Source organism: Sorangiineae bacterium MSr11954 (assembly GCA_037157815.1).
Taxonomy (GTDB): domain Bacteria; phylum Myxococcota_A; class Polyangia; order Polyangiales; family Polyangiaceae; genus Pendulispora; species Pendulispora albinea.
Map to the genome: position 1 here is coordinate 7,771,714 of CP089984.1, position 57,671 is coordinate 7,829,384.

The following is a 57,671-nucleotide window of genomic DNA, read 5'->3' on the forward strand; positions in this document are numbered from 1 at the left end:
GCGCACGAAGCGGACCACGACCTGGCCGAGGGGGGCCGGGAAAAACTTTACGAAGCCATCGCGCCACATCGGCCACCCGGGGTGGTCGATCCACCGCGAATACAGGATCACCCAGCAGAGGCTATCCTCGAAGAGGCGCTGAAAGGCCATGGAGGTGGCGCTCTCCTCGGGCGACTGGGGCGGGATGCGCTCACCGTACTTGGATATCAGATGGTCGATGATGAACGAGGAGTCAGGGATGATCCGGCCGTCGTCCTCGATGAACGGCATTTTGCCTTTGGGCCCGTGCAGCGAGTTTCGCTCGACCACAATCTCGTAGGGCAACCCGGCCATGCGAAGATACGCCTCGACCTTGATGCAAAAGGGGCTCACGCTGGGGACCCCCCACGATCCCGGATATTGATGGAGGCGAATCACGGTTCGACCCCCTGCCCGCCCCCGGGCGATGCGTCTGCAGGCTCGAATCCGCCAAGCTTTTTCCCGGCGATGGCTCGCGCGATCGCCGGGTCGATACAGTTTTTCACGGTGCCTCTCCTCGACGACGAATCGCGTCGCACAGAGGATATGCACGTATCAACATCTAGACCAGTAGCTGGACCATTCATGGATACGGCGCACGGGTACATCGGACACGCGAGTACAGGGCCTCGATTCGAATCGAATGGAGATCGAATGCGCCGTGCACACGCAACTCCTGCGCTATTCGCGGAAAATTATGCGCAAATCGTCATCATCATTCGATAAATGATGACGAATCGACACCCATTTTCCCATCATGGCGCCGTGGAATCAGGAAAACGAAGCTTCCTCCAAGCGATCAATTCGTTGGCGGCACCTGTGAGTTGCTCTGGAGCAACGATCGGGCCAGACGCAGCGTTGAGAACGAGGGCCACATGGATCGCGCCAGATGCACCCCCCGATGGCCGGATCACCAGGCGACGTGCGATCGCGGAGCCTGGCTCCTCGGCCACGAAAACGGCGCCGGAAGACGGAAGCCCGATCGCGCGCGCCACATCGCCCACGACGACCGTGCTCGCGGGCGCAAATGACTGCGGGAGGTGCAGCTCCGTCGTGGCCGTGTTCGCGGCGGGCTCGCGCCAAATCAAGACTCCAAATGGACGACTTGCGATCAACGCGGCGACATTGGGCATCCCTTTGGGCGCAGCCAACCACGCTTGCTGCTGGCCCGCGCCGCCGAAGCCCGAACGCGCAAGGTCTTCGTAGGCAAAGGCGAGGATGTCGCCGGCCACCGCGGTCGGATAGAGACGATCGAGCACCCGCGAATCGAGCCGCAACGAAACGTTGCCCGAGGCGTCGGAGACGGCGACCGAAAAGTCCTCGCCGTTCCAGGCATCGCCGGCCGTCTGCACCTTATCGGGGTTGCCGTTCATGAGCTCATGATGGCGGCCGTTGTAGATATCCCAATGCCATTGCGTCGACGAGAGCACGGTGCCGCCCGAGGCTGCGTCGTCCCACCATTTCGCGCCCGCCACCCCCGAATCCATGGCCTGGTACATCGCACGAACGATCCACGGGGTGCGGTCGCTCCCGCTGCCCGACATCTTGTTGCCGAACTCCGACACGAAGGGCGCCGTGGCCACCGCGCGGGCGCGGGCGCGGATTCGGTTCATGGGGGCATCGTAAACGCCATCCGACGCTGGCGTGGGATCGATGACCATGCGCATGCCATCGTAATAATGACTATTGAAGACATAGCGGGCGCCGAGCGGGCCCACGGAGGACAATCCGCCCTCCTCGCCCACAGCCGTGTTCCAGAACACCAAGGGCTCCACGAAGGCCGGCTTGTCGCCCCACCCTGCCGCGTCCATGGCGCTTCGGAACCGCTGATAGAACGGCCAGAGGTATGTCTTCTCCCATTCCAGGCCGCTCTTTCCATCCAAGCCGCCATCGAAGGGCTCGTTGAATGGATTGAAGCCCAAAATACTCTGGAACTCTTGCGCGCTCAGCTGCTGTTCGAGATAAACCATGGCGGCCGAGGCTTGCTGGAGGAAGGCATCCTGAACGCCCATTTCGCCCGCCGAGGTGGTGATCCTCCGATTGTGCCAGAGGTCGTGGGCCGCCTGCCGCACGGCCCCGTTCGACTGCATGTTCTGCCCCCAGAGGAGGCACGCACCGCACCACTCGGCGGGATAATTGCCGGCTTGAATGATCCACTTGGGCGCGCCGTCTCCCGTGTACCAGCTGCCCGTGTCGAAGAGATGGGCCGAATACAAATCTTGGTGATAATCGACCAAGATATAAAAGCCTCGCTGCACGAACTCGCGCATCTGCGCGATCGCCCGATCGAGGTACGCGTAGCCGATGCTCCCCGCCGCCGGCTGCACGCCCTCCCAGCTGATGAGAAAGCGAACGGCGTTGGCGCCGGTTTGGTCTCGCATGGCCTGGGCCGATTTTGCGGCATCCGCCGTGCTCCGAAATGGCAATAAGCCGTTTTCGTAGAGCTTGGTGCTGCCCGCGACATTGAATCCGCGAAGCACGATTTCGCGCCCCGCCGCGTCTCGGAACACCCACGCTTCGGAGGCTTGGCCTTTTCGCGCGACCGCGATGGGCGATCGGGCGGCAACCAGCGGCTGCGCCGTGGAGGCTAAGGGCGCGTCGCCTTGGTCCTGACAGCTCAGCGCCGCCAGCGCCCCCGCTGCGCCAAGCACAAATGCCGCAGAACGTATGTTGAGGTACGTATTCGACACCCGAGGCCTGGGAACTCGCATGGTTCCTTTCTAATGGCCATCGGGTGACGAAACGAGAACGATGCAGCAAGACGTCCACCGTCTTTTACGTGCGCACGATCAACTCGCATCTTGACACCCGCAGGGCGACGCGCGTCGTTGGCGCCGCGCACGCGAACCGCATCTTGCGCGGCGCGGGCGCGAAGCGCGTCGTTGGCGCCGCGCACGCGAAGTGCGGCTTTGGCCTCGCGCACGCGAACCGCATCTTGCGCGGCGCGGGCGCGAAGCGCGTCGTTGGCGCCGCGCACGCGAAGTGCGGCTTTGGCCTCGCGCACGCGAACCGCATCTTGCGCGGCGCGGAGCGCGTCGTTGGCCTCGTGCACGCGAACCGCATCTTGGGGCGCCGCGTGCGCGGAGCTCGAGCGTTGAACGCTTACGTTTCGACGGGAACGTTGTGCTCGCGCAGCCAGGTCAATACATTTTCGCGCTGGCCTTTGGCCTCGGCCGACAGAATGTTCTGCGGCGTCATATTGAGATAGCGCTGGAAGGTCAGACCTTGCTTGTTCTTGGCGGTGGGGTCGGCGCCCGCCTTGAGCATCTCCAGAAGGAGCTGGTTCTCGTTGATCTTGGCCGCCACGTGGAGCGACGTGTTGCCGAGGCGCTCGGCGAGGTTTGGATTGGCGCCCGCCGCCAGCAACTTACGGAAGTGCTCTTTGCGCTCCGCCATCAGCGCGCCCATGAGCGGCGTGTGCCAGGTGACCGCGTTCGGCGTGTTGGGATCGACCTTGCGGGCGAGCAGCATGTCCAAATAGGTCGGATCTTCGGCCTTGGCCGCGTAGTGCATCACGGCATCGCCCATCTCGTCGGTGTGCGAGGTGTCGGCGCCGGCGTCGAGGAGCGATTGGAATCCGGCCTTGCTCTTGTTCAACATGGCCCACTGGAGCAGGCTCACCCCCTTGCTCCCAACGGCGTTCACGTTGGTGCCGGGTTTGATCTTGACGGGATCGCCTTTGGCGGTTGCCTCGGCCAGCTCCACGACCGCGGGATCGGAAAAGACCTCTTTGGTGTCGACGGTTCGCCCCACGGACGACTTCTCCTTGTCCTTCGAGTCGCAGGCCGCAGACGTTAGCAGGACCACCGACAACAGCAGCGATGTGAGTCTAGAGATTACCATTGTGGATACTTCTGGTGCCAGGCGTCGTGGATGGCGCCGTTGAGGTGGTTCTTGATCCCGTGCGCCGTCTTCGCGCCCGGGATGTACTGCTTCCAGCCCAGCGGGTTGGGATCCGGCAGGTCGATCTTGGTCCCGATGGCATCGGGCGCCTTTCCTCGGGTCAGGGGGTTCTTTTCCTGAATGTTGGTCAATATCTCTCCTTCGACGGCGTAGCGGCGGATCTGACCGCTCTCGGCCCACTGCCTGGCGGCGGCGGGATCGAGGTCCAGCTTCTTGATTGTATCATCGCTGAGGCCCGCGGCGTTGAAGGTGACGGCCGGACTGCCGGTAGCCAGCGCGGCCGCGCTCGCAAGACCGCCTCCCAGGGAGTGGCCCGTGATGACGAGGTTGTCTCCGAAGGCGGCCTTGGCATCCTTGGCGAGCGCGATCGCTTGGTTGTACTGCGTAGCGTCGTAGCCCAGACCCTGTTTGAGGTTGTTGGCCCAGTCCGCGGGGCTGAGAGGATCGGTGCCCGCGTACGAGAGGACGTAGTTGCCTTTGCCGTCGGTGTAGATGGCGGCGCGGAAGCCGGAGCCACCGAAGAATTTGTCGTCCGAGAGCGACGAGGGATCGATGCCCACGCTATCGAGGTAAGCTGGATCGACCCGTGCCCACCCCGGGGGCGCTTCGCCGCCGGGTTTGTTGTAGACGTCCGCCGCGAGGTTCGCCAAGTCGCCATCGATTTGCTTGGCGTCCTGCCCGCGAACCTGGTCGGAGAAGGAGGGGCCGCCCGTGCTGGCCAGCGCCTGCGGGTTGTTTCCTCCATTGCCACCTCCTTCCACACTGGAGCCACCGGGGAGTCCGGGGGTGGAGCTGCCGGTCCCCGGATCTCCGGAGCCGGAAGTACCCGTTCCGCTCCCTCCTCCGCAGGCACCCCCGCCGGTGCCCAATGCGGATCCCGCGCATTGGACCGACTTCTGGGTATTGGCCCCGAGGAGCTTCCAGGCGCCCGCTCCAAGGAGCAGGATCGCTACCAGGATAAGAGCGTATTCGACTGTGCCCGCACCGCGTGTGTCTCGATAGAGGGAGATTGGTCGCTTCATGGAGTGCCCAATGTCGCGTCAGCAAATTTCGTACGCGAATTTATCGCCCTCGTTATTTCGACATTTTCCGCGTTTCTTTAGTTCCTCTTAAAAATGTTCATGGCCTTCCAATCGACCGCATTGGGAGCGAAATGTCCTGGATCGGCGATATCTCACCTGCAACGATTGTGCGGCAAACGCATCGCGTTATTCGCGAAACGGTTACCGAAGCGGAACAATGGAAGCCGTAGTGCCGCCCCCGCGGCATACATTGTATGCATCGGCATCCCTCTTCATCGAAACATCGGAGCACACCACCGCCACGCTCCCGCCCTTCCAGGGGGAAGGTTGGGATGGGGGGAGACGAGACACAAGGACCAGTTTCGGCCGATCGTGCTCCAGAATCGTCCGATCGTGCGCGCGGTGCCAACCCCCGATTCGTATTCACCATGACATGAAAACGAACTCGAATGAGGGTAACAATCGCGCTCCGGTGACGGTGATTGGCCTCGGGGCCATGGGCCAGGCGCTCGCGAGCGCGTTCCTGAAGGCGGGCCACCCGGTGACGGTGTGGAATCGCTCGACGAACAAAGGTAACGGCCTCGTTGCGCAAGGAGCCATTCGGGCTGCGACGGCGGCCGATGCGGCGAAGGCGAGCCCCATCGTGGTCGCGTGCGTGGTCGATTATGCGGCCGGCCAAGCCATCCTCGAGCCGATCGCCGCCGATTTGAAGGGGCGCGTCCTGGTGAACCTCACCTCCGACACGCCCGAGCGATCGCGCGAGACCGCCGCCTGGGCCGCGCGGCATCATATCGATTACATCGATGGCGCGGTCATGGTCCCGACGATCACCATCGGCCAGCCCGACGCGCTCCTCCTCTACAGCGGATCGCAGGAAGCCTTCGAGAAGCACCGCGAGACCCTGCGGGTGTTGGGCGGCAATGCCAAGTTCGTGGGGGCCGATCCGGGCGCGGCCGCGCTCTTCGATCTGGCGCTGCTCGATCTGTTCTACTCGAGCATGGCGAGCCTGGTTCACGCCATCGCGCTCGTCAACGCGGACGGCGTGTCGGCCGAGACCTTCTTCCCCTACGCCAATGACTTTTTGGCGATGCTGCCCGCCATGGCCCCCATGGTCGTCCCGGCCATCGATGCGCGAAAGTACCCTGGCGACTTGGACAACATCCGCATGGAAGCCGTCGGCATCGACCATATCATCGAGGCCAGCAAACATCGCGGCGTCGACACCACCGTCATCGAGAGCGTCAAATCGGTCTTCGACCGGGCCATCGCCAAAGGCCACGGCAGCGACAGCCTCTCGGCCATCTTCGAGGTGCTGAAGAAGCCCGCGAAGTGATCGGATCCGGCCCGCTCGCACCGCCCGGGAGCTTGTCCCGGGCGGCAAAGGCGCCGTCAAGCCGCGGGAAAGGCGCCGCCAAAGGCAGCGCCCGTCACAGTGCGCCTTTGTTCACGTTTTAACGCGAACACCCTTGATTCCTGCCGGCCTTGCTGCACGATAACGCCTGACATGAACGAAGTAGGCACACAAGCAGGCATAGTCCGATCAAGTCGTGCAGATTCGGGTGCACGGATGGCCTTCGTCGGCCACCTTCTGGCGCTGACCTCCCGCGCCACCCGACACATGCTTCGGCTCTGGCCGTGGCGTCGCACGACCTATCCGCCGGACCTTTATCGATTGCTCGGCCCTCTCGGCACGAGGCATCGCAACGCCATATCGCGCGGCGCCATGACGACGTGGCATTGACCCCGCCGCATCCAAGAGCGCGGGCGATCGCCCCCCAACGACCGGCGAGCTACCCCAAGGACGCCACGAGCGCGTCGAGCTGGTCGAACGTATCGCGCATACCGGCTTCCATCCCCGATGCGAGCGCGCCCTCGAGCACCTCCTTCGAGGGATAGAGCTCGCGCGACGTCAAAACCGTTTTGCCATCGCGCTCGATGAATGTCACCGTGACAATCACCGCCCCGGCATCGAACATCGGTTCGAAGTAGTGCGTATAGACCAGCCGCGAGTGCGGCGTGATCTCGGTGTACTTGCCCGAAAATGCGATATCCTCGCCGTTGTTCCGAAGAACGTAACGGTACGCGCCGCCCACGCGAATGTCGGCCTCGCACGAGGCCATGACGACGCCGAGCGATTTGGGAGCCCACCAGCGCTTCACGAGATCCGCCCTGGTCCAGGCGTCGAAGACGATGCGCGGCGGTGCGTTGAAGGTGCGCGTGATCGAGAGCTCGCGATCGGATATTTGCTCCATCGTCGTTTTGTTCATCGGTGCGGACTCACTTTCCTTTTCTCGTCCCATGATTTTCTTCCTTGTCTTTGAGCTCTTCCACGAGCTCGTTCAATTCATCGAAGCGCGCATCCCAGAGCCTTCGGTACCCCTCGAGCCAATCGTGTAGCCCGCGCAGCGGCGCGGCGCGCAGCTCGTAGAGCCGTTGCTGGGCGCGCGCTTGCACGTCGACGAGCCCGACCTCCTTGAGCACCCGCAGATGCTGCGAGACCTGCGGCTGATTGAGCCGGAGGCGCTCGCGAATCTCGTTCACGGAGTGGGGTCCGGAGCGCAAAAGCTCCACGATGCGAAAACGGTTTGGCTCGGCCAGAGCCGACAGCGTCTCGATCACCATCACGCCCTCAATATGCGTTACGACTAATATGCGTGTCAACGCATTCTAAGAACAAAAAGGACCCCGCCCGTGCAGAGTCCGCTTGCGCGCAAGGATGGGCCATCAACGATTGGAAGTCCGCATACGAGACCACCGGCTTCGCCGAGCTTTCGTCTGCTTACGATTTGGCCCGCGCCGCCGTCGAGCCCTCGCTCAGTGCAACCCGTATTTGCCAGGGCTCCAAAACGGTTTGACCTTGATCCCCGCGCGCGCCCATTGGCGTTCGCGCATCAGGTAATCGCGGACCATCTGACAGGTCTTGGCTTCACCGGCCACGTAAGCCGCGCCCGGGCCATCGGGTAAATCGAGCTCGGCCAGGGCGGCGAGGAGGGTTTGCGAGGACACGGCCGATGCTCCGTGGCGGTGCACGCGGCGAAGCGCGTGAAGGCCGGGGATGGGTACGTCGTGCAAAACGGAGTCGCTCTCCAAAAGAGCAACCACCCGCGCGGAGTCGCCCAGCGCGCGGATCATGGGGCCAAACGCGGCGCTCGCGGCCTCCTCGCCGATGAACAAATGGTAGGGCGCCTCGCGAAGGAAGAAATCGCCCTGCGGCCACCAAAGCGTCACCGGATCGCCCCGGCGCACCTCCTTCGCCCATTTCAGACCAATCCCTTCGCCTCCGTGGATGTGCACGCGAAGCTCGAGCGCGCGCTCCTCGGGCGCGAAGTCCCAAATGGTGTACGTGCGGAGCGTCTGCCCGGGGCGCAGAATCCCGTACACGGACAAGGGATCGTTGATTTGAACGCGGACGTGCTGGCCCGGAACGTAGTGGAACGGGATGGCCTCGTCCGCCACCAGGCGGATGCTCCGCATCGACGGGGTGACCTGCTCGGCCTCGGTGACCGTCGCCTCCACCTTGTACTTGGCGAAGGCCATGGCCAGCGGATTGCTCGTTCTCCGGGGCATTCGTCGGGTCTCCTTAGTGAATCTAGATTTATTTAGATCCATTAAGTAGACTCGGCGCGGCAAATGTCAACGACGTGCAAACCACGAGGGAGGAGGAGGGCGCGGCGGTCACGGGCCGATGCCGCGCGAAGGATCGTCGGCTTGTTCCCGGAGCCAGGCCAAGAGCTTGCTCTTTCGCACGTCGAGTCGAACGGGGGCGCGCGAGAGCATGACATAGCGAAACCCGTTTCGCCGGAAGCCGAGCGGGGCCACGAGGCGGCGCTGGCGCAGCGCATCGATGACGAGCGGCTCCGGACCGATGGCCACGCCGAGTCCGGCCTCCGCGCCCGCGAGGCTAAGATAGAAGTGCTCGAAGGTCTGGCTCGGGACGATGGGGAGCGCGAGACCGGCATCGGCCGCCCAGCGGTCCCACGCATCGAGCCGCGTCTCCGAGTGGATGCGCGGGAGGCGCAACAGACGGGAGGCCTTGGTCGTGAGGGCGGGTGCGCAGACGGGCCCCACCCGCTCCTCGATGATCCCTTCGGCGTGAACGTCGGGAGGCCATTCGAAGTCGCTGCGACGGATCGCGCAGTCGACCGCTTCGCGCTCGAGGTGGATCGGCCCGCCGGCGGCCCGGATGTGAACGACGATCTCCGGATGACGCGCGCTGAAGGTGGCGATGCGGGGGATGAGCCAGCGCTGCGTCAAGGTCGGCTCGCACGAGACCACGAGCGGCGCGGGCAACCCCGCGCGCAACTCCTCCGCCGTCTCCGCGACCTGGCGGAAGGCGAGCCGCGCCGTCTCGAACAGGCGCCTCCCGGCATCCGTCAGGAAAACGGCGCGGTTGCGGCGCTCGAAGAGGAGAACACCGAGCTCCTCCTCGAGCGCGCGGACCTGGCGGCTGATGGCGCTATGCGTGACATGCAGTTCGGCCGCCGCCCGGCCGAAATGTTCATGGCGTGCCGCGGCCTCGAAGGCACGCAACGCAACCGGCGAAGGGAGGCGATCGATCATGATCGGTAACTAAAACGCACAGATATCGGTCATAAATGATCGTTTTTCACAAGATCCATGCGCTGTCATCATGGGTTCGTCGATGCCATCGTCGGTGGCGGACATCGACGTCGGAAGGAGAACGGGATGCGCAGCGGTATCATGGCGGACGATCTCATCAGCGCGATGCGTGGCGCGGCGCCGTTTGCGCGACGGGGCCACGCGGCCGCGCTCCGGCTCGGGATCCAGGCCGATCGGCGCCTTCACCGGGTGTAATGCGCATGTCTGCGACGACCTCCACCCCTCCCTCCCTGCTCGCCATGCTGCGCCAAAGTCGATTCGTGGATCTGACGCATAGCTTCGATCCTGCAATTCCCCATTGCGACAGCTTCGCGCCCGAGGAACGGATCACCCTCTACCATTACGATGAGGGGGTCGGAACGCGCGGCAGTGGCTTTCTCGCCCACGAATATCGACATGTCGGCCAGTGGGGCACGCACGTCGATCCGCCGGCGCATTTCGTGCGCGGGCTGAGGTATCTCGACGAAATTGGCGTGGACGAGATGATCCTCCCGCTGGCCGTCCTGGATATCGCGGACCGAGCGGCGAAGGATCCGGATACCGTGGTCACGCTCCCCGATATCCTCGCCTGGGAAGCCGCGCATGGCTGCCTTCCGGTCCGCGCCTTCGTCGCGCTCTACACCGGTTGGGACGCGCGTTGGCCGTGCGCGACCCGCATGGCCAACCGCGACGCGGCCGGCGTTGCACACTTCCCCGGATGGAGCCTCGAAGCTCTGCATTTTTTGGCCGAGCAACGCGATGTGACCGCGATCGGCCATGACACGACCGATACCGATCCCGGCATCGTCGTCTCCCGCCGAGAGGCACCGCTCGAGACGTACTGGCTCCGCAACGATAAGTGGCAGATCGAGCTTCTGGCCAACCTGGGCATGGTCCCGAGGGCGGGCGCGCTGATCGTCGCGACATGGCCGAAGCCGAGGCAAGGGTCCGGGTTCCCAGCCCGTGCCTTCGCGATCGTCCCGAGCGAGGCGGACCTCGATTGAATCCCCGTAAGCCGGACCCTGGAGCTCGGCGCCCAACCAAAAACCATTTTACACGAAAGAGAGACGGACGATGACCGAACCGAAAAACCATCCTTATGCGACGCACCTGGACATCAAATTCGATCCGCTGACCTTGATCGACGTCGCGCAGCTCGCCAAAGCGGTGACCGACCCGTGGTACAATCAAACCCTCTGCAAAGTAAACGACTCCGTCGTTCGGTTGGGCGTGATGCAAGGCGAGTATCACTGGCACAAACACGACAACGACGATGAGTTTTTTTTCGTCCTGAGCGGCAAGTTCATCGTCGACCTCGAAGGGCGATCGGTCGAGCTCTTGCCCAATCAGGGCTTCGTCGTACCACGAGGCGTCGTCCATTGCACGCGGGCCCCCGAGAAGAGCGTCATCCTCATGATCGAGACGGCGGCCATCGTCCCCACGGGCGATGAGTGAGGCGTCGCACGACCGACCGGCGAGGGGCCTTTAGTACATCTAGACTTATTTATATACATTAAGTACACTCGGGGTCGCGAATGCCGGCGCCGTCCAAAATCAAGAAGGAGAAGAAGGCCGCGACCGCGAAGGCCCCGAGCGCGGCCCGCGTCATGAGCCGGCGGGACAGGGTTCGCGAGGGGACCTTGGCGGAGATCCATGCCGTCGCCCGCAAGCTGCTGATCGAGCAGGGCTCCGCGGCCGTGACCATCAACGCCATCGCGCGGGCGATAGGCATGAGCGGGCCGGCCCTTTACTACTATTTCGGCAGCCACGAAGAGCTGGTGGGCGCGGTGACCGCGGACTTCTACCGCGAGCTGGCGGAGACCATGGAGGCCGCGCGCGACGCCCATCGATCGGCCCCCGCGGCGCGCAGGTTGATGAGCATTTGCCGCGCCATGCGGGGTTGGGCGAAGGCCCACCCGGCGGAGTTTGGCTGGATCTTCGCGAGCCCCGTCACGCCCTCGAACCGTGCTCCGGGGTCGCCGCGCTATCGGGCCGGCCAGCGCTGCGAGCAAGTCTTTTTGGACGAGGTCGTGGCCATCTGGGAGGCAAAGCCGTTTCCCGTGCCCAAGCTGGAGGAGCTGCCCCCTTCCCTTCGGAAGCAGCTGCGCAGCTACGCGGCGACCCTCGAGGGGCGCTTGCCGCCCGCGGCGGTGCACGTCTTTTTGAAGGGCTGGATCCGGCTCTATGGGCTTTTGTGCATGGAGGTGTTGCACCAGCTGGACTTCGCCTATTCCGATATGGAGCCCATCTTCGAAGAGTGCTTGCAGGATTTGAGCGTCATGCTCGCCCTGGAGAGTCCATGGAAATAGCGACCCATCCCGCGCGTCGCGAGGGCGTCGCCTCCTAAAGCGCGTAGACGGCCGACGGCGTGTGCAGCTGCGCCGCGATGCCCGGCGCGGCGTCGGCGGCGTGCAACGGTTCTTCCGGCGCGAGCCCCATCGATCGCAGCGCGTCGGCGATGGCGCTCGCCCGGGGATGCGCGACGGTGAGCGAGGAGAGCCGGTAGCCGGAGTCGGGGAGCGCGGTGGCGGGGCGCTCGTCCCCCCATTGGATGAGCGTGGGGAAGGCGCCATCCATGGGCAGGCTTCCATCGCGCGGCACGGTGATGCGCCATCGGTAGTTCCCGCGCGTCGCGTCGAGGATATCGCCCAGATCCACGGGCGCGGCCTTCGCGTCGCGCTCGATGTCCGTGGTCCTCGCCACCCAATGGACCAACGCGGGACCGGCCTCCAGGCGCGCCTGCATCGCGGGCGCATCGAGCGCGAACCAGCGGCGGCGCGGCGGCGGGGGTGCGTCCGGATCGATGGCGATCACCTCGAGGTACGCGTCGCGGCCGAGGCTGAGCACCCGGTTGTGGGTGCCCATCATCGGGTGCTTGCCGCCCCCGGCGGGCGCGATGCCCAGACGCGAGGCGACCCACGCGGCCCCTTCGTCCAACGTGCGTGCGGCGACGACGAGATGATCGATGGCGAGCGGCATGCGCACGAGCTTACTACGGTCGCTTCAAGCCATCGAGGAGCAAGCCGCTGACGAGGGTCGCGAGGAACGCCGCGTCGATGGGTCGATCGTGGCGGGCCAGCTGCCCTTCGATCAGGAGCGTGGCCAGCCCGTGCATGGTCGACCAAAACGCGAGCGCGAGCTGCATCGGATCGCCCTCGCGAACGAGCCCCGCCCTCTGCGCATCCTCGAGGATCGCCATGGCCGCCGCGTGCCCCTCGGCGCGCGCGCGGAGCAGCTCCGGCGCGTTCTCGTTCACGGTGGCGTAGGGCGCGTACATGATGCGAAACGCGGCCGGGTGCTGGACCGCGAAGAGAACGTACGCCTCCCCCACCGCGCGCAGCCGCGCCAAGGGATCGGGACCGGCCGCGACCAAGCGCTCCTCCGTAAACGAGGCGGAGGCGCGAAAGCCGGAGACGGCCACGGCGGCCAGGAGCTCCTCCTTCGTCGCAAAGTGCCGATAGGGCGCGCGCGGGCTGACGCCCAGATCGCGCGCCAGGGCCCGCAAGGAGAGCTCTTCCACGCCATGACGCGTGAGGGTGCGAAGGGCGGCATCGATGAGCGCGCGGCGAAGATCGCCGTGGTGGTAGGCGTCCGGGCGCTTCTTCGTGGATCGCGATCTGGACATGGGATCGTTTAAGTATACACTGCATACATGCAGCCGACGCAGAGAACCGACGAGGTCCCCTTCCATTTGACCGGCGCCTTCGCGCCCGTGTTCGAGGAGCGCACGGACCGCGATCTCACGGTCATCGGGGAGCTCCCGCCCGATTTGTGCGGCACCTACGTCCGAAACGGCCCCAACCCGCGCAGCGGCACATCACCCGCGTGGTTCGCCGGAGATGGCATGCTCCACGCCGTGCGCTTCGAGGGCGGCCGCGCGCGCGGGTACCGCAATCGCTGGATTCGCGGGCCCTACGCCCCGAACACGAACGTCGTGCGGCACGCGGGGCGCATCTTGTCCCTGGTCGAGGCGCGCTTGCCGGTGGAGGTGTCGGCCGATCTCGAGACGGTGGGGCCCTACGACTTCGGCGGGGTGCTCGCGCGATCGATGACGGCGCACCCCAAGATATGCCCCCGCACCGGGGAGCTCCTGTTCTTCGCGTACGGCGCCGAGCCCCCGCACCTCACGTTCTACCGCGCCGATGCGCGCGGAGAGGTCGTGCAGAGCACACCGATCGACGTCCCCAAGGCCACGTACCTGCACGACTTTGCCATCACCGCGCGCTGCGCCGTCTTCTACGATCTGCCGGTCCTGGTCAGCAGCTTCAAGTCGCCCGCGCCGTTCGCGTGGGACGACGGGTACCGCGCGCGCATCGGCATCGTACCGCGCGATGGTCGCGACGAGGACGTGCGCTGGTTCGACGTGGCGCCGTGCACCATCAGCCACACCGTCAACGCGTTCGAGGACGGCGACACCGTGGTGCTCGACGCGATTCGCGCGCCGCGCCTCTTTACGCCGCACGCGCTCTACCGCTACACCTTCGATTTGCGCACGGGCAAGGTGGCGGAGGAGACGCTCGATCCGCGCTTCGTCGATTTCCCCCGCGTGCACCCCGCCTTTCAAGGTGCCGCCTACCGCGATGCGTATGCCGTCGAGCTCTGCGACTTCGCGCGCGGCGGCTTCGGTCGCACGCGGCTGCACAAGTACGATGTCGCGCGCGGCACGTCCGTGGTGCACGACTTCGGCTCGGGGCAAATGCCGGGGGAAGCCGTGGTCGCACCGCGCCCGGACGCAACGGCGGAGGACGACGCTTGGGTCTTGCTCTTCGTCCACGACGACCGCGGGCCGAGCGCGCTGGTCGTTCTGGATGCCCAACGCTTCGACGGCGACCCCGTCGCCACCGTTCGATTGCCGTGCCGTGTCCCCTTTGGGTTTCACGGGGCTTGGCTCCCGGATGGCGCGTGACCCTCTCGCCGGCGGCGGGCCCCGGCGCTCGCCGCGACGATGCCGGATCGTTTGGAGCCAGCGCCGCGCTCAGAGGCGGCGGTGAACGATCGAGCCCTCGGTGCCAAAAGCCCATACGTCGTTTGGCCCCGTGCCCACCACGCCGAGGAGCGATTGGACGGGCAAGGTGCCGAACGTCGCCCACTGCGAGGCTTGGTAGCGCAGCACCGAGCCGGTTTTGGTCACCGCCCACGCCTCGCCGGGCCGGCCGCTCCAAACCGATTGAACGAGCTCTTGGGACGTGAAGGGCGCGCCCCATTGGCTCCCGTCGTAGTGGCGAATGATCCCGGTTCCCTTGAGCAGATCGCCTCCGGCGACGTAAATGTCGGTCGGCCCGGTTCCTCGGATGCTGAGGAAGGACGGCGACGACGGGGTGCTGGTGACCGTGGTCCAGGCGTTTCCGTCGAAGTGCACGATGGTGCTATCGGCGCCCGCTGCCCAAATGTCGCTCGGGCCCGTGCCCCAAATGTCGAAGAGATCGTTGGTGGTGCTGCTGGGCACCGATTGGAGCTGGCCGCCCACCGCGTGCAACAAAGTTCCGCCCGCGCCGGCGATCCATACGTCGTCCGCGCGGCTGCCCCAGACGCCATAGAGCGTCTTCGTCGTTCCGCTGGGGACCGCGGTCCAGGTGCTCCGGCCGTCACCGTGAAGGACGGTGCCCTTGGCGCCGACCAGCCAGGCGTCGGACGGCCCGCTGGCCCATGCGCGGCGAAGGTCGTTGGTGGTGCCGCTCGACGCGGCGAGGGCGCGCGTGCCGTCCCATCGAACGACGGTCCCTTTCGCGCCCACGAAGAGAATGTCGTTGGGGCCGTTCACGTGCGCGCCAAATAGCGTCTCGGAGGTGACGCGCGACTCCATGGTCTGCTGGTGCGCCTCGTCGAAGCGGAGGATCGTCCCGCGTCCCACCGCCCATAGATCCGTGGGGCTCGCGCCCCAGAGCGCCGAATAGCTCGCATACGGGGGAATGGCGGCCTTCCATGCCGTACCGTCCCACCGCGCGATGCGGCCCGACTCGATACCCCACTTGTTGGCGGGCGAAATTTCGTACACATAGCTGGCGAGGCTCTCCGGCCCGTTGGGGACCTCCATCTGCCATCCGGTCCCTTGCCGGCGCGCGATGCCGCCCACGGTCCCGCCGACCCAAATGTCCGCGGCCGACGTGCCCCACACGGAATACGGAGTTCGCACGTCGCGCCAGCCGGTGTCGAACGACCATTTGGTCCCGTCGTAATGGGCGTTCGAGGCGCCCGCGGCCCAAATGTCGTTGGCAGACGCCCCCCAGAACTGCGATACCGGGATATCGTTTTCGGTGCTGACCCATTTGCCGTTGACGAGGCGGGACATCGAATACGTCATGTGGCCCGCGTATCCCGTTTCGCAACAGGCCCACCCCTCGTCGCGGCCCCGGATCCAAACGGTCTGCGGCGCGCTGGCGCTGCTCCAGGACCACGCCGACCCATTGAAGTGGAGGTAGCCGTTGTATCCCGCGGCCGCCCAGATATTGTCCGCGCTGCTCCCCGAGATGGAATAAATGGCGTAGCCCTCGAGGCTCGGAGGCTTGGGGAGCGGTGTGAGCGTCCACGAGGAGCCGTTCCAATGAAGGAGGGTGGTGTTGTCGCCTACCGCCCATACGTTGTTCGCGCTCGTGCCCCAAATGCCATAAAGGTCCTTGGTGGTCGGCACGGCCGCGGCCGACCATGCGCTTCCGTCGAAGTGCACGATGGTCCCCTTCGCGGCCACGGCCCACACGTCGTTGGGAGCGCTCGCCCACCCCGCTTGCAAGGGATACCGCGTGGCGCTCGCCACGTCCTTCCACGTTCCCGAGGTGCGGCGCTGGGTGGATCCGCCGCTGCCGACGGCCCACACATCGGCCGCCGACGCGCCGAAGAAGGCGCGGATGACCGGCCACTTCGGCCACCAGCGCGTGCCGTCCCAATGGAGCACGTGGTTGTCGTATCCGCCGGTGGGGTACGTGCCAATGGCAAGGATGTCGTTCTTGCCGCGGCCTTGAAGATGGTAAAGCTCGGCCGCGTTGCCGCTCGGATCGACCGTCCACTGCTTTCCGTCGTAGTGCAGGAGAATTTTGGGACCGGCGGCCCAGATATCGTCGGGTGCGCTGCCCCAAATCGATTGGAGTCGCGCGGTGGTCGGGCTCGGAGCGGTGCTCCAGGCGCTGCCCGTCCAATGCAAAATCGTGCCGGCAGTGCCGACCGCCCATACGTCGTTGCGGCCAAAGCCCCACACGGCGAGGATCTTTTCCGACGTGCCGCCATCGAAGGAGCGCAAGCGGGACCCGTCCCAGTGAAGGAGGGTTCCACGCTCGCCACTCATCCACACATCGTCGGGCGAGCTCCCCCAGATCCCGCTCAACGAGACATTTGGCACCGAGGGATTGACCCAGCACCAGCCGTCCGCCGTGCATGTTTCGTGGACGAGCGGCTCGGCGCGTCCATCCTTGTCGACGAGACCGTCGGACGGCCCTCCATCGGATCCCGATCCCGCGCCCGCCGTCGATTCACTCGAGCACCCGACGAGGGGACCTACCACCGTCGCCAGTGCGGTTGCGCAGACGCCACCAACCGCCAATGTCGTTCGCCATTCACCCATCCGCATGAGACCTCCAAGCAAGACTCGAGGTCTTCGACGGCGCTCGGCGTCGCGGCATTCAGCGGTGGCGTCCCAATCTGCATTTTGTCCAAATCAATGGCGATATCCGACTTCGAAGCGCGCTTGGCCGCTCGACGCATCTTGCGATGGTGAAGCCGGAGATCGCATCGGGTGGGCAATCGAGGTTCCCAGTCGTCACTTGAATGTCGCTCGCCCGCCGGAGGACGATCCGTTCGCGCGCGCGCCCCGGGCGTCGAGGAGCAACGTGATCTCCCAATCGGACACGGCGACGACCCGCTTCTCCAGGATCGCGGCGCCTAATCCGCCCCGGCCTGCGGGGAGTATCCCGAGGACGGAGGCCGGGATCTTCGCCTTCCCGTCGGATGCGGGATAGGTGCATGTCACGTCCAGCGCCCGATCGCCGGCGGGAGCGGACCAGAGATTCACGCTCATGGTGCCCGACGCGGTGCCCGCGAGCAGCCACGAGAGATCGAGATCCTTGGAGCGATCGAGGGTGGGGCCGTCCTCGCTGGCCGACCAGTTCGGGGTCAGGAGCGTAAAGAGGGAGGGCGCGTTCAGCGTCTTGTTGAAGGCGGGGACGCTGTCGGGGTTTCCGTCTGCGCTGATTTGGATTTCCTCGCCGCCGGACCAGAGCTGCTCGCGGCCGTGCGCTTCCGAATACGACGCGCTGGCGTTGGGCATCAGCTCGATGGACGAAGGGAGCGCCGCGCTCCGGATGCGGATGATTCCAGCGTGCACGCGCTTTGGCTGGCCGCCGTCGGCGGGTATTTCGGACGAGCTGCAAACGCGGACCGTGCAGGCCCCCTCGACCGAGGTTTCGCACCGCTTGCGCGGGCCGGAGGAGCTCTGATCGATGAAGTCCGCGTCTGCCCAATGCCCCGGATCGGCGGCGCCGCCGGACACCTTCGCGGTCGCGATATGAATGCTCCCGTACTTTGGATTGTCGCTGCCGCCTTTGCCGCCTTCGCGGCCATCGCCGTTCGAGCTACCGCACGCCGCGACGCCCATGGCGCCAGAAGTGAAGAAGAATACGAATTGCAACGCTCTGCCCATGACCATGTCGTTCCTCTCGTGACTCGAAGATGCGCGGTGTTCCGCCGCGCAGGTCGAGAAGATGGCGCCGGAGCTCGGCGCCATCAAATGACACGAGATGACACCTCGCCCGAGGAACGCCGCGCCCGAGGAACGCCGCCGGCGGGCGCCTCACGGGGGCGCGCGCCGCTCAGGGCGCGGGTGGAAAGCCGGGCAACGTGGGGATCGAACGGAGCGCGGATTGCGTGATTTGCGCGCGGGTCAAGGTGCCTTGCACCTGGAAGGGCACCGAGACTTGGAGCTTTTCACCGCCGATGGCGGCGTCGCCCTTGACCGTAAAGGGGATGGACTCGGCGCCGGCGACGAGGGAGGCCAGGGTGGTCACGTTCTGCCACTTCATGGTCAAGGGAGCGGAGATCGCGGTGCGCTCGCCGGCCGGGAGGGTCACGGGTTTGGTGACGGTCACCGCGCCGAGCTCGTACTTGCCGTCGAGGGTGGCGCTGCCCGTGACGCTCTGGAGCATCAGCGGGAACTTGTTGGGGTTGACGGCCTCCGCGTGCACGTCCACCGTGAGCCCCGCGAGATCGATGCCCGTGACCTTGGCGTCGATGACCGTGATTTGAGGCGGTTGAGGCTTGCTGCACCCCAGCAACGGCAACGCGGCGACGGCGAGGAATGCCCCAAGAGCGAGTGTGCGCATGGCGTCGAGCGTAGCCGCACCAAGCCATCGAGGCGAGCGCGTGGGGTCATCATCCCCCTGCGTCCCCCGCGTTACCCTTTTCCTTGCGGCCGCGAGCAAGTAGCTTTCGGGGTATGTCCGAAGCCGAAATCGATGCCGTAGTGCTCCTCCGCCCGAAAAATGTCGAAAAACTGAGGCCGTTCCTCGATCTCGACGAGGAGGAGGACGAAGCCGACGAGTCCGACGACGACGAGAACGACGCGCTGTACGCCGAAGCGCTCGACGATGGCTCGTTCCTCGTGTTCACGTTCCAACCTTATGCGGCGTTCGAGCAGGACGAGGATGCGGCCCGCGATTGGCTCGCGCAATTCGGCGATGCGCTGCCGGACATTCATCACGATCCGCGCGGGGTGCTCTTCTTCCCCGACAGCTGTGAGCCGGACGGCAGCACGTACGATGCCGTGGTCGCGGAGATCGGGGAGCGAGGTATCTGGGTCGCGCTGGACGAGGACGAGCACGGCCTCCCGCCCGGGTTCGACGCGTCCCAGCTCGCGGCGCTCGGACTCCCCCCTGGAATGGATATCAACCAGCTCGCGGCCATGATCCCTCCCGGCGTGGATATCAACCAGCTCGCGGCCATGGTTCCCCCCGGAATGGATATCAACCAGCTCGCCGGCATGGTTCCTCCTGGCGTGGACGTCGCGCAGCTCGAGCAGATGGCGGCCGAGCTCCTTGGAAATGCGTCCAACCCCAGCGCCCCCACGACCTTCGAGCTCGGAAAGCTCTTCGAAGGAATGCAGCAGCAGCTGCTCGACGCCTTCAGCGCCCAAGTGCAAGCGGCGCACGAGGGTGAGGACGAGGCCCCCTCGCCGGAGGCGCTGCCGCCGAACGATTCGACCTCGGGCACCCCGAAGCCCTCGAAGTAAAGCCGGGAGCGCGTCCGCCCGCGACGCAAGCGCGTTGGGGCCGGACGCCGCGGCCTTTGGATACGAGAGGCCGCGCGACCGCGATCGAGCGAAAATTCTCGGATGAAAGAGGTGGGTGCGCGATTCGCATTGGGGTGCGTGGCGCGCACCCCGCTCCGTCATTCCGACGTGGGACGTGGAGGCGCGTGAAGACTTTACCCTCACGCACGAGAGCATCCCATGAGCACAAGGCGACCGCACACCTTGGAGCGCGGCCAAGAGCCGCGACGACCGCGCCTCTTTCATCTTCGGCCCTGGCTCGCCGCCATGGGCCTTTTGGCCTGCACGCCCAGCGCGACCTCCACCTCGCCCCAGCCCCACCCCGATCCTCACCCCCACAAGGAAACCGCCCCGGCGTCATCCTCGAAACCGGAGCAGGGCGTGTTCAAGGGAGCGACGCGCGACTCCGTCATTCAGGGGCAACGGATTACCCCCATCGCATGGGTCCACGCCGACATCATGAACGCGACCCAAACTGCGGTCACCGTGCTGTTTCTCTACGAGTGGCAGGCCACGCCCGGTGAGCAGGTGAAGATGGATACCATCACCATGCCCATCGACGTCAATGGCAACTTCTCGGGCAAATATGCCGATATCCAGCAGATATCGGGTTACGTGATTGGCACCCAGGTGCGCGTCACCGCCACCATCAACAATCAAAAAGGCAAACCGTCCGACCAGCTCACCAACGTCGACCTGCCGCCGGCCTCCCCTCCGAGCGTGGCGCCGCAGGCGCGCGCCTACCCCGTCATCGGCGCGCTGCCCGTGCTGGCGACCCAGCCGATCTATTCCAGCTTCTGGAACATCGGCTTGAACGTGGTGAACGTCGGAGGGAAGCCCGCCGTGCAGGCGCGCTACGACGGGCCCCCGGGCTCGTTCACCTCGGAGCCCATCACCGTGGATCCAAGCACGAAATCCTTCCGCGGCAAGGCCACGCGAAAAGGCAGCAACGGGTCGGTGACCTTCGCGGGGACCTTCCTCGACCTCCAAGATGGGGCGTCCCCCAAGGGCGCGGCCAACTTTCCCATCCTCACGCAATCGTATAGCAGCGGCACGTCCGGTTACGTGCTCACGGACTCGGTCGGGAGCGACTCGATCCTCTGGCTCGAATCGTCGACGACGACCCGCTCCGGCGTGGTGCTCGGCTCGTCCCCCTTCTCCACGGCGGCCACCGCGTGGGCGCAGGTCGTCAAGCTGCGCAAGACGCGAAGCATCGTCTCCGCTGGGATGAACGGTCCGACGGTGGGGGTCACCAACCCGCCGAACGATCCCTATTTCGCGCCCCCGGGCCATCCCCCCGGGCAATACCCGTATCCTACGATGAATGGCCAACTGTGCTGCACCGCCGGCATCGCGCCGACCATCCCAGCCGACGCGTGGGCCGTCCCCAACGCCAGTGGCACGAACATTCAAGTGGCCGTGTTGGATACGGGCGTGGTGGCCGACCATGAAGATCTCGCCGGAAAGGTGCTCGGCGGGCACAACTCGCTGCCCTGGCCCTGGTGGGCGGATTGGCTGCGCGAGTATATCCCCAACAATTGGCGCACCGATAGCTCGGACCTTTACGGGCATGGCACGGGGGTCGCCGGGGTCGTCACCGCCAACCGCAACAACGGGATCGGCGTGGCGGGGACCGTGGCCAATGCGCGCGTCATTCCGGTGCGCGTGCTGGGCGCCAACAACTCCGGGACGTATGCGACCTTGGCCGACGGGCTCCTCTGGCTGCTCGACAACAACCTCGCCGATATTTTCAATACGTCGCTCATCAGCCAGCTGGCCCCCGATCCGACCGTCGCGGAGCTCTCCCGCCGCGCGGTGAACCAAGGGCGCTTGTTCTTGGCCGGCAGCGGCAACTCCGCGCAGCCCGTCATCCCCACGCCGGCGGGGCTCCCCGATGTCATCTCCGTGGCGTCCTCCGAGAACAACAACGCTCCGGCGGACTACTCCGGCGCGGCCATCAACTTGGATATGATGGCGCCGGGCGGAAATACCGGCCAAGAGATGCCCGTGTTGTGGAAACCCGGCGCGGCCTCGTGCACGGATCCCGTGTGGAACGCGAACCCCAACTATTGCATGAAGTTCGGCACCTCGTTCGCCACGCCCTACGCGTCCGCCGTGGCCGCGATGCTGCTCTCGCTCCGGCCGAATCTCCGCCGCGGCTCGGCGGCGTGCACCGCCAACCCGAGGGAGTGCGTGGGCGAGGCCACGTCGATCCTGCAGGCCACCGGCCTCCCCATCGCGACCCCCGACTGGGCCGGCCAAGGGGTCACGAACGTGAACCTCGTTCAGGCGCTCACGGCGCTCGTGCCGGGCGCCATCGTCATCGCCCCGCCCACGGCGGCCACCGCGATCAATACCCTCGGCTGCAACAGCTTCGTGAACTGCACGGCGCCGGGCCTGCTCGTCCGCTGGACGGCGGCCGGACCTCCGCCCCCCGGCTCGGGCCTGGTGCTCCAGGGTTATCTCGTTTACCGAAATGGAGCGCTCCAGCTCACGCCCGGAACGCCCAATCCCATCATCGTACCGGGCGCGCAGTATTACGATACCCAGCTCCCCGTGGATCCCGCGGGCGGCGCCCTGGTGCCGGGCCGCTACACGTACACGGTGACGGCGCTGTATCAGAACGGCGCGGGGGTCAAGCGCGAGTCGCTTTCGGCGCCCGCCATGCACGTCAACTGCACCGGCACCATCTGCATCTGACCCGACGCCCGCTCCAAAGCAAACGAGGCGAACGTCGAGCCAGCATCGGCTATTCGTAGCGGTCGTGGTGGCGCACCCACCCCATGGGCTGACCATTTTCATTGCGGCCGCGGGCGGTGAGATCCAGGTAATGGTAGGCGCCGAGGAGCATATCGGCGCCGCCGCCATAAGCCGAATACGTGTGGAAGACGGCGCCGGACGGATCGCGGTAGAAGGCGCTCACCCCCGGGAGCTCCTCGCTCTGGAAGTCGCGCAGCTCGTAGTTGTAATAGACCTTCCCCTTGATGATCTCGTCTTCCCGAAACGATACATGGTAGTCGTAATTGAAGTCGCTGCGGCCCGACGATACCCACGCGAAGCGCCATCCCATACGCTTCTTGAAGGCCTCGATCTCGGGCACGCTCGCGCGGGAGACGACCACGAAGGATACGTCGTGGTGCTCGAGGTGCACGACGGCGCCGCCGATGTTGTCGGACTGAAACGAACACCCCGGGCAACCTTCCTTCCACCCGGGGCCGAACATGAAGTGCTGCACGATCAGCTGGCTGCGCCCCGCGAACAGATCCGAGAGGGTCTGCTCGCCCTCGGGCCCATCGAAGACGTAGTTCTTTTCGACCGCGACCCAGGGCAGCTCCCTCCGCTCCCGAGCGACCGCCTCGAGGGCGCGGGTCAGCTCCTGCTCCCGCTCCAAGTGCTTCTTGCGGGCGACGATCCACTCGGCCTCCGAGACGACCCGATGCGGGGTGGCGCTCACGACTGCCCTCCCGAGCAGCACCCCGGCTCGCGCGCCTCGGCCTTGCGAATGCCCGGGGAGCCTTCGGCGGCGGGCGCGCGGTAGCGGCCCGTCGGATCGACGTGACCGCCCTGACCGTAGCGATCGTGGTGGCGGACCCAATCCGTCAGGTTGAAATTCGGGCCCGTCTCATTGCGGCCCTTGGGCATGCGGTCCAGGACCATGTACGAGCCGAGGACCTCTTCCCCGCCGCGCCCAAAGCACGAATACGTATGATAGACGTTGCCCGCCTCGTCTTTGTAGAACGCGCTGAGGCCGGACAGGTCCTCGATTTCGCCTTCGAGCTTGCCGAAGTTGTATTGCGCGGCGCCCTTCGCCAGATCCTCTTTCGTAAAGGATACGTGGAAGTCGTAGTTGAAATCGCTCCCCAGGGACGAGACGAGCTCGATGCGCCACCCCATGCGCTGGCGAAAGGCCTCGAGCTCCTCGAACGGCGCGCGCGCGACGGCCACCATCGACACATCGTGGTGCTGGAGGTGAACGAAGGCGCGGTCGAGGTGATCCGTCTCGAACGAGCAGCCGACGCACCCCTCCTTCCAGCCGGGCGCGAACATGAAGTGCTTGATCAGCAGCTGGCTGCGGCCGCCGAACAGCTCGGCCAAGGTTCGTTGCCCGGTGGGCCCGGTGAAGGCGTAGGGCTTGTCGACCTTGACCCAAGGGAGCTGACGGCGCTCGGCGGTCAATGCGTCGCGTTGCCGGGTGAGGTTCTTTTCCTTGGCCAGGTGGGCCGCGTGCGCGGCGTTCCACTCGTCGCGGGAAACGATGCGTTGATTCTCCATGCCAAAGTCCTCCGGTGGTGCGCTCCTTGGGAGCGGTTGCCAAAAGGACGAAGGACCCTGGGTCAACCCGACATAGGCCCTACTCTTTTCGTCCGGACCGGACTTGGAGAGCCAAGCGACCGAGCTGCCGGCGGATGTAGACCTCTTCGGCCGTGGTATGCGGCAGCAACAGGGCGGCCTCGAACGAAGCGTGCGCCTCCTCGGTCCGCCCCAGCTCGAGCAGCAGCGCGGCGCGCACGCCGAAGAAGTAAAAATAGCTCGAGAGCCGCTCGGCGAGGGGCTCGATCATGGCCAGCGCGGCCTCCGGTCCCCGCACCTTGACCACCGCCACCGCGCGATTGAGCGTGACCACCGGCGAAGGCTGCAGCACCTCGAGCGCGGCGTACAGCCGATCGATCTCCGCCCAGTCGGTGTCCTCGGGCCTCTGCGCGCGGGTGTGCACGGCGGCGATGGCCGCTTGAAGCTGGTATGGACCGGGGCGGCGAAGGCGGCGCGCCTGCTCCACCAAGCCGAAGCCTTCGGTCATCAGCTTTCGATCCCAAAGGCGGCGATCCTGATCGTCCAAGAGCACGATTTCCTGATTGGCGTCGAGCCGGGCGGGCGCGCGCGCGTGCTGCAGGACGAGCAGCGCGGTCAGCCCCATGATCTCCGCCTCGTCGGGGAAGAGGCGCAAGAGCAGGCGCGCCAAGCGGATCGCCTCCTCGCACAGCGGCACGCGCACGTGCACGGCGCCGCCGCTCGCCGAATAGCCCTCGTTGAAGAGGAGGTAAATCATGGCGGCCACCGTGGAGAGGCGCTCGGCGCGCTCCGCGGGCCCCGGTGTCTCGAACGAGGTATCGGCGCCCGCGATGCGGCCCTTGGCGCGGGTGATGCGCTGCTCCATGGCGCTCTCGCTGATCAAAAAGGCGCGGGCCAGCTCTTTGACCGACAACCCGGAGACCACGCGAAGGGCGAGCGCGATATGTTGTGCAGGCGGCAGCTCGGGGTGGCAACAGATGAACAAAAGGCGAAGGACGTCATCGCGGTAAAGCGCAGAGTCGAGCTGTTCGGTGATCACGGATTCGACGTCCTCCAAGCTGGAAATGGAAGCCTCCTCCGGCAGCGCCCGTTGCTTGCTGCGGCGCCGCAAATCGTCGAGGCCCGCGTTGCGTCCGGCGAAGACGAGCCACGCCACCGCGTCGCGCGGCGTTCCCGTCCTCGGCCACGCCCGCAAGGCTCGCACACACGCCTCTTGAAAGGCTTCCTCGGCCCTATCCAAATCACGAAAATAGCGAAGGAGCGCGGCGATCGCCTGGGGGCGCGCGTTCGTGAGCGCGCTCTCGATCCAGGCGGTGTGGCTCACGTCCGGGCGCCTACGCTCCCTGGCTCGAACCAGGAGACCGGGCGAACCTCGAAGCACGTCGACGCAAGAGTCGGCATGCTTCGCGCAAGGTCGATCGCCTCGTCGAGGGTGCCGCAATCGACGACATACAGACCGAGCAGCTGCTCCTTCGTCTCGGCGAAAGGCCCATCCATGACGAGCGGCTCCCGCCCGGGCCGATACGTCTTGGCGTCAGCCGGATCGGTCAACCGCGCCACCGGCCCGAGCTTCCCCGCCGCCAGCAAAGGCTGTTGCAGCGCCACATGCTGGGCGACGATCGCGTCGTCCTCCTCGGTGCTCATGGCGGCGACATCGTCTTGGGAACCGTAGATGAGGATCGAATAGAGCATACCGTCGCGAGTATATCCGATCCGCGCGGCGCGTCGTTCGTACGCTCGCGCGCGCGCCGCTTGGTGTGAAGCTTCTTTGCGACCAAAGCCGTGACGCCACCTGCGGACGTGGCGCCGGCGATCCAAAGAGCGGTCGCCGTCATGCACACTGGACACATGTTGCTCTCCTCGTCGAAGCGCGCTCCTCTCTTCTGCTCTTCCGCTTCTCGTCTTCTCTTCATTTCAGTCTCGAAAGAGGAGGGGCTCGAGCCAAGGACGCGCGAGGAGCCGCGGCGCCGACAGCGCGCTGTCGATTTTTTTTCGAGGTGGAAGCTCTTGCGATCGTTTGCGGGCTCGACGGTCGGGATCAGCCCGATGACCCCGACGGAGCGGGGGGCATCATGCCGTCGAGGATGGCGAGGATAGCGCTGCGGTACTCCTTGGCGGGGGCGCCGGCGTCGATGGAGAGGGCCGCGCGGTCGAACACGGCCGAGAGCAGGCTCGTGAGGGCCCCGATGGAGCGGCGCTTGGGCATCGCGCCTTCGCGCATGGCGATGACCAAACCTTCGCGCAGGGTGCGCGCCGCGTGTTTGGCGTCGATGGCGTCCATTTCGGCGCGGCCGAGGACGGCGGGGCCGTCGAGGAGCAAAAGACGGGTGCGGCCGGGCACCGCCATGGCGGCGAGATAAGCGTCGGCGCCCGCCAGGAAGGCGCGTTTGGCGGAGAGGGTCCGCGGGGTGGCGCGCTCGATCTCCTCCGCGACGGCCAGGGCCTCCGACTCCACGACGGCGCGAAAGAGGGCCTGTTTGTCCGCGAAATGATGGTAGAGCGCCCCGCGCGTCACATGCGCGGCCGCCGCGATCTCCGGGGTGCCGGTGGCGGCGTAGGAGCGCTCCGTGAAGAGCTTGCGCGCGGCGGCGATGAGATCGGCGCGCGTGGCCTCCGTGCGTTCACGGTTCGTACGACGGGTGGTGGGACGTGATCGGTCGGATTTGTCGGATTTGTCGGGTCGCGTTTGCATACATGCAGCCTGTATGTTATTGATGATACCTACATACAGACTGTATGTGACTTCACGCGAAAGGCGAAGCGAACGATGAAGACCACCTCGTACTACCCCGTTCTCATGACCCACGACGTCGCCGGAACGATGAGCTTCTATGTCGCTCATTTTGGCTTCAAAGCCCTCTACGAGAGCGACTGGTACGTGCACCTGCAATCCACCGAGGACGAGAGCGTGAACCTCGGCATCGTCCACGGCGACCACGAGACCATCCCACCGGAGGGCCGGGGCCAGGCGCGCGGTCTGCTCCTCAACTTCGAGGTGACCGACCCCGACGAGGTGTATGCGCGCGTCCAGGCGGCCGGGCTGCCCATCCTCCGCACCTTGCGCGACGAGCCCTTTGGCCAGCGCCACTTCATCACGTCCGATCCGAACGGGGTGCTCATCGACGTGATCAAGCCCATCCCGCCGTCGGCCGAATTTGCGGCCGCCTATAAGGACGAAGCCCGCCCGACGTGATGCGGCTCAGCCGAATGATACCGTCCTTACCCGCCATGAGCGGAATTGGGCTCGCGTGCCTACCGACGGCTGACACGTGAATGCGAGTCGGGTCATTGCCAGCTCGAGTAGAGTGACCCCGTGCTAACGGATCCTGCAACGTGGGGTGCACTTCTATCGCTGGCGGCGATGGAAATCGTTCTCGGCATCGACAACATCATCTTCGTCGCCATCCTGGTGGCCCGCGTCTCCGACGAGCAACGGGAGAAGATCCGCAAGCTCGGAATCGGCCTGGCGCTGATCTTCCGCCTCGGGCTCTTGCTGACGATCAAATGGATGATGGGGCTCACGTCCACCTTGATGACGATCCCCATCTGGCAGAACGAGATCTCGGGGCGCGATCTGATCTTGATTGGCGGCGGGCTGTTTCTCATCGGCAAAAGCAGCCACGAGATTTACCAGAAGCTCGAGGGGCAGCCGGCGGACGGGCCGGCCGCGCCACCCAAGGCGAGCAGCGCCGCGTCGGTGTTGCTCCAGATCATCGGCATCGACATCGTCTTTTCGCTCGATTCGGTGATCACCGCCGTGGGCATGGCCAACGAGCTCTGGATCATGATCGTGGCCATGATCGCGGCCGTCGGCGTCATGCTGGCCTTTGCGCGCGCCGTCGGGGACTTCGTGGAGCGGCACCCTTCCGTGAAGCTCCTGGCGCTCGCGTTCTTGCTGCTCATCGGGTTCGTGCTCCTCGGCGAAGGCTTCGGTCAGCACATCAGCAAGGGCTTCATCTATTTTGCGATGGCGTTCGCGCTCGGCGTGGAGTTGCTCAATATGCGCTTTCGCAACAAGCAGGCAGCCGCCGCATCCGCCGTGCGGCTGCACTCGAAATACGAAGACAATCCATGATCGGTTCTTCGTGTCGAAGCGCGGGGTCGGTCGAAGTCGACCGCGCCTCTACCCCGCCGCCGGCCTCTGCGCGCCAAACGAATCGGCATTTGATGTCATATAGACATCCAGCGCTCCTTGCCGGTTGCCCCTGATGAGCTAGGACGATAACGTGAACTTCCTTCGAATGGGCTCATCGCGTACGACTCCCAGGAGATTCGAACGCACCTCGGCATGGATCGCATGGTCGGGCGGAAAGGCAGCGAATGCAGTGCCCGACGCGTGACGAACTGCGCGCCTTGCTCGAAAAGACACTGCCGATTTCGTTGCAAGCAGCCATCGCATCCCACCTCGCCGAGTGCGCACCGTGCGACCGGGCATGGGCGTTACTGAATCAGAGCAGCACCGTCAGCGGCTCTCCGGAACCTCGACTCGTACCTCCGCACCCGACCTCGTCGGGTTTGGCATCGGCGACGCGCGATGAGTTGGCCGCTGGAACGCGCGTGGGGCGCTATCTCGTGGCCGATGTCATCGGCGAAGGCGGGATGGGCCGTATTTACCGGGCTTATGATCCGGAGCTCAATCGGCCCGTTGCGCTCAAGCTCTTTCGCGCGTTGCGTTCGGAGGAACGACAGCAGAAGAGGCTCTTGCGTGAAGCGCAGGCCCTCGCGCACGTGGTTCACCCGAATGTCGTCTACGTCTTCGACGTTGGCGAGTTCACGGGCCAGGTGTTCTTTGCGATGGAGCTGGTGGAGGGTACGACGTTGCGCGCCGAGCTCGGGCACGCAAAACCGGATCGGCGGCACCTGCTGCGGCTGATCGATCAGGCCGGCCGCGGGCTCGCGGCCGCGCACCGTGCGGGCCTCGCGCATCGCGACTTCAAACCGGAAAATGTGCTGATTGACCGGAACGGTCAAGTCAAGGTCGCGGATTTCGGGCTGGCGCGCGCCATCGTCGACGCCAAAGATTCCGAAGATCCTGCCCGCGTGCCGTCGGATCCTCCGGCGCGAGCGCTGGAGCTACCCGTCACGGAGGCGGGGGCGCTCGTCGGAACACCGGGATACATGGCGCCCGAGCAGTACGAAGGACACGCTGCGGACGCGCGCAGCGATCAATTCAGCTTTGCGATCGTCGCGTACGAAGCGCTGTTTGGCCGGCACCCCTTCTCCAACAAGGCCGGCAAATTTTCGATGGACGCGCTCCGCGCCGGGAGAATCGAGGTACCGGGCCGGCGGCTGGATATCGATTATCTGCGGGTGCTCGGTCGTGGCTTGTCGCGCGATCCCGCGAACCGCTATCCATCGCTGCAGCACCTGCTCGATGAACTGGCCGACGTTCCGCGGCGACGGCGGCGGCGCACCCTCGTGATCGCCGCGATCGCGTGCGCTGGGATGGGGCTCTTGGGATGGCCGGCCATTCGAAATCATCGCGCGCAACGCTGTGATACGGCGGCCACCCAGGCCCTCGCCGGCATCTGGGATGCGCCCCGGCGCGCGCAGGTCGAGACGGTGTTGACCGGCGATGGCAAAGCCTTTGGACGCGACGTATGGAAGAGGGTCGCAGCCACGCTCGACGTGTACGCGGACCAATGGAAGCACACGAAGGTCGAGCTTTGCCGCAGCGCGGAGTGGTGGCGCGCGGAAGACGCGACCAAGCATACCCGCGCTTCGTCGTGCCTCGATGAGCGGCGGCGGGAGCTGCGCGCGGTCACCGACGTGCTCGCGGGCGGCGATCGGGACGTGCGCCTTCGAGCGCCGGACATCCTCATCCAGCTCGACGCGCTATCGAGCTGCACGAACGCGGCGGCGCTCTCGCTCGCTCCCTGGCCAACTTACGGCGAGGCCGCCGCGGTCGAGGTCGAGCCCATTCGCGATCTGCTCGCGCAAAGCCGGGCGCGCTTCGATGCCGATCAGTTGGCGCCCGCCGAGGAAGCGGCCCGCCGCGCGCTCGATCTGGCACGTAAGCAACAGGATCGGGCGCTCGCCGCCGAAGCGCTCTATCGTCTCGGCATCGCCCAAACCGGCGGTGGCAAATACGACGCGGCCAGGGCGAGCATCGTTCAGGCGCTCGCCGACGCCGAATCGAGCGGCCGCGAGCGGCTATTGCCGCTCATTTGGAGCCGGCTGATCGTCATCGATGGCAAAGTTCGCCCCGACACGGTCGAGCCCCTGGTCCCCTTCATCGAGGCGACGGTGGAGCGCCTCGATCCCCAAGGGCCGGCGCACATCGAGTTGTTGCGCACCCTCGGTCTCCTCGAGAACGCGCGCGGGCGATACGATCGGGCCATCGCGCGCTTCAACGCGGCCCTGGACATGGCGCGGGGCGTATTTGGCGAAAACGACATACGCCGAGTCGTCATTTACCGGCAGCTGGCCAACGCCGAGCGATCCATCAATCGGCGCGACGAGGCCATCACGCACCTGCATTCGGCGCTCCGAGAAGCCGAGGCGCTGTTCGGCAATGACCATCCCCAGCTCATGATGACCTTGTCGACCCTGGCGCGCACGATGAGCGAGCAACGCGACCGCGCCGGCCTGCAAGCCATGGGGCAAAGGGTCCTCCAGATCGTCGAGCAAGCAGCCTCTCCCGAGAGCCAAGACGTGGGGTACTCCCTCTTCGAATTGGGAATGGCCTATTTGGATGACGCACAGCCGGAGGTCGCGCTACCTCTGCTTCGCCGCTCGTACGCCATGGACACGCCCAATAGCCGTGGCTCGGCGACCTCGCTCTCGGGTATCGCCCGCGCGGAGGAGGCGCTCGGGCACCTGGAGGCGGCACGCGCCGTGCTCGACGAGGCCTTGACGCTCAATCGACGGTTGGCGGGGCCCGGCGATCCGAGCACGATCCTTTATGGCGTTCGATTGGGGCGGATCTTGCGCAAGCAGCATCGTGAGCGCGATGCGCAGCAGCTCTGCGCCGAGCTGCTCGACGCCGGCGAGCGCACCCTCGGGCCACGTGGGGTTTATGTCGCGTTGGCCCTCTCGTGTGTCGGTGAAAGCTACGAGCAGCTCGGGCGGTTCTCCGAGGCGCTCGCGGCGCTCGAACGAGCCGAAAAGCTCGTGCAAGACGGGACGACCACACCGCGGCACGAGTTTCGGGCGACCATCGGCTTCGCCCTCGCGCGCGTTCTATGGCGGACCGGCGGTGACCGCGAGCGCGCACGGCGCCTGGCCAACGAAGCGATCGATGGCTACGAGCACTCGGGCCGCGCTTACGTTCAGGACGGTGCCGAGGTGCAGGCTTGGTTGGCGGCGGTCTCGGCGCAGCACCGTTGAACGAGCGACGGCGCGAGGACGAGGGGTGCGACCGCCGCACCCCTCGCCGCTCGCGGTCTACGCTCGCCGTTCCTGGACGTTGTTGGCGGCTCCTCGCCTTCGGTGCTCGCCCTCGGCGAATTCTTCGATCATTTTTTCATTGAACTTCGGAATGTCGTCGGGCTTGCGGCTCGTCACGATCCCATCGTCGACGACCACCGGTTCGTCGACCCAGTTCGCGCCCGCGTTTTTCAGATCGCTGCGCAATGTTGGCCATGAGGTGATGCGACGGCCGCGAACGGCATCGGCTTCGATCAAGGTCCAGGGGCCGTGGCAGATGGCCGCGATGGGTTTCTTTGCGTCGTAGATGCCACGGATGAAGCGGATGACCTCCGGGATGACGCGGAGCTTGTCGGGGTTCATCACGCCGCCTGGAAGAAGAAGCGCATCGAACTCGTCCGGCTTCGCGTTGGCGATGGCGATGTCGACCTTGAATTCGTCGCCCCAGTCGGTGAGCTTCCACCCTTTAACCTTCCCGTCCTTGGGCGACACGATGAGCGCGGTCGCGCCGGCCGCTTCCAGCGCCTTCTTCGGCTCCGTGAGCTCGACCTGTTCGAAACCATCGGTCACGACGATCGCTACCTTTTTCCCATTCAGCGATTGAGCCATGGTTCTCTCCTTTCTTCGCCCGAGAAAACGCAACTCCCGCGCCATCTTTCGTCTCATTCGTCTCATTCGTCTCATTCGTCTCATTCATCGCTTCATCGCATCGCGGAGATCGCTCCGCCCCCATTCGGTGGACGTGCTCGCGCGCCCGCCGAACGTCAAAAAGCTCGCGGCCGCCAACACCCAGACGCCGATGCCACCGTACAGCATGACCGTCCCAAAACCATGCACCAGCGCCGCGTGCGCGACCGCGCCGGAGGCATCGAGGGTCGACCAGGCGGGCACCGTGGACCGGACCGACACGAGATCGCCCGAGGCGATCTTCTCCGCGGCCGCGCGCAACGAGGCCTCGTCGAGCGCCCCCGGGAGCGCCCCCCGCAAATACGAGCGGATGCCATTGACGAGAATGAATCCCATGAGCGCGATGTTGATGGCGAGCGTGATGAGCCGCGCGCTCATATCGATGCCCGACGCCATGCCCGCGCGCGTGCTCGGGACCGCCCCCGTCGTGGTATTGGTCACCGGCGTATTGGTGAACCCGAGGCCCATCCCTGCGAGCAGCGCCCCGGGCAAGATGGTCGACCAGCTCGGATGCGCGACGCTGATTGCATATCGCATTCCGAGGAAGCCGAGGCCGATCGCAAACATACCGAGGGCGATGACGGCACGTGGCTCGTAGCGCAGCGCGAAACGCTCGGCGAGGGGCGGAAACACCAATGTGGGCAAGGTGTAGGCGAGCAACGAGCAGCCGGCGGTCACCACATCGTAACCGAGGGCGCTCTGAAAATAGATGGGCAGGTAGATCATGAACGGCCAGAAGCTGAAGTTCATGCCCATCGCGCCGAAGATTGCCCCCGAGAACGGGCGAATGCGAAAGACGGTAAAGTCGAACATCGGATGCGGGTGGAGCCTCTCTACCACCAGAAAGGCGACGAAGCTCACGAGCGCCAGCGCCAATGCCCCGAGGGCGGCGGCGCTCCCAAATCCGATATCCGGCCCTTGGGTGATGAAATAGGTCGACGAGAACACGGCCAGCGACAGGGTCAGAATACCGCCGATGTCGAGCTTCCTGGCGTCCGGATCGCGCGACTCCTCGACACCGCTCGAGGTCATGACGATGGCGAGCACCGCCAGCACCCCATGAACCAGGAACACCCATTGCCAGCTCGACACCGCCACGATGGCGGCGCCCAGGATGGGGCCGAACCCCAAACCGAACCCGAATACGATCCCCCACGTCGCAAACGCCGTGGCGCGTTCGCGTCCCGCGCGAAACTGATGCGAGAGAATCGCAATGAGGCAAATCAACATGGCGCCGCCCCCGAGCCCCTGAAGGAACCGGCCGGCCACGAGAACGGGCACGCTTCGCGCAAGTCCGCAGAGGATGGAGGTGAGCCCGAACACGATCAGGCTGATCACGAGCATGCGCTTGCGGCCATATCGGTCCGCGAGCGTGCCGGCCGCCATCAGGACGGTGGTGCACGCAATCGTATAAGCGTTCATGATCCACTGCATGTCCCGGAAGCTGCCGTGCAGGGTCTTTTCGAGGATGGGCAGGACCACGGGGACGCTCGAGATTTCCAAGCCGAACATGAGCGCGGCGAGGCAGACGGCCGCGAGCGCAACGGCATTCTTGCGGGAATGGGGGTCGGGGAGGGACATACGTCTTTCCTGGTCGATTGTCGTCGATCGCGCTCCACCGTGACCCGGTGCGGACCGGTCGCGCGTGGAGCGCCCTTCTACCTAAGGGCGGGGTGGCGCGGCGTCTGGCCATTTTCGGACTTGATCGCAAAAATCCGCAGATGGCCGGGCCAATGAACCGTGTAAAGTTTCCGCGACCGTGAGCTGATGTCGACCATTGAAAGAGGGAGCCCGAAATGCAAACGAGGGATGACGACACCTTGACCGTGGGCATGGCGCAGATGGCGCCGGTATGGTTGGACCGCGCGCGCACCTTGGCGAAGGTGGTCGAGCAGGTGCATGCGGCCGGCGACGCGGGGTGCCAGCTGGTGGCGTTCGGCGAAGGTGTCCTGCCCGGCTACCCCTTCTGGATCGAGCACACCAACGGCGCGCGGTTCAATTCGCCACTGCAGAAGGAGATGCACGCGCACTACCTTCGCAACGCCGTGCAAATCGAAGCCGGTCACCTCGAACCGCTCTGCGGGGCCGCGCGCCGGCACCACCTGGCGGTGATGCTGGGCTGCATCGAGCGTCCGCTCGATCGAGGAGGACATAGCCTTTATGCCAGCTGCGTGTACATCGATCCCCAGGGTGAAATTCGTTCGGTGCATCGCAAGCTGATGCCCACGTACGAAGAGCGATTGACCTGGTCGCCGGGCGATGGACACGGACTGCGCGTGCACCGCCTTGGTGCCTTTACGGTCGGCGGGCTGAATTGTTGGGAGAACTGGATGCCGCTCGCGCGCGCAGCGCTGTACGGCCAGGGCGAGGATCTGCACGTGGCGCTCTGGCCGGGCGGCGTCCACAATACGAAGGACATCACACGCTTCGCGGCGCTCGAAGGGCGCTCGTATGTCATCTCCGTTTCAGGACTGATGCGCAAAAAAGACTTTCCGCGCGAGACCCCCCATTACGAAACGCTCCAAACGAATTGCCCCGACGTCCTCGCCACCGGCGGCTCGGCCATCGCCGCGCCGGACGGCACGTGGGTGGTCGAGCCAGTCGAAGCCGAGGAGCGTCTGATCGTCGCCACATTGGATTATGAACGCGTGCGGCAGGAGCGCCAAAACTTCGACCCGGCCGGGCACTATTCGCGCCCGGATGTGGTTCGGCTCATGGTCAATCGGCAGCGGCAAGGTACGGTGGATTTCACGGAGTGAGGCTGGGATCCGGAACTGGAGATTTCGTGCCGAGAAGAACGTGTAAAACACACTTCGCACGCCGTAACATGCGTCCCGCGGACTCGATGGGTGTGGACTCGAGCCCTACGCACGCCATAAACACAATCGAACTGCGAAGGTGCGCTGGCGGAAGAAAGCATCTAATTTATCCTCTTCTTGCACGGGTAACGGAGATACGGGATGCAATAACATTCACATGCAGACATCACCGCTCGGGCTGAGGGTGAGTCGGAAGCCATGTCGCGCACTACCATCGAGGCATACCTGGCCGAATGTGCAAACCGCAACCAATCGGAACGCGTGGCGCAACAAGGTGGCGACGCGGTAATCCAAACGCCCGAGCGAGGGATCCAAGGGGACACCGGTGCCCTAGCGCGTAGCGGCATCCATGCTCGTAGCGGAGATTCTCTATTCGACTGCGCAGTCGCGACAGTCGCAACGACATCGGCGAGCGAACGGGGCACCGCAGGAAAAGTGCGTCCAGTTCAGTCGACGAGCACTAAAAATCTAAAAATCCATTGCGCATACTACGCTCCTTCTGCATCGTGCACACACGACGGTGAACGGGTAACCTGCGGCTTTCGTGATGACGTCTCGGTGTGAACGACAACATGAGAGGAACCTATTTCGTCATGATCTTATCTGAGTTTCGCCTCGGGCAGCGTCGAGCAAGCTTCGGCTTTTCAATCATGGTGGTCGTCGTCGGCTTCGGGTGCAGCGCCCAAAGCGATGGCAATGCGGACGACCGCAAGCTCGTGCCAGAATGCGCGACCTATATCGTTCGTCTCAACGAATGCATGCGCGGCATCAGCCCCGACGTAATGGCTCAACGAACCGAGGCAGCTCGCCAAGCATTCTCCGTTGGTGCGAAGGACGATGCCTCGCGCGAGCGCCTTGGCGCACAGTGCAAGGCTGGCTTGGAACAACTGGCCCGTGCGTGCCGATAAACAGGCGTGCATCGACATTCTCTCTGCAAAATATCTTTGAACGCGAGCAAACGCATGAGAACGGTCTATCGCGCGACGGTGTCGATGATCAAACCTCCGAGGAGGACCAAGCCCCGGACATCCTCCACCGCATACGGGCTTTGGTCTTATTTTCTACTGTTGGTCATAGGCTCTGCGCCAATGATGGTGTCCGGCACCGCGCTTTCGCAGGATGCACGGGAAACTCCAACCGAAACGTCAAACGCTTCGCATCCACGCGAGAAAAAGCCCGTGTCGGTTTCGGCCGGACCGGCATCCCGTTCAGCGGAGTCTCCATCCGCTGCAGGGGTGGCCGCGAATATAACAACAATTGCTGCCGCGGATCCTCCGGGTACGGGAACCGCCCCCGCTACCACTTTGGATGCCGCCGAGGGAAGCGGCGTTGGAAACGTCGCTGCGGCGGGCACGGAGCCATCAACGGGAACCGCGCACGCCGCCATTCCCTTTCGTCTACCCCGCGCACGAGGCGGCGTTCAGCCTCAGCTAGGGCTCAATTATTCGTCCACGGCGGGGATCGGGGAAGTAGGATTTGGCTGGTCGCTCGGGCTTACCCGTATCGAGCGGCACAACATATCGAATGGTCCTCGTTACAAAGACCCTCGAAACGGCGAGCCCATCGATCCGGCCGTCGCCGATCGTTTCGACTTCAATGGCAGCCCATTGGTACCAATTTGCCTTATTGCTTTCGGCAAATGCACCAACGGTGCCGCACTCCAACCCGGTGAGGAGTTTCCCGTGTGGACGACGGGATGGATGTATTATCGGCCGCAAATCGAAGGTGCGTTCACCCGGTTCTTCTGGTCTCCGGACCATCGTCGATGGATTGCGCAAGCTAAGGGCGCCGAGCTCGAGCTAGGCGTTCCCCGTGGCGACGAGAACAACGAGAACGCCGTGGATTTGGACAGGCACGCCAACAACGCCATCTACAGGTGGAACATCGTTCGCCAAAGGGACGCGAATGGGAGCGCCAACGTCATTGTCTACGACTGGACGAAATTCCCCGAGACCGACGAATGGATCACCGACGATCTCGCATACCTCACGGACATCTACACCTCACCGAAAGCAGGCGGCGACAACCCGCCTCGCGATAGCTTCGCTCACCATACGCACCTGACATACCAGTCGATTCGCCACAACTACGCGTCGAAACCCGCGAAGAGGGACACCGTAGTATGGCGCAGGATACGCCAATGGATGCTCGCAAGGGTCGATACTACGAGCAGCAATTTTCTGGCGACGTCGCCTCGCTCCCTGGTGAGACAGTACCTGCTTTACTATGAGTGGGGTCATAAGTCGCAAGCTCGTTGGTTCCTTCAATCTGTGTATGAAAATGGCGCCTGCAGCGGCGCCCAGGAAGACGCAAGCGGAACCGTGCCGCCAAATCTGCCACCGGGGTGCGGCGCCATGCGCCCGATTGCCACCATGAGCTATTGGGGGGACGGAATGGTGTCGACCTCTCCTCCAGTCACGAGCATCAGCTATTTCGCCCCCGGCGGTCTGGATACCACGAAGCCCATCGCGTTCGTGGATATGGACGGCGACGGGCTCGGCGACGCCATCGGTTACTCGCGAGACAATGGCGGGATGGTCATGGGTTCGCGCCTCGGCGCACCCAACCGCCCCCTTGGCAAGGCCATGGATATCCTTCATACGGACTTCGACGTCGGGAACGCCGACGTGCAGAAAAGGCTACTCTTCCATAATGCCATGCTGGGAGATTGGGACCACTCGGGGGCCGTGAACGCGATGGCCACAAAGTTCGATTCACCAAGTAATTGTGGAGATCCCCAGTATACCGCGCTCAAAGCCGTATTCGGAAATGACGACAAGTGGCACTGGCTCGGCTACGGCCTCACCCCCGGTCGACGCTTGCCTGACTGGATGGACGGATGGCAATGTCAGGACCCGAACAAATACCAGTTCACACCAAAATCTTATTTCGGTGATGTAGATGGTGACGGCTATCTGGACCGGGTCTCGTTCACCGCCATCAGCAGGCCGAGCGGAGATCCACCAAACGGTCCCGAGATCTGGATCGGTCACAATCGGTCCGTCTTCTTTACCGCCGTCGATCCGAACACCCTCGCAATCCAGCCATTCGCGCAGCGCACACCGCGTACCGTGGAGGATCAAGATCTCTTCGACAACGAGTATCAGCCGAGGCATGGTTTTCTGGCGGATGTGTCGGGCGATGGCATCCCAGACCTGGCAAGCCGCTTCGTCTACGTCGGCGGTGGCGCGCTTACTAGCGGCAAGGCAAGCGCTCCACCGCCCGCCGAGCTGTGGAAGCTGTACTATGGGCGCGGAGATGGGACCTTCGAGCGCACCAGCGATACACCACCTGGGCTGGGCGAGAATCAGTACGTACATGATGTGAATGGCGACTCAATCGCCGATTTGCTGACCCTTCGATTTTCCGTCGACCCTCGACCGAAGTTGGCGCTCGACGTGGTCTTTGGAAACGTTTCCGGCACCAAAGATTCCGTGCACATCGACCTAACGAATGACTTGGTGCCTGGAGCCAACTACACTCTTCAGTTTGCTGATCTGAATGGGTCGGGGATCGATTCCATCATCTTCGTCGGGAACGGTCTGCATGCGATGTCACTAACCGGAGACAATGGGCCACCGGAAGGCCAAACGCCGAATCAAGTGGTCCGTCCCGGTGTGCTCAAGACCATCACGAACGACGCCGGCGCCACAACGAAATTCGAGTATAACACGATCCAGAGCATCACCGCGGGCATTCCGGGCCACACGGCTTCCACACCGATTCCCCAGCCGCTCCATATCGTGACCCGCATGACCACCAGCAGCAAGGCGGACGTGAAAGTGACGGGTGGACCATTCGTCACGGAATATCAGTACAAGAATGCCGTCTACGACAAACCGCAGCGTCGGTTCTTGGGCTTTCGCGAGCTGACCACTTGGCAACGTGGTACGAGCAGGGACGATGACGTCCTGACCATTACCGATTTCCTGATATCCAATTGTGAGGGATTGAAGGTCAATTGGTGTCACCCCACGGACGAGCGCCCGGGCGAAATGCCGATTGGGCCGCTCAACGGCGCGCCTGCGATGGTCTATCATTATGCCACGACGCCGAGCGCCCCCTTCGTAAAACACTACCGATACCGCTTGCAGCAACTTTATACCGGTATGGATAACCGCACGATCAGGACGGCCTACGCGGAAAGGGTCGACACGTGGTTCGTCGACTTTTCGGGTGGTGGCTCTCCGATCGAAGCAACCATGGCCGACGTCGTCTCGGATGCGCTCACGGTGACACCACCGACGCGCACGTTCAATACGATGACCGTTTCGAATGGCCGCCGCGTCCATCTGGCGAGCGAGGCTCAGCGAGACGGTTTCGGAAATGTGACGTCGAAGACGGACCATGGCATGGTCGAAGCCGGGCGCGATAACCCCAAAGACGTGCCGATCGTGCACACATTTGAAAACTGGCTCCTTCCATCGGGAGACGGGTCACGCTGGAATTGGCGGGAGAGCGATGCGCGCACTAGCGGCCGGCACATGCGCTTCGAGTACGACGCCGCGGGCCGAGTTACAAAGACGTACACCGACTTGCAGGGCACGTTGGACCTTGTTCGTTTTCACGAGGATGGGAGGGATGTCGCGCCGAGGCCGGCCGACGCATCGGACGATAAAATCAATTTGTTTCTCTCCGAGAACCAATACGATTCGTTCGGGAATCCCATCTTGACGCGCGGTCCAAATGGGCGCTGCCGGCGAATCAAGTACGATGAAGGGTTCACCCAGCTCCCCATCCAAACGACAGTCTATAAGAACGGTTGCGGGGGTAGTGGGCTCACGACCACGGCCACGTTCGATCGCGGGCTCGAGCTTCCTACGACGACGACGGCTCCGAACGGCGCCACGACGACCGTGGAATACGATGATTTCGGACGGCCGGTACGGGTCTTCGAGCCCAATCCCGGCTTGCCGTTGATATCCTCGGGCGAGCCGAGCGTGAAGATGACCTACTTCGAGTCGTGGCGGTACCCGGACAAGCCAAATGGCTTCATTCGGGTGGAGCGGCGGGATGACGATGGGAGTGGGGCCCGCTACCGCTCGACGTGGACGTACCTCGATCCATTTGGGCAAACGATCGCTTCGGTACGAGAAGCCGATCCGGGAGCGGGTGACCAAGCGCCGTACATCGTGACCGGCGAGGTAGAACGCGACGGCCTAGGGCGCGTGGTCAAGCGCTACGAGCCGCGTTTCTCAAATTTCGACCCCAACGCCCATTTGGCGCCCGTTCCGGTGCTGTCGACGCCTTCAACGAGTGCCATCTATGACAGCCTCCGGGGCGGCCACGTGCCCGCCGTTCGCACGTATGGGTTGGATGGTCAGTACACGGGAAAGATCGAACCTTCCGCGCTTGAGCAAACGACATACGACGCGACCGATCTTGCCCCGGGCGCAACAGCGCGACCGACGAAGACGCTGCGCGACGGTCATGGCCGCACGGTGTTGACGCAGCGAATGACGAGCCAAGGCGGTACGGAGGATACGATCTCCACACGCGTGACCTACTTGCCGACGGGAGAGGTAGCGACGGTCACACGGTCGCACACCGCATCGAACGATGTTTACACGCGTGTGATGACGTATGATTCTCTGGGTCGCTTGGTGCAGAACGCAGAACCGAACACGTCCACGGGATTTGGCACGGCAAATCAGAAAGCGTGGCGCTATGGCTACAACGACGCGGGCGATCTGGTGGCAACGAGTGATGCTCGCGGCTGTGGAAAGAACCTTGCCCTGGACGGCATGGGGCGGCTGATCTCGGAGGTCTACTCGCCGTGCTTGCGAAGTCACGCCGATTACGACGTTCGTCCTACATCCACGTTCGTCTACGACGAGCCCGAGGAGGGGCAAGAGGGGAACGCGCTGTTCTTTGCGGGGCGCCTGGCAGCGTCCTACGATCGGGCGCAGCGAACGCGCTACACGTATGACGGACGGGGGCGAACCACCCAGATTGCGCGGCAAGTGGCGCTCGTCCAACGAGGTGGCATCTTCCTCGAAGAAGAGATGGACATGGTGGGCGCCCCCGCGCAGGATGTGTCGGCCTTACAAGCCGGTTACACGCCGCGTTGGTACAAGACGGCGTTCGCATACGATGAAGCGGATCGGGTGATCGCACATTCGATGGGAATGGACGTCTCCGAGATGCAGGGCAATGAGGTCACCGCAGGCGGACTGACAGGCAAGGACCTGGTCACGACGAGTTATACGTCACGCGGGCTCGCCAATCACGTCGCCGGAAGTTACGGGGATCTCGTCACGAGCAAGCTCGCCGATGCCGATGGGCTGGTGCGCGCCATCACCTACGGGGACACGGCCGGTACGGTCGCGAGCTTCGACTACAACGCGCGCCGCTGGCTCCAGCGCTCGCTCATTCGACGGAATCCACCGCCTATTTGGGGCCGATCCCAGTCTGGATATCCGAAGCCATCCACGTCGGAAACGGCGCAAACCGTGCTTCAGGATCTGCACCTCGACTCCGAAGATTCGTACGACGCCGTTGGTAACCCATTGAAGGTGGTCGACGCACGCATCACCGCCGAATGGCCGGCGGGTGCAAAGCCGATGAGCACCAAGCAGTTTGCATATGACGACCGCTATCGGCTCCGGCGCGTGGAGTACGATACGGGTGATGATGTACAAGTCTCGCCTTTCGACGAGGAGATCGACGAGAGAGACACTCGCCCAATGCCCGAACAAAAACTCGGCAAGCGGGTGAAGTGGCAATCCTTCGACTTCGATTGGCAAGGAAATCTTACGAAGTCTGACGACGACGTGCACGCGTTCCACGATCGTTCGATGGGGACAATGACGTACGGAACGCCCAGCAATGGCCCGAATCGGGTGGTGGCGGCCAACGCAGAAAAGGGACACGCGAAGTCGACGTACGATGCGGCGGGCAACCTGACCAAGCTCACGTTGCAGAAGCCGGGGCCCGAGCGAGGGACGGTCGATCTGGAGTTCTCCTACGAGTGGGACGAGGTAGGACGTCTCGCCCGAGCGAAGCGCGCAACGAGCTCGGTCGCGAGGGGCATCGAATTCCGCTACACGTACGACGCGGGCGGGCAGCGGGTGATCAAGTCGGTGCAGGGACCGAAGACCGAAGAGCGTTTATACACGATCGACGTGTTCCCGACCTTGCGCCTCAATGAGGCGCACTTCATTTCCCGTGATCGCGACTACGAGCGGACGGAGGACACCGCGACTGCGTATCTCGTATCGAATGGTACGGCACTCGCGCGGGTCGTACATGGCGATCCTGGTCTGCCGACGATCGGCCCGAAAAAGGCGCGCGTATACTTCACGATGATCGATCCGCTCGGCTCGACGAGCGTGGTGATCGACAAGGCGACGAGTGAGCTCGTGGAGCGCAGTACGTACCAAGCATTCGGCGCGCCCGAAACGGATTACCGGCCGAAACGATGGCAAACTTTCCGTGAGGACTATCGGTTCACGGGGAAAGAGGACGACATCGGCGTCGGTCTCACGTACTTTGGCTATCGATATTATGTGGCGGCGCTGGGGCAGTGGGCGAGCGCGGACCCCTTGACAGTGCATGGGCTGGGGAGCGATTTGAATCCATACGCCTATGTCGCCGGGTCGCCGCAAAAACTAGTCGATCCGAATGGGCTAGAGTTCTGCGAAATTTGCTACCAAGCGGGCAACGGAGGCGGGCCGTTGATGGGATGGGATCCGTTCGGAAGTCCATTCCGCGATGCAATGAAACCGTTTTACGAGCGGCCGGGCGGAATCAAGGGATACCTCGTGGCCAGAGTGCCGACCGGAGCCGGGGAGACGGATCCCCCCGATTTGATCGGTTTTCGAATCAAGGAGTACGATTACATAACTGCGATAACCGTTCCCAATGAGGATTGTCCACCCGGCGACGCGTGCATGGACACGGTGGGCACCATGGTCCAGCGCGTCAAAGAAGTCGAACCGATCTACGACGCGATGCGAAATGGTGCTGGGAACAGGGGGTGGCAAGATGCTGGAGCTGGTAATCGCGAAAAGCGTGAGCTCTCGCGTTCTGATTGGGCTCGTCGGGCGGCTTGGGACAGGACCAAGAGACATTTGGCCAGTTCGATGTCATCTGGAGGAGCTATTCCTATTGGAGGGGTGTTCGCGGCTGCGGAGCAGACGGCAGCAAGGCTTGTGATTCAATCTGCAACAGCCACCGACGCAGAGTTAACAGCCGCGTCGCAAGTGGCAAAAATGGGGCGGGGATCTGTTGTCATTCGCGATCCCATTCCGGGAAGAGCAACGTCCGATCTTCTCATCGAAGGCGCGCCGTACGACATCTACTCGCCCACGACAGGGAACGCAAACCGCATTATCAGCGCGATTGCAAACAAGAATAGCCAAGCGACGGGCATCGTACTCGATCTTCGTGCATCACCGGTTGATGTTGGGCAACTGGGTAATATACTTGGTCGCGTGAACGGTGCTGGCGCGACGAACATTCAAGACATCATCATTCTCGGGAGATAAGCGTGCCGAAACTTCTTTGCAAATGTGGAAATCTTCTACGCTACGGCGAGATCCCTTGCCCGATCGAGTGGCGCATTATATCGGACACTACCTTCGACCGCTTTAGTGGAGCGGTCGACGCCGAGGACGTTTATCGCGCCACACAGACGGTGCTCCGGTGCCCACAGTGCGCTCGACTGTGGGTGTTCTGGGACGAGACCGCCGATCCCACAGAATACGTTCTCTGGCGGGAAAAGGAGAGTTCGCAGCACTAGCACACCGTCATCACGCACCTACCGCAGAGGGGGCCGTGAGTCGATTCTTGGGCCACGAAGTGAAAGGACGAAATTCAGGGCGAAACCAGTTGCTGGCTGACAATAGAATCAAGCTGTCGAAGGATGTCGGTCACGACTTTCAAGGCCAGGTGCCCGTACGACTCTCAGCAGGCTCGAACTCCTTCGCGGCAATCAATATCCAACCGTAAACCTCACGCGCTCGTGCCTCGGTCGCTCCGCCTCGTCGAGCAGCGCAACGGCCAGGTCCTCCAACGAAATCCGTGAATCTCCCTTGGTATCGAGCAGCAGCTCGTCTTTGCCGACCCGGTACGTGCCGGTGCGAGCGCCAGGAGAGAGCTCGGCCGGAGGGCTCAGATAAGCCCAATTCACGCCGGTGGAGTCGGTGCGGCAGGTTTCGAGTTGATCGGCGCAGGCTCGTGCGATGGGGAGGTACTCGGGGGGAAGGAAATGCGGATCGTCGAGGAGCTTGCCGCCGGTGCCGGGGATGGTCAGGGTGGCGGCGCCGCCCACGATCAGGAGGCGGGTGCCGGTGCGGGCGGCGCCGGCTAGAAGGGACTTGGTGCTGGCGACGAGCTCGCGTTCGCGGCCGGGTGCCGGACGCGTTGCGCTGATGGCGACGTGCTGGCCGGCGCTCAGGGATATGACGTCGTCGAAGGTGGCGGCGTCGCCGGCGCGGGGTTTGGCGGCGGGGTGCAGATCGTGGAAGCGGGCGGGGTTGCGCACGACGGCGGTGACGTCGTGGCCGCGGGCGATGGCCTCCGCCACCACCCGGCTCCCAACATTTCCCAAAGCTCCGAAGATGACGATACGCATGGATAAGCTCCTCGAGGGGGACGCGGGGTTCATTACGTCGATGCGGTTCGCGACGAACCGTTCGAGCTCGGCGCCGGCGCGCCTTCGGAAGCGTTCGACGGCGACGATGGGCCGGGCGCCGCGCTGCGGTCGGTGCGGAGCTGGGCGGCGACGAGGGAGGCGAGGACCACCAGCGCGCCTACGGCCTGCGACGCCGTGAGCTCTTGGCCGAGCACCAGCCAGCCCAACGCGGTGGCCACCACGGGGCTGAGCAGACCGAGGAACGTCACGTCGGTGGGCGGAAGGAGACGGATGCCGCGGAACCAAAGGGCGTACGCCACCGCGCAACCGAGGATGCCGAGGTACCCGTAGCCCACGACGTTGGCGAGGCTGAGGGTCGCGGGCGGCGGGCCCTCGACCAGCAGCGCAATCGGCAGCAGCAGCAGGCCACCCGCGACGAGCTGCCAACCCGTGGTCGCCAGCACGGGCGCGGGCGACGTCCATCGTTTGCTCAGGACGATCCCGCTCGCCATCACGACCGCACCGCCCGCCGCGGCCGCGATGCCCACGGCGTCCAGCCGCGCGTTGGCGCGAAGGACCAAGAGGCTGACGCCCGCCACGCCGGAGATGCCGGCGAGCGCCGTGCGCAAGGACACGCGCTGGCCGAGCAACCCCCACGCGAGACCCGCCACGATGAGCGGCTGCAAGGAGCCGACGGTGGCCGCGATTCCACCCGGAAGGCGGTAGGCTGCGACGAAGAGCAGCGCGAAGAACGCGCCGATGTTGAGCGCGCCCAGCACCAGCGCCCGCCACCACCAGATGCCCTGCGGCAGGCGCCGCGTGAGCGCCACCAGCACCAAGCCGGCCGGCAGCGCCCGCACGACCGCGGCCAAAAGCGGGCGGCCCGGCGGCAGCAGCTCGGTCGTCGCGAGGTAGGTGCTCCCCCAGATCATGGGGGCCAGCGCGGTGACGAGGATGGTTCGGAGGCGATTGCTTAGCACTAAGACAAGATAACTCACCGCTAAGCTACCCGCCAGATCTATCTTACCGCTAAAGTATCGGGTACGCTGAGGGCGTGCCGGACCACGTGGACCGAATCGTGAAGCAGTGGAAAAGTGAGCGCCCGGACCTGGACGTCTCGTCGATGGCCGTTATCGGCCGCCTCTCGAGGCTGACGCGGATCGTCAGCGCGGAGCTGGCGCGCACGTTCGAGGCGCATGGGCTCGACTCGCCATCGTTCGATATGCTCGCCACCTTGCGGCGCAGCGGGCCACCGTATCGCCTGACCCCCACCAGCCTGACGCAGTCGTCGATGGTGACCTCGGGGGCCATCACCCAGCGGCTGGATCGCCTGGAGGCGCGCGGTTTGGTGACGCGCACCCCGAACGAAGCCGACGGACGCGGGGTGCTCGTCACCCTCACCGAAGAGGGGCGTGCGCTCATCGACCGGGCCCTGCCCGACCACGTCGCCACCGAGAACCGACTGCTCTCCGCCCTCGCGCCCGACGAGCGCAAGGCCCTCGCCAAGACGCTTCGCCATCTCTTGAAGTCGCTCGGCGACACGACCGAATAGCGCCGCTCATTTTCCCCTGCGCAGAGGGGCGTTCACCCGACGCGGGTGCAGGCGCCGCCATCGACCTCCGTCCTCGTCCGCTCGTCCGCTCGCAGGATCACTCCCCATGGCTCGGAAAGGCCCCCGGCGGGTGCGCATCGTGCGCGTCGCGTACCGCGTGCGGCTCCCGCGCCTCCCGCACCACGGACGGCGTCTCGGGCTCATTTCCCCAAAGCCCCGCGACGGCGGTGAGCGCCGCCGTCGCAAGCACCATGACCCACGACCGCCGGAGCCCATCGAGCCCCGCGGCGGGCGACGCCCCCAGCACCGCCACCAAACCCGCCACGCCGAACGCAGAGCCGAGCTGGCGCGCCATCGTCAGCACCGCCGAGCCGGACGCCAGATCGGCGCTCGGTACCGCGCGCGCCTTGGCGAACAAGGTAGGCTGAATCAGCCCATTGGCCACACCCCACACGATGAAGCTCGGTAACACCACCACGCCGTAGTCGGGCACGGTGCCCGCCAAAAAGAGCAACCACGTGGCGGCGCCCGCGAAGAGCAAGGCGCCGGCGACGACCATGGTTCGAGCTCCCAACCGCGCGGAGAGCCGCCCCGCAAACAGCGACACGAGACTGGCGGTGAAGGGCCCCGGCACGATGCCGATCGCCGCCTGCAGCACCGAAAAGTGCCAATGGTCGGTGAGGAGCAAGGTCGTGCCGACCAGCATCATGGCGAAGCCCACGTAGTACGCGAAGATCCCCGCGGCCCCGGCGCGGAAGGTGCGCGCGGCGAAGAGCCGCGGCGCGACGATGGGATCGGGGTGCCGCCGGACGTGCACCACGAACACCGCCGCGACGAGGAGCCCCGCGCCGAGGGTGGACCACGTCCGCCACGGCGCCCAGTCCCGCACCTCGACCAGCGCCGTGCACACGAGCGCCATGGCGCCGAACACCAAAAGGGCGCCGAGGAGATCGATCCGGCGACGGATCCTCTCTTCGTACGCCGGGAGATAGAGCGCGCCTGCAACCACGGTGGCGAGGACGAGCGGCACGTTGATGAAGAAGATCCAGCGCCAGCTCAGGACCATGAGCAGCCCGCCCAGAACTGGCCCGCTGCTCGCCGCCGCCGCCCCCACCGCGGCCCATATGCCGATGGCGGTCCCCCGTTCGCGCGGCTCGAACGCCGAGAGAACGAACCCCAACGAGGTCGGCATGAGCATGGCCGCCGCCATGGCCTGCGCGGCGCGCGCGACAATCAGCGATGCGAGCCCCGGCGAGAACCCGCACGCGAGCGAGGAAACGCCGAACAGCACCGTCCCGGCGAGAAAACATGCGCGCCGCCCCGCGCTGTCGGCGAGGCGGCCCGCGGGGATGAGAAACGCCGCCAGCAGGATGGCGTACACGTTCAAGATCCACGACACGTCGGACAACGACGCCGGCGCAAAGGTACGCTCGAACGCCGGATAGGCGATGTTCACCACCCAAAGGTCGAGGATGGTGAGGAAGTTGGCCGCCGACGCGATCGCCAGAACGAGCCATGGGCTTCCGCTTTTTCTTGGAACGGGTCGAGTCATGCCCGTTCACGTTGTGGCGGGCTGGCAATCGCAACCAGTGGCAAAAATGACAATGTCCGCTAAAGATATGACATGCCCACTGGTCGCGTTGCGGTCGCCGTCACCGAGGACATGCACCTCTTCGAGATCGCCATCCCGTGCGAAATCTTCGGACGACCTCGCCACAATCTGGCCGATCCCTGGTACGAGCTCCGGATCTGCGCGGAGCATCCCGGCCAAACGAAGGTGGGTGCGGGCTTCGTGGCCGGCACGTCGCACGATTTGAACGGCCTCGACGAGGCCGACACGGTCATCGTGCCGGCGCGCGCCAATGTGCTCGACGGTGCCCCGCCCGCGCTCCTCGCCGCCGTGCGCAAAGCCCACGCGCGCGGCGCGCGCATCGCTTCCATCTGCACGGGGGCGTTCGTGCTCGCGGAGGCGGGGCTGCTCGACGGGCATCGCGCCACCGTGCACTGGATGTATGCGAGCCTCCTCGCGCAGCGGTTTCCCAAGGTGGTGGTCGACCCGGCGGTGCTCTATGTCGACAATGGGCAAGTGCTGACCAGCGCGGGCGCGGCCGCAGGGCTCGATCTGTGTCTGCACTTGGTGCGCTCGGATCTGGGGGCTGAAATCGCCAACCGCCTGGCGCGGCAATTGGTGATCGCGCCGCACCGCCCCGGCGGGCAAGCGCAATACGTGCGAACGCCCCTCCCTGCAAAGGAAGACGATAGCCTCGCTCCCCTCCTCCATTGGACCGTGGAACATCTGCACCGCCCCATCACCATCGCCGACATGGCCAAGCGCCAGAGGCTCACCCCGCGCACCCTCATCCGGCGCTTCTGCGCGGCCACCGGCACCCCACCGCTCAAGTGGCTCTTGACCCAACGTGTCCAAAAAGCCTGCTCGCTGCTCGAATCCACGGACGAAACCCCTGCCCGCATCGCCGAGCTCTGTGGCCTCGGCAGCGAGGCCAACCTCCGCCACCACTTCGCCCGCATCGTCGGCGTACCGCCGAGCGGCTACCGCCGCGCCTTTCGGAGCCAACATGCTGCTCCCGCGACGAACGGCGGGTGAACCCGATTAGAAGAGCCCGGGGATCACCCGATACCGCACCACCGCGCAATAACGCCGATACCTGACGTCGGCGCCGAGGAGCCGCTCCTCCGCCATGAGCCGCAGGAGCTGCAGGCCGGAACAAATCGCATAGAGCGCGACGTTTCGCGCGCTGGCGTTCATGAGCGCAAACCCCAAATGCGCGAGCGCATAACCAGCATACATCGGGTGTCGCACGAAGCGGTATGGCCCCGAATATTTCAAGCCGCGATTGGCCGGAACGCACCCGAAGCTCCGGCCGAGGACGAGCTTGGCGTGCAGCTGCACGAGCGTCCCCCATACGATGATGCTGCCGGCGAGGGCCGGTGAAACGAGCGAGTGCCCGGGGTCCGGCGTGACCAGCATCGGCGCGGCGGTGGCCATCGTCGCGAGCGCCCAGTCGCGCGGGCGGGTCGACACGTCGAGGCTCCCACGGCGGAGCACGACGAAGACGAGGACCATGCCCTCCGACGGCACGAGGAGCAAATTCCCCAGGCTGACGGTCTGCGCGCCGATGGCCCCGACGATTCGCGCGATCAGCGCGCCATACAGCACCACGACGAAGAGCCGTTCGACGAGGTCGAGGACGAGGGCATATTTCTTCATCGGACCAAATACACCTCCGTCGATTTGTAACCGAAGAGCTCTTGCGAAGGCCGCGACGAGGTGGTGGCCGCGCAATCGACCGAGACGGAGATCGACTTGTTGGGCGCCCCCGTCGCGCCCGTGATGCGCGTCTTTACGTATCCGGCGACCGTTTGAACGTTGGAGAGGTTGCCCGACGGGCAAAGGGGAACGTCGAAGATGGGGAGATCCACGCGCAGGCCATTCGGCGACAGCGCGAGCGCCGATTGGATGTACACGATCATCGAGCTCGATAGGTTGGTGCCGTTCGAGATGGCGATTTGCGTCTTGACCGATGTGGACTTGCAGCCGCCGGGAGAGCACGAGCACGACCCGCCCAGGAGGGGTAGCTGCACCCCGAGGAGGGAGTTCAGGGTGCACCACATGGCGCACTCGAGATCGGGTGTATTGGGCACGGTCAACGAGAGCAAGGTGAAGGCGGCGTTGTTGCCGTTCGAGTTGAACGAGAGAGTGGCGTTGCAATTCAGATTTCCAAAGGCGTCCAACACGCTGCAGCTCGGGAGCGCGAGCACGAAGCCGCAGGTCGCGCTCGGGCCGCCCCCCACCGCGATGGCGGTGGCCGTGATGTCCTGCTCCTCGATGCCGAGAAGAGGGCCGAAGTAAGCCTCGACGGCGTTGCCGGTGGCCGCCGTGCGGCGCGTCGTGACCCGGACCGCGTTGACGGTGTGAGCCTTCAGCAAGGTCGGCGTGAACGTTTTGTTCGTGAGATCCCACTTGCCCAAGGTGACGTCGGTCAACGGAACGGTGACGGCCGTGCCGTCGGCGCGGTTCGCGCCCCCATACGTTTGCGCGGAGGTGATGGCAAATGGGAATTGCGTGGCGAGCCCGTTGAGATCGCGCACGCCCGCGAGCGCGGCGGCGTCGGCGGCATTTTGGAGCTCGCTGCGGACGAGCCAGAAATGACCGACGTCGACGACCAGCGCCAGGATCCCGCCCACCACGAAGACGAGGAGGAGCGCGAAGAACACCGAGGTGGCACCGCGCTGGCGCACGCGGGTGCGCGCGCGCCGGCTCATCGCGGATGCTCGGGGGGCGGTGGCGCCGCACCCGCACCCGTGGAAGGCGGCGCCACGATCAAGACCGGCTCGCGGTAGCTCGCGCCAGGCGTGCCCACCGGCGCCAACGACTTAAGATGCGTTCGGGCGATCGTCGCCGCCTCCTCCGGATCGAGCGGCGGATTGGGCTTCACCGTGGTGCCTGCGTCCAAATCGATGACCTGCGCCCGAAAGGCGGCGCGGTTGGCCTCGCCGAAATGAGAGCTCATATGCGTTCGGTCGCACCCCTCGGAGAGGAGCAAAAGGAGCCCGACTGGAGCCAGCGATGTGCACATCGAAATACGACGTAGGCGTCTCATGGCGTCTTCGTCTCCTCGCGGCCGCCGGGAGGACAAGCGCGTTGCGCGTTCTCGGACGCCGCGCGCAGCAGCGGGTTTTCGGAGGCCGCGTGGCGGTAGAGCGCGCACGCGGCGCGTACGTCCCCCGCTTGCTCGTACGCGTATCCCAGGTTGTTCTCGGCCTCGTCGTCGCTGCCGCCGTGGTCGAACTCGCGCTTTGCGCGATCGAACTGGCGGAGCTTGCCGTAGACGAATCCCAAGTTGTTGCGCATGCGCCGGGAGAACGGGTCTTGCCGCAAACCCTCTTGGAGCGCGGCCTCCGCGTCGCGGTAGCGGCCGCGAACATACAACGCGACACCCAAGTTGTTGGCGTATGCGCCCTCGCTGGGACGCAGGCGAATCGCGATCCGGAAGTCTTCGAGGGCGGCGTCGCCCCCGTCGCCGCGCACCTCGCGGAGGATGCCTCTCCCCGCGTAGGCGCCGGCCATCTTCGGGTCGAGACGGATGGCGGTGGCGTACGCGCGCTCGGCTTGCTCGAACAGGGATTGCTCGCGGTAGACCGTCCCAATCAACGTATGCAGCTCGGGATCGTGGGGGCGCTGCGCGATGAGCGCGATCAGCTGGCGGCTGGCGGCCGACCACTCGCGATGGCCGGCCAGAGCAAACGCCAATTCTTTTCGCAGCGCGGGCCCGTCGACCATCGGCTTTTCGGGGGGCGGCGCGGAGGCCGCGCGCGAACAACCGATGCCGGCCGTGGTGGCCAAGAGGAGCACGGTGGCGGAGAGAAAACGCATCATGATGGGTGCCTCAAGGCGGGACTGAGCGAGGTGACGATTCGAACGATGGCCGGGCCGAGGATGACGCAGAAGAGCGAAGGCAGAATGCAGGCGATGAGCGGGAGCATCATTTTGACGCTCGCCGTGGCGGCTTTCTCCTCGGCGCGGTGGGACCTGCGCGTGCGCATGGAGGCCGCGTGGGTGCGGAGCGCCTGACCGACCGCGGTGCCGAACATCTCCGTCTGGATGACGATGGCCGAGAGCACGCGCAGCTCCTCGACCCCCGTGCGCTCCGCCAGCCTGCGGAACGCCGCCGCGCGGGCCACGCCGGCGTGAATTTCCATGGTCGTTTGCCGAAGCTCGCTCGCCAGCTCCGGCGCCGAGAGCTCGATCTCCCGCGCGATGCGCGCGAGCGCCGCGTCGAGCCCGAGGCCGGCCTCGACGCACGTGACGATGAGATCCAAGGTATCGGCCAGCGAGCGGGCGAGCGCCGTTTGGCGCGATTGAACGCGCGCCTGCAACCAGACATTGGGCGCATAGAACCCGACCGAGAGCAGCACGATGACCAGCATGCGTACCCTCGGAATGGGCGCGGGCAAGAGGGCGCTCGACACCAGAAGGCCGCCGCCGAGCGCGAGCGCCAACGCCATCTTCGCGCCGAAGAAGGTCTCGACGGCGTGCTCGTCGCGGATGCCCGCGTGCACGAGCGTCTTGCGCACCCTCCCCATTTCATTGGCTTCTTTTGGCCGCGCCAGCCCGCCCAACGATCCAAGGAGCGACTCCCATGCGGCGCCCTCCTCGGGGGCCACCGGGCCCGCTTCGGAGGCCGGCGCGCGCGTCACCCGCTTGGCGCGCTCCAGCACCGCGTCGCGCGGCGCAAACGCAAAGGCGCGCAGGCCGAGCACCAGCGCGATGGCCGCGACGCTGGCCAGCCCGGCGCCAAATAAGATGATGGGATCCATCAATAAACCACCTTCGTGAGCTGCCGAATCCAGAGAACGCCAATCGTCCAGAGCATCACGCCCGCCACGAGGATCATGCGCCCGAGGCCGTGGCCGAGCTCCGCCAGATACGGAGGGTTGGTGATGGCGATGAGGAACGCCACCAAAATGGGGAGCGTCCCCAGGATGACGCCGGAGATCCTGCCCTCCGCGGTGAGCGCGCGGAGCTTCGAATAGAACTTGAAGCGCTCGCGGATGGTGTCGGAGATGCGCTCGAGCATCTCGACCAGATTTCCCCCCGTCTCGCTTTGGATGCGTACGGCCACCGCCAAAAGCTTCAAATCCAAGCTGCCCGGTACGCGGCTGGTCATGCCGTGCACGGCCGCCTCGAGCGAGAGCCCGAGGTTCTGCTGCTCGTAGGCTTTTCCGAACTCCGCCGCGATGGGCAGCGGACACTCTTGCGCCACGAACTTGAACGAGGCCGGCAACGCGTGACCCGCGCGAACCGCGCGCGCCATCATTTCGAGCGCATCCGGGAGCTGCTCCGAAATCGTGCGCGCCCGCGCCGCGCGCGCACGAAGGGTCAGAAGGAGCGGCACGGCGCCGAGCAGCGGTGCAAAAACCAGCGCGGCGATTGGACGATGCAGCCACGCCGCCCCGACCACTCCGAGCAGGGCGAGCACGCCCATCCGCAGCAGCATGCCAGCCACGCTCGTCTCCGAGTCGCTCTGATCGAGCAAGGCCTCGAGCCTCTCGGCGAAATCGAAGTTGGATAAGAGCTCATTGAGCCATCTGGACGACGCCAGCCGCCGCTGGCGCAAGATGCGAGGCCCCACGGCCTCCGAGCCCACCATCTGGAGCCGCCGCCGCAGCTCCTCGGCGGGCCGCTCATCCACATAGCGCACGAAATAGTACACAGCCTCCGCGCCCGCAAAGGCGGCGAGCAGCAGCACCACCCAAAGAAGCCCCGTCATCCGCGCCTCTCCCCCACCGCCAACAGCGAGCGCGGAATATCGAAGCCCGCGCGCTCCAACGCGGCGAGCAGCATCCCCCACAAAAGCCCGCTCATCCGCGCCTCTCGCGCAACGCGAAGAGCGAGGGCGGAATGTCGAAGCCCACGCGCTCCAATGCGGCGAGCAGCACCTCCCAAAGAAGCCCGCTCATCCGTGCCTCTCCCCCACCGCCAACAGCGAGCGCGGAATATCGAAACCCGCGCGCTCCAACGCGGCGAGCAGCATCCCCCACAGAAGCCCGCTCATCCGCACCTCTCCCCACCGCCAACAGCGAGCGCGGAATATCGAAACCCGCGCGCTCCAACGCGGCGAGCAGCACCCCCCAAAGAAGCCCGCTCATCCGCGCCTCTCGCGCAACGCGAAGAGCGAGGGCGGAAGTTCGAAGCCTGCGCGCTCCAGGCGTTCGGCGCAGCGCGGGCGTAGGCCGGTCGGCGCGAACTCACCGATGGCGCGGCCCTCCGCGTCGGCGCCGTGCTGCCGGAAGACGAAGACGTCTTGCATTTGAATGACCGTGCCTTCCGTGCCGGTGATTTCGGAGATGGCCACGACCCGTCGTTTGCCATCGGCGCCGCGCTGCAATTGCACGATGAGATCGAGCGCGCGCGCGAGCATCTGACAGACGACCTGCTCGGTCACGTTGAGGCCCGACATCCCAATCATGGCCATCATGCGCGTGACGGCGTCGCGCGCCGTGTTGGCGTGGAGGGTGGCCATCGAGCCCTCGTGCCCCGTGTTCATCGCTTGGAGCATGTCGATGATCTCGGCCGAGCGGATCTCGCCCACGATGATGCGGTCGGGGCGCATGCGCAGGCTGTTTCGGACCAAATCGCGGGTCAGGACCTCGCCCTTGCCTTCGACATTGGGCGGGCGCGTCTCGAGGCGGACGACGTGCTGCTGCTGGAGCTGCAGCTCGGCCGCGTCCTCGATGGTGACGATGCGCTCATAATCGGGAATGAAGGACGAGAGCGCGTTCAGCATCGTCGTCTTTCCGGTGCCCGTCCCGCCGGCCACCAGGATATTGAACTTCGCTTTGACGCACGCCTCGAGGAAGACCCGCATGGCCTCGGTCATGGCCCCCGCCTGCACCAGATCGGCCGTTCGAAGCGGCGCGCCGCCGAACCGGCGAATGCTGAGGAGAGGGCCGTCCACCGCGAGCGGCGGGATGATGGCGTTGACGCGCGAGCCATCGGGGAGGCGCGCGTCCACCATGGGCGAGGCCTCGTCCACCCGGCGGCCCACGCGCGATACGATTCGGCTGATGGTCTGCTGCAGGTGGTCGTTGTCGCGAAAGCGCAGCGACGTGAGCTCGAGCCGGCCTTTGCGCTCGACGTAAATGGTGTCGAACGTATTGACCAGAATGTCGGAGATGGAGGGATCGCGAAGCAGCGCCTCCAGCGGCCCGAGGCCGAGGATGTCGTCGATCAGCTCGTGGACCATCTTCTCGCGCTCGCGCCGGTTCAAGGGCAGATTCTTGTCCGCCACCATCTGCGCGAGCAGCGCGGTGAGCTCCTGCGTGAGCCGCTCGGTGGTCAGCCGGCCGAGGGTCTCGAGATCGAGGCGGTCCACCACGCGCGCGTGCAGCGATGCCTTGAGCCCATGGTAAACGTCTGGCTCCAGCGCCGCGGCGGCGTCGGACACCGCGGCGCGATTCATGGATCCGTTAGGTTGCTTCAGGCGAGCGTCGAGCGACATCGTAGCCTTCTCCCTTCTTCTCGGCGGAATCGGTCACGGGGCGGGGTGATTCGAGGCGGCGAAAGAGCGCGCGGAAAAAGCCTCCGCGCTCCACCTCGCCCGCGCCGGAGAGGCGGGCCGCGAAGGCCGTCATATCGGAGACCGCCTTCGAGCGCGGCGCCACCTCGGCGAGAGGGATCCCGCGGTTCATGGCCGCGCTCGCCGCGCCGGGATCGTCGGCGATGGTGGAGCGAACCTCGAACCCCAAGTTCTCGGCCATCGATCCCGGATCGATGCTGCCCCGAGGATGATAGCGGTTGATCACCAGCCCGACTTTGTCTTTTTCGTAACCGAGCCGCTGGAGCAGATCGAGCCGGTATTTGGCATTCCGTAGCGCGATGACGTCTTGCGTGAGGACCAACTCCACGTGGTTCGACGCGTCGAGCACGGCCACCGACGACTCGTCGAACCCGCGCAGGCCATCGCATACGACCCAATCGAAGTGGCGCGCGGCGAGCTGGAGGAGCGCCGTGATTTGCGCGGGGGCCACCGGCTCGCCGTCTTCTTGCGCGAGCGCGTCGGCTTGCGCCACCACGAAGGGGCCGGAGGCGTGGCGGGCGAGCGAGGAGAGCAGGAGCTCGCGATCGAGCCGGTGCAGGTTCTTGACGATATCCGCCATCGATCCGCGCGGCGCCATATCCAGAAAGGCGAGGACGTCGCCGAGCTGCCGATCCAAGTCGACGAGCAGCACCCGCGCGTCCTTTCGGCAGAGCGCGCACGCCAGATTGACCGCCAACGTGGTCGCGCCCACGCCCCCCTTCGCAGGAAACAGCGATACGATCGTCCCCCCCTGGCGCGCCGCTGCCTCGCGCCGCAAGAGCGGCTTCACCACGTCGGCGAGCCCCTGCCCTTCGCGAAAGAGCGCGAACTCGCACGCGCCGGCGCGCATGGCGCGCAGGATCACGTCGGGATCTTTGTCCTCGGCCAGGGCGATGATCTGCACATTGGCGATGACCCTCCGGACCTCCTCGACCATACGCAGACCGCGCTCGAGATCGCCCGCGAGGTCGACGATGACGATGCGCCCCTTGGTCATGGCCAAGGTCCCGAGCTCCCGGCTCACGAACGCCGTGCCCGTCAACGCCGATTTTGCCCGCGCGTACCGCTCGCGCGACGCCCCCAGAACGACCACGGTCGGAAGCTCAGACATGGATGGTCCCTCGTTCGAGCGCGCCATGTTCGAATGCACGCTCGAGGGCGCGAAGCTCGAGTGCACGATAGGTGCTCGTCATCGGATATACCCCACTTGACCGGCGGGCCCGCCGAGGTGATGCCCCGGCACGGAGACCGCCTCCCCGCGGGAGGGCGGATGGCTCGGGCTCTGCGCCGTGCGACCGAGCACGAACAACGCAAAGTCGTCCGGATCGTTGACCTCGTCGCCGCCCGGGAGGGCGGGCGCGGCGCGCCCTCCGAGCGGGTGCACCAGGCGCGCGGTGATGACGACGAGGAGCTCGGTCTCGTCCCGGCGAAACTGCGAGGAGCGAAAGAGCATCCCCAGGATGGGAATGTCCCCGAGCCCCGGCACCTTGGCCATCGAGTTCCGCGATTTGTCGGACAAGAGGCCGGCGATCGCGAAGCTTTGCCCATCGCGCATACGCACGGTGGTGTCGCTCTGGCGGGAGCTGAGCCCCGGGACCGTGAACCCGCCGATCTGCACGCCCACCGAGGGATCGATCTCGGACACCTCGGTGGCGAGCTTCAAATTGATGAGCCCATCGGAGAGCACGGTGGGGGTGAAGACGAGCTGAATACCAAATTTTTTATATGTAACTTGCACGGTGCCGAAGCCCGTCGCGAGGGGAATGGGGAACTCGCCGCCCGCGAGAAACCGCGCTTCCTGACCGGTCATCGAGACGAGGGTGGGCTCGGCGAGCGTCTTGGCGAGCAGGTTCTGCTCGAGGAGCGAGAGGACCACGGAGAACGGGAACTGCGATAGCCCCGAGAAGAAGAGCGAGAACGCATCGGCGCGTCCCCCCGGGTAGACCGCGGGGACGCCCGGAATGTCCGCGCCCGGAACGCGATTGGGCGCGGCGTTGGCAAACGCGCCCACCGCCTGCGCGGGACCCGCCATTCCGCCGACCCGGTCACCGTTGTTGTGAAAGAAGTTGAACCCGACTTCGCGCAGACCCGTGCGCGACACCTCGGAGAATTTCACCTCCAACTGCACTTGCTGATGGCCGCGCACCTTGAGCTGATTGGCGATCTTCTGGGCGTGCAGCCGTCCCACGGCGAGGGCGCGCTCGGGGACGCGGATATCCGACACTTCGCCGGAGAGGACGACGAGATCGCCGGCGGACGACGCGACGATGTCCTCGCCGGGGAAGAGCTCTTTCAGCTGTTTTTGCAGGGCGTCCAGGTTGCGCGAGACATGGAGGGAGAGGACGAGCGGCACGTCCGATTTGTCCCAGACGGTGAGGTACGTATCGCCTACTCCTTTGGCGGTGAGGAGAAGTTGCGTATTCGTGATGACCTTCAAGTCCGCCACCTCGGGGTTGGCGACCGACACCCGCCCCAGCGCCGAGGAC

Annotated in this window: 47 protein-coding genes and 1 pseudogene (2 of these 48 only partly in view); 15 read left to right on the forward strand and 33 right to left on the reverse strand. The window is 65.1% G+C overall.

Annotated features, from left to right (window positions below):
• From LZC94_30010 to LZC94_30025, 4 genes are all read right to left on the reverse strand, one after another.
• Positions 1-417, reverse strand: the 5' portion of a protein-coding gene (locus tag LZC94_30010; GenBank protein ID WXB12077.1) for a glutathione S-transferase family protein. The gene continues 282 nt to the left of window position 1, outside the view; only the first 417 of its 699 coding nucleotides appear in the window; its start codon is at positions 415-417; its stop codon lies off the left edge, out of view.
• 356 nt (positions 418-773) lie between these two features.
• Positions 774-2,669, reverse strand: coding sequence for a glycoside hydrolase family 5 protein (locus LZC94_30015; protein WXB12078.1), 1,896 nt, complete (start codon positions 2,667-2,669; stop codon positions 774-776).
• 451 nt (positions 2,670-3,120) lie between these two features.
• The gene (locus tag LZC94_30020) at positions 3,121-3,861 is read right to left on the reverse strand and encodes an ankyrin repeat domain-containing protein (protein WXB12079.1); all 741 of its coding nucleotides are present in this window, start codon (positions 3,859-3,861) and stop codon (positions 3,121-3,123) included.
• The gene (locus LZC94_30025) at positions 3,855-4,943 is read right to left on the reverse strand and encodes a DUF2974 domain-containing protein (protein ID WXB12080.1); all 1,089 of its coding nucleotides are present in this window, start codon (positions 4,941-4,943) and stop codon (positions 3,855-3,857) included. The genes LZC94_30020 and LZC94_30025 overlap by 7 nt, the downstream gene beginning before the upstream one ends.
• Before the next feature lie 433 nt (positions 4,944-5,376).
• On the opposite strand from LZC94_30025, the gene LZC94_30030 reads away from it, so the two are divergent.
• Complete coding sequence (locus tag LZC94_30030; protein WXB12081.1) at positions 5,377-6,276, forward strand: NAD(P)-binding domain-containing protein; 900 nt, start codon at positions 5,377-5,379, stop codon at positions 6,274-6,276.
• A gap of 457 nt (positions 6,277-6,733) precedes the next feature.
• Here LZC94_30030 and LZC94_30035 read toward each other — a convergent pair whose 3' ends face one another.
• From LZC94_30035 to LZC94_30055, 5 genes and pseudogenes are all read right to left on the reverse strand, one after another.
• On the reverse strand, positions 6,734-7,210 hold the full coding sequence (locus LZC94_30035) for an SRPBCC family protein (GenBank protein ID WXB12082.1): 477 nt from the start codon (positions 7,208-7,210) through the stop codon (positions 6,734-6,736).
• Between the two features lie 10 nt (positions 7,211-7,220).
• Positions 7,221-7,565, reverse strand: a complete 345-nt coding sequence (locus LZC94_30040; GenBank protein ID WXB12083.1) for a metalloregulator ArsR/SmtB family transcription factor — start codon at positions 7,563-7,565, stop codon at positions 7,221-7,223.
• 192 nt (positions 7,566-7,757) lie between these two features.
• Positions 7,758-8,510 carry a siderophore-interacting protein gene (locus LZC94_30045; GenBank protein ID WXB12084.1) on the reverse strand — a complete coding sequence of 251 codons (753 nt, stop codon included), beginning with the start codon at positions 8,508-8,510 and terminating at the stop codon, positions 7,758-7,760.
• 108 nt (positions 8,511-8,618) lie between these two features.
• Positions 8,619-9,218, reverse strand: coding sequence for a LysR substrate-binding domain-containing protein (locus LZC94_30050; protein ID WXB20269.1), 600 nt, complete (start codon positions 9,216-9,218; stop codon positions 8,619-8,621).
• 96 nt (positions 9,219-9,314) lie between these two features.
• A pseudogene (locus LZC94_30055) lies at positions 9,315-9,503 on the reverse strand (LysR family transcriptional regulator).
• 260 nt (positions 9,504-9,763) lie between these two features.
• Here LZC94_30055 and LZC94_30060 point away from each other — a divergent pair.
• The 3 genes from LZC94_30060 to LZC94_30070 all read left to right on the forward strand — a co-directional run bounded on the left by LZC94_30060 (position 9,764) and on the right by LZC94_30070 (position 11,851).
• On the forward strand, positions 9,764-10,546 hold the full coding sequence (locus LZC94_30060; GenBank protein ID WXB12085.1) for a cyclase family protein: 783 nt from the start codon (positions 9,764-9,766) through the stop codon (positions 10,544-10,546).
• Between the two features lie 70 nt (positions 10,547-10,616).
• Positions 10,617-10,997 (forward strand): cupin domain-containing protein, encoded by a 381-nt coding sequence (locus LZC94_30065; protein ID WXB12086.1) that lies wholly within the window; start codon positions 10,617-10,619, stop codon positions 10,995-10,997.
• A gap of 80 nt (positions 10,998-11,077) precedes the next feature.
• Positions 11,078-11,851 (forward strand): WHG domain-containing protein, encoded by a 774-nt coding sequence (locus LZC94_30070; protein ID WXB12087.1) that lies wholly within the window; start codon positions 11,078-11,080, stop codon positions 11,849-11,851.
• A 34-nt stretch (positions 11,852-11,885) separates the two neighbouring features.
• On the opposite strand, the gene LZC94_30075 is transcribed toward LZC94_30070, so the two are convergent.
• Together LZC94_30075 and LZC94_30080 are read right to left on the reverse strand one after the other, a co-directional pair.
• Positions 11,886-12,521: a VOC family protein gene (locus LZC94_30075; protein ID WXB12088.1), complete on the reverse strand. Its 636-nt coding sequence runs from the start codon at positions 12,519-12,521 to the stop codon at positions 11,886-11,888.
• 13 nt (positions 12,522-12,534) lie between these two features.
• Positions 12,535-13,167 (reverse strand): TetR/AcrR family transcriptional regulator, encoded by a 633-nt coding sequence (locus LZC94_30080; GenBank protein ID WXB12089.1) that lies wholly within the window; start codon positions 13,165-13,167, stop codon positions 12,535-12,537.
• A 27-nt stretch (positions 13,168-13,194) separates the two neighbouring features.
• On the opposite strand from LZC94_30080, the gene LZC94_30085 reads away from it, so the two are divergent.
• Complete coding sequence (locus LZC94_30085; protein ID WXB12090.1) at positions 13,195-14,448, forward strand: carotenoid oxygenase family protein; 1,254 nt, start codon at positions 13,195-13,197, stop codon at positions 14,446-14,448.
• 69 nt (positions 14,449-14,517) lie between these two features.
• Here LZC94_30085 and LZC94_30090 read toward each other — a convergent pair whose 3' ends face one another.
• From LZC94_30090 to LZC94_30100, 3 genes are all read right to left on the reverse strand, one after another.
• The gene (locus LZC94_30090) at positions 14,518-17,034 is read right to left on the reverse strand and encodes a hypothetical protein (protein ID WXB12091.1); all 2,517 of its coding nucleotides are present in this window, start codon (positions 17,032-17,034) and stop codon (positions 14,518-14,520) included.
• A 255-nt stretch (positions 17,035-17,289) separates the two neighbouring features.
• Positions 17,290-18,174, reverse strand: a complete 885-nt coding sequence (locus LZC94_30095; GenBank protein WXB12092.1) for a hypothetical protein — start codon at positions 18,172-18,174, stop codon at positions 17,290-17,292.
• A 163-nt stretch (positions 18,175-18,337) separates the two neighbouring features.
• The gene (locus tag LZC94_30100) at positions 18,338-18,847 is read right to left on the reverse strand and encodes an LEA type 2 family protein (protein ID WXB12093.1); all 510 of its coding nucleotides are present in this window, start codon (positions 18,845-18,847) and stop codon (positions 18,338-18,340) included.
• Between the two features lie 113 nt (positions 18,848-18,960).
• Between LZC94_30100 and LZC94_30105 the strand changes: the two genes are divergently transcribed.
• Positions 18,961-19,752, forward strand: coding sequence for a hypothetical protein (locus LZC94_30105; GenBank protein ID WXB12094.1), 792 nt, complete (start codon positions 18,961-18,963; stop codon positions 19,750-19,752).
• A 219-nt stretch (positions 19,753-19,971) separates the two neighbouring features.
• A complete protein-coding gene (locus LZC94_30110; protein ID WXB12095.1) occupies positions 19,972-22,491 on the forward strand; it encodes a S8 family serine peptidase in 2,520 nt (839 codons plus the stop codon).
• Positions 22,492-22,540: 49 nt separating this feature from the next.
• Here LZC94_30110 and LZC94_30115 read toward each other — a convergent pair whose 3' ends face one another.
• From LZC94_30115 to LZC94_30135, 5 genes are all read right to left on the reverse strand, one after another.
• The gene (locus LZC94_30115; protein ID WXB12096.1) at positions 22,541-23,245 is read right to left on the reverse strand and encodes a DUF899 domain-containing protein; all 705 of its coding nucleotides are present in this window, start codon (positions 23,243-23,245) and stop codon (positions 22,541-22,543) included.
• Positions 23,242-24,063, reverse strand: coding sequence for a thioredoxin family protein (locus LZC94_30120; protein WXB12097.1), 822 nt, complete (start codon positions 24,061-24,063; stop codon positions 23,242-23,244). Before LZC94_30120 ends, LZC94_30115 begins: the two co-directional genes overlap by 4 nt.
• 79 nt (positions 24,064-24,142) lie before the next feature.
• Positions 24,143-25,405 (reverse strand): RNA polymerase sigma factor, encoded by a 1,263-nt coding sequence (locus tag LZC94_30125; protein ID WXB12098.1) that lies wholly within the window; start codon positions 25,403-25,405, stop codon positions 24,143-24,145.
• Positions 25,402-25,773 (reverse strand): YciI family protein, encoded by a 372-nt coding sequence (locus LZC94_30130; GenBank protein WXB12099.1) that lies wholly within the window; start codon positions 25,771-25,773, stop codon positions 25,402-25,404. The genes LZC94_30125 and LZC94_30130 overlap by 4 nt, the downstream gene beginning before the upstream one ends.
• A gap of 346 nt (positions 25,774-26,119) precedes the next feature.
• Complete coding sequence (locus LZC94_30135) at positions 26,120-26,773, reverse strand: TetR/AcrR family transcriptional regulator (protein WXB12100.1); 654 nt, start codon at positions 26,771-26,773, stop codon at positions 26,120-26,122.
• Between the two features lie 75 nt (positions 26,774-26,848).
• On the opposite strand from LZC94_30135, the gene LZC94_30140 reads away from it, so the two are divergent.
• From LZC94_30140 to LZC94_30150, 3 genes are all read left to right on the forward strand, one after another.
• Positions 26,849-27,274, forward strand: a complete 426-nt coding sequence (locus LZC94_30140) for a VOC family protein (GenBank protein WXB12101.1) — start codon at positions 26,849-26,851, stop codon at positions 27,272-27,274.
• 120 nt (positions 27,275-27,394) lie between these two features.
• Positions 27,395-28,156, forward strand: coding sequence for a TerC family protein (locus tag LZC94_30145; protein WXB12102.1), 762 nt, complete (start codon positions 27,395-27,397; stop codon positions 28,154-28,156).
• A gap of 482 nt (positions 28,157-28,638) precedes the next feature.
• Positions 28,639-31,410 (forward strand): serine/threonine-protein kinase, encoded by a 2,772-nt coding sequence (locus LZC94_30150; GenBank protein ID WXB12103.1) that lies wholly within the window; start codon positions 28,639-28,641, stop codon positions 31,408-31,410.
• A 57-nt stretch (positions 31,411-31,467) separates the two neighbouring features.
• On the opposite strand, the gene LZC94_30155 is transcribed toward LZC94_30150, so the two are convergent.
• Positions 31,468-32,058 carry a type 1 glutamine amidotransferase gene (locus tag LZC94_30155; protein ID WXB12104.1) on the reverse strand — a complete coding sequence of 197 codons (591 nt, stop codon included), beginning with the start codon at positions 32,056-32,058 and terminating at the stop codon, positions 31,468-31,470.
• Positions 32,059-32,142: 84 nt separating this feature from the next.
• On the reverse strand, positions 32,143-33,717 hold the full coding sequence (locus tag LZC94_30160) for an MFS transporter (GenBank protein WXB12105.1): 1,575 nt from the start codon (positions 33,715-33,717) through the stop codon (positions 32,143-32,145).
• Between the two features lie 215 nt (positions 33,718-33,932).
• On the opposite strand from LZC94_30160, the gene LZC94_30165 reads away from it, so the two are divergent.
• The 3 genes from LZC94_30165 to LZC94_30175 all read left to right on the forward strand — a co-directional run bounded on the left by LZC94_30165 (position 33,933) and on the right by LZC94_30175 (position 43,444).
• Complete coding sequence (locus LZC94_30165; protein ID WXB12106.1) at positions 33,933-34,895, forward strand: carbon-nitrogen hydrolase family protein; 963 nt, start codon at positions 33,933-33,935, stop codon at positions 34,893-34,895.
• Positions 34,896-35,515: 620 nt separating this feature from the next.
• The gene (locus LZC94_30170; GenBank protein ID WXB12107.1) at positions 35,516-35,863 is read left to right on the forward strand and encodes a hypothetical protein; all 348 of its coding nucleotides are present in this window, start codon (positions 35,516-35,518) and stop codon (positions 35,861-35,863) included.
• A gap of 396 nt (positions 35,864-36,259) precedes the next feature.
• Positions 36,260-43,444, forward strand: a complete 7,185-nt coding sequence (locus LZC94_30175; protein ID WXB12108.1) for a hypothetical protein — start codon at positions 36,260-36,262, stop codon at positions 43,442-43,444.
• A gap of 446 nt (positions 43,445-43,890) precedes the next feature.
• Here the strand turns inward: LZC94_30175 and LZC94_30180 are convergent, their stop codons facing one another.
• A complete protein-coding gene (locus LZC94_30180; GenBank protein WXB12109.1) occupies positions 43,891-44,532 on the reverse strand; it encodes an NAD(P)H-binding protein in 642 nt (213 codons plus the stop codon).
• A 32-nt stretch (positions 44,533-44,564) separates the two neighbouring features.
• Positions 44,565-45,512, reverse strand: coding sequence for an EamA family transporter (locus LZC94_30185; GenBank protein WXB12110.1), 948 nt, complete (start codon positions 45,510-45,512; stop codon positions 44,565-44,567).
• A gap of 98 nt (positions 45,513-45,610) precedes the next feature.
• Between LZC94_30185 and LZC94_30190 the strand changes: the two genes are divergently transcribed.
• On the forward strand, positions 45,611-46,084 hold the full coding sequence (locus LZC94_30190; GenBank protein ID WXB12111.1) for a MarR family transcriptional regulator: 474 nt from the start codon (positions 45,611-45,613) through the stop codon (positions 46,082-46,084).
• A 97-nt stretch (positions 46,085-46,181) separates the two neighbouring features.
• Here the strand turns inward: LZC94_30190 and LZC94_30195 are convergent, their stop codons facing one another.
• Positions 46,182-47,636, reverse strand: coding sequence for an MFS transporter (locus LZC94_30195; GenBank protein WXB12112.1), 1,455 nt, complete (start codon positions 47,634-47,636; stop codon positions 46,182-46,184).
• 72 nt (positions 47,637-47,708) lie between these two features.
• Here LZC94_30195 and LZC94_30200 point away from each other — a divergent pair, with 72 nt between their 5' ends.
• Positions 47,709-48,689 carry a DJ-1/PfpI family protein gene (locus LZC94_30200; GenBank protein WXB12113.1) on the forward strand — a complete coding sequence of 327 codons (981 nt, stop codon included), beginning with the start codon at positions 47,709-47,711 and terminating at the stop codon, positions 48,687-48,689.
• A gap of 6 nt (positions 48,690-48,695) precedes the next feature.
• Here the strand turns inward: LZC94_30200 and LZC94_30205 are convergent, their stop codons facing one another.
• From LZC94_30205 to LZC94_30245, 9 genes are all read right to left on the reverse strand, one after another.
• On the reverse strand, positions 48,696-49,313 hold the full coding sequence (locus LZC94_30205; GenBank protein ID WXB12114.1) for a hypothetical protein: 618 nt from the start codon (positions 49,311-49,313) through the stop codon (positions 48,696-48,698).
• Positions 49,310-50,368, reverse strand: a complete 1,059-nt coding sequence (locus LZC94_30210) for a pilus assembly protein TadG-related protein (GenBank protein WXB12115.1) — start codon at positions 50,366-50,368, stop codon at positions 49,310-49,312. The genes LZC94_30205 and LZC94_30210 overlap by 4 nt, the downstream gene beginning before the upstream one ends.
• Entirely contained in the window at positions 50,365-50,616 is a 252-nt protein-coding gene (locus LZC94_30215) for a hypothetical protein (protein WXB12116.1), read from the reverse strand. The genes LZC94_30210 and LZC94_30215 overlap by 4 nt, the downstream gene beginning before the upstream one ends.
• A gap of 86 nt (positions 50,617-50,702) precedes the next feature.
• Complete coding sequence (locus LZC94_30220) at positions 50,703-51,482, reverse strand: tetratricopeptide repeat protein (GenBank protein WXB12117.1); 780 nt, start codon at positions 51,480-51,482, stop codon at positions 50,703-50,705.
• Entirely contained in the window at positions 51,479-52,423 is a 945-nt protein-coding gene (locus tag LZC94_30225) for a type II secretion system F family protein (GenBank protein ID WXB12118.1), read from the reverse strand. The genes LZC94_30220 and LZC94_30225 overlap by 4 nt, the downstream gene beginning before the upstream one ends.
• Complete coding sequence (locus tag LZC94_30230; GenBank protein ID WXB12119.1) at positions 52,423-53,376, reverse strand: type II secretion system F family protein; 954 nt, start codon at positions 53,374-53,376, stop codon at positions 52,423-52,425. The genes LZC94_30225 and LZC94_30230 overlap by 1 nt, the downstream gene beginning before the upstream one ends.
• 375 nt (positions 53,377-53,751) lie before the next feature.
• A complete protein-coding gene (locus LZC94_30235; protein WXB12120.1) occupies positions 53,752-55,068 on the reverse strand; it encodes a CpaF family protein in 1,317 nt (438 codons plus the stop codon).
• A gap of 7 nt (positions 55,069-55,075) precedes the next feature.
• Positions 55,076-56,296 (reverse strand): AAA family ATPase, encoded by a 1,221-nt coding sequence (locus tag LZC94_30240; protein ID WXB12121.1) that lies wholly within the window; start codon positions 56,294-56,296, stop codon positions 55,076-55,078.
• A gap of 78 nt (positions 56,297-56,374) precedes the next feature.
• Positions 56,375-57,671, reverse strand: partial view of a type II and III secretion system protein family protein gene (locus LZC94_30245; GenBank protein WXB12122.1) — the 3' portion only. Its footprint extends 167 nt past the window's final position; 1,297 of the gene's 1,464 nt are visible here — the last part of the coding sequence; its start codon lies off the right edge, out of view — the gene reads right to left on this strand; the stop codon is at positions 56,375-56,377.

Excerpts from the sequence above, each read along its gene's own strand:
- LZC94_30020 (WXB12079.1), bottom strand. The coding sequence starts at position 3,861 with ATGGTAATCTCTAGACTCACATCGCTGCTGTTGTCGGTGGTCCTGCTA.
- LZC94_30025 (WXB12080.1), bottom strand. The coding sequence starts at position 4,943 with ATGAAGCGACCAATCTCCCTCTATCGAGACACACGCGGTGCGGGCACA.
- LZC94_30030 (WXB12081.1), top strand. The coding sequence starts at position 5,377 with ATGAAAACGAACTCGAATGAGGGTAACAATCGCGCTCCGGTGACGGTG.
- LZC94_30035 (WXB12082.1), bottom strand. The coding sequence starts at position 7,210 with ATGAACAAAACGACGATGGAGCAAATATCCGATCGCGAGCTCTCGATC.
- LZC94_30040 (WXB12083.1), bottom strand. The coding sequence starts at position 7,565 with ATGGTGATCGAGACGCTGTCGGCTCTGGCCGAGCCAAACCGTTTTCGC.
- LZC94_30045 (WXB12084.1), bottom strand. The coding sequence starts at position 8,510 with ATGCCCCGGAGAACGAGCAATCCGCTGGCCATGGCCTTCGCCAAGTAC.
- LZC94_30060 (WXB12085.1), top strand. The coding sequence starts at position 9,764 with ATGTCTGCGACGACCTCCACCCCTCCCTCCCTGCTCGCCATGCTGCGC.
- LZC94_30065 (WXB12086.1), top strand. The coding sequence starts at position 10,617 with ATGACCGAACCGAAAAACCATCCTTATGCGACGCACCTGGACATCAAA.
- LZC94_30070 (WXB12087.1), top strand. The coding sequence starts at position 11,078 with ATGCCGGCGCCGTCCAAAATCAAGAAGGAGAAGAAGGCCGCGACCGCG.
- LZC94_30075 (WXB12088.1), bottom strand. The coding sequence starts at position 12,521 with ATGCCGCTCGCCATCGATCATCTCGTCGTCGCCGCACGCACGTTGGAC.
- LZC94_30080 (WXB12089.1), bottom strand. The coding sequence starts at position 13,167 with ATGTCCAGATCGCGATCCACGAAGAAGCGCCCGGACGCCTACCACCAC.
- LZC94_30085 (WXB12090.1), top strand. The coding sequence starts at position 13,195 with ATGCAGCCGACGCAGAGAACCGACGAGGTCCCCTTCCATTTGACCGGC.
- LZC94_30095 (WXB12092.1), bottom strand. The coding sequence starts at position 18,174 with ATGGTCATGGGCAGAGCGTTGCAATTCGTATTCTTCTTCACTTCTGGC.
- LZC94_30100 (WXB12093.1), bottom strand. The coding sequence starts at position 18,847 with ATGCGCACACTCGCTCTTGGGGCATTCCTCGCCGTCGCCGCGTTGCCG.
- LZC94_30105 (WXB12094.1), top strand. The coding sequence starts at position 18,961 with ATGTCCGAAGCCGAAATCGATGCCGTAGTGCTCCTCCGCCCGAAAAAT.
- LZC94_30110 (WXB12095.1), top strand. The coding sequence starts at position 19,972 with ATGAGCACAAGGCGACCGCACACCTTGGAGCGCGGCCAAGAGCCGCGA.
- LZC94_30120 (WXB12097.1), bottom strand. The coding sequence starts at position 24,063 with ATGGAGAATCAACGCATCGTTTCCCGCGACGAGTGGAACGCCGCGCAC.
- LZC94_30130 (WXB12099.1), bottom strand. The coding sequence starts at position 25,773 with ATGCTCTATTCGATCCTCATCTACGGTTCCCAAGACGATGTCGCCGCC.
- LZC94_30135 (WXB12100.1), bottom strand. The coding sequence starts at position 26,773 with ATGCAAACGCGACCCGACAAATCCGACAAATCCGACCGATCACGTCCC.
- LZC94_30140 (WXB12101.1), top strand. The coding sequence starts at position 26,849 with ATGAAGACCACCTCGTACTACCCCGTTCTCATGACCCACGACGTCGCC.
- LZC94_30155 (WXB12104.1), bottom strand. The coding sequence starts at position 32,058 with ATGGCTCAATCGCTGAATGGGAAAAAGGTAGCGATCGTCGTGACCGAT.
- LZC94_30160 (WXB12105.1), bottom strand. The coding sequence starts at position 33,717 with ATGTCCCTCCCCGACCCCCATTCCCGCAAGAATGCCGTTGCGCTCGCG.
- LZC94_30165 (WXB12106.1), top strand. The coding sequence starts at position 33,933 with ATGCAAACGAGGGATGACGACACCTTGACCGTGGGCATGGCGCAGATG.
- LZC94_30180 (WXB12109.1), bottom strand. The coding sequence starts at position 44,532 with ATGCGTATCGTCATCTTCGGAGCTTTGGGAAATGTTGGGAGCCGGGTG.
- LZC94_30195 (WXB12112.1), bottom strand. The coding sequence starts at position 47,636 with ATGACTCGACCCGTTCCAAGAAAAAGCGGAAGCCCATGGCTCGTTCTG.
- LZC94_30200 (WXB12113.1), top strand. The coding sequence starts at position 47,709 with ATGCCCACTGGTCGCGTTGCGGTCGCCGTCACCGAGGACATGCACCTC.
- LZC94_30205 (WXB12114.1), bottom strand. The coding sequence starts at position 49,313 with ATGAAGAAATATGCCCTCGTCCTCGACCTCGTCGAACGGCTCTTCGTC.
- LZC94_30210 (WXB12115.1), bottom strand. The coding sequence starts at position 50,368 with ATGAGCCGGCGCGCGCGCACCCGCGTGCGCCAGCGCGGTGCCACCTCG.
- LZC94_30215 (WXB12116.1), bottom strand. The coding sequence starts at position 50,616 with ATGAGCTCTCATTTCGGCGAGGCCAACCGCGCCGCCTTTCGGGCGCAG.
- LZC94_30220 (WXB12117.1), bottom strand. The coding sequence starts at position 51,482 with ATGATGCGTTTTCTCTCCGCCACCGTGCTCCTCTTGGCCACCACGGCC.
- LZC94_30225 (WXB12118.1), bottom strand. The coding sequence starts at position 52,423 with ATGGATCCCATCATCTTATTTGGCGCCGGGCTGGCCAGCGTCGCGGCC.
- LZC94_30230 (WXB12119.1), bottom strand. The coding sequence starts at position 53,376 with ATGACGGGGCTTCTTTGGGTGGTGCTGCTGCTCGCCGCCTTTGCGGGC.
- LZC94_30235 (WXB12120.1), bottom strand. The coding sequence starts at position 55,068 with ATGAATCGCGCCGCGGTGTCCGACGCCGCCGCGGCGCTGGAGCCAGAC.
- LZC94_30240 (WXB12121.1), bottom strand. The coding sequence starts at position 56,296 with ATGTCTGAGCTTCCGACCGTGGTCGTTCTGGGGGCGTCGCGCGAGCGG.